Annotated in this window: 58 protein-coding genes (1 of these 58 cut by a window edge); 29 read left to right on the forward strand and 29 right to left on the reverse strand. The window is 73.8% G+C overall.

Annotation, left to right across the window (positions count from 1 at the left end; all coding sequences use genetic code 11):
• Positions 1-637: GyrI-like domain-containing protein (locus MWU57_RS12710; RefSeq protein ID WP_246909559.1), on the reverse strand; the 637-nt coding region annotated here is incomplete at its 3' end.
• Between the two features lie 17 nt (positions 638-654).
• Positions 655-1575, reverse strand: a complete 921-nt coding sequence (locus MWU57_RS12715; RefSeq protein ID WP_246909561.1) for an SURF1 family protein — start codon at positions 1573-1575, stop codon at positions 655-657.
• Positions 1576-1738: 163 nt separating this feature from the next.
• Between MWU57_RS12715 and MWU57_RS12720 the strand changes: the two genes are divergently transcribed.
• The 3 genes from MWU57_RS12720 to MWU57_RS12730 all read left to right on the forward strand — a co-directional run bounded on the left by MWU57_RS12720 (position 1739) and on the right by MWU57_RS12730 (position 7736).
• Positions 1739-4234 carry a phosphoketolase gene (locus tag MWU57_RS12720; RefSeq protein ID WP_106267169.1) on the forward strand — a complete coding sequence of 832 codons (2496 nt, stop codon included), beginning with the start codon at positions 1739-1741 and terminating at the stop codon, positions 4232-4234.
• 104 nt (positions 4235-4338) lie between these two features.
• Positions 4339-6459, forward strand: coding sequence for a phosphate acetyltransferase (gene pta / locus MWU57_RS12725; protein WP_374108551.1), 2121 nt, complete (start codon positions 4339-4341; stop codon positions 6457-6459).
• Complete coding sequence (locus MWU57_RS12730) at positions 6456-7736, forward strand: acetate/propionate family kinase (protein ID WP_246909563.1); 1281 nt, start codon at positions 6456-6458, stop codon at positions 7734-7736. The genes pta and MWU57_RS12730 overlap by 4 nt, the downstream gene beginning before the upstream one ends.
• A 68-nt stretch (positions 7737-7804) precedes the next feature.
• Here the strand turns inward: MWU57_RS12730 and MWU57_RS12735 are convergent, their stop codons facing one another.
• A complete protein-coding gene (locus MWU57_RS12735) occupies positions 7805-9187 on the reverse strand; it encodes a GntP family permease (protein WP_106267174.1) in 1383 nt (460 codons plus the stop codon).
• Positions 9177-9773 carry a gluconokinase gene (locus MWU57_RS12740; RefSeq protein WP_106267176.1) on the reverse strand — a complete coding sequence of 199 codons (597 nt, stop codon included), beginning with the start codon at positions 9771-9773 and terminating at the stop codon, positions 9177-9179. Before MWU57_RS12740 ends, MWU57_RS12735 begins: the two co-directional genes overlap by 11 nt.
• 116 nt (positions 9774-9889) lie before the next feature.
• Between MWU57_RS12740 and MWU57_RS12745 the strand changes: the two genes are divergently transcribed.
• Together MWU57_RS12745 and MWU57_RS12750 are read left to right on the forward strand one after the other, a co-directional pair.
• Positions 9890-10600, forward strand: a complete 711-nt coding sequence (locus MWU57_RS12745; protein WP_246909564.1) for a FadR/GntR family transcriptional regulator — start codon at positions 9890-9892, stop codon at positions 10598-10600.
• The gene (locus MWU57_RS12750; RefSeq protein WP_246909565.1) at positions 10597-11541 is read left to right on the forward strand and encodes a DUF4031 domain-containing protein; all 945 of its coding nucleotides are present in this window, start codon (positions 10597-10599) and stop codon (positions 11539-11541) included. The genes MWU57_RS12745 and MWU57_RS12750 overlap by 4 nt, the downstream gene beginning before the upstream one ends.
• Here MWU57_RS12750 and MWU57_RS12755 read toward each other — a convergent pair whose 3' ends face one another.
• From MWU57_RS12755 to MWU57_RS12765, 3 genes are all read right to left on the reverse strand, one after another.
• Complete coding sequence (locus MWU57_RS12755) at positions 11542-13164, reverse strand: succinic semialdehyde dehydrogenase (protein ID WP_246909566.1); 1623 nt, start codon at positions 13162-13164, stop codon at positions 11542-11544.
• Between the two features lie 69 nt (positions 13165-13233).
• Positions 13234-13692, reverse strand: a complete 459-nt coding sequence (locus MWU57_RS12760; RefSeq protein WP_243400931.1) for a GNAT family acetyltransferase — start codon at positions 13690-13692, stop codon at positions 13234-13236.
• A complete protein-coding gene (locus tag MWU57_RS12765) occupies positions 13689-14813 on the reverse strand; it encodes a GuaB3 family IMP dehydrogenase-related protein (protein WP_106267184.1) in 1125 nt (374 codons plus the stop codon). Before MWU57_RS12765 ends, MWU57_RS12760 begins: the two co-directional genes overlap by 4 nt.
• Positions 14814-14911: 98 nt before the next feature.
• Between MWU57_RS12765 and MWU57_RS12770 the strand changes: the two genes are divergently transcribed.
• A complete protein-coding gene (locus tag MWU57_RS12770; RefSeq protein ID WP_246909567.1) occupies positions 14912-15634 on the forward strand; it encodes an exonuclease domain-containing protein in 723 nt (240 codons plus the stop codon).
• 22 nt (positions 15635-15656) lie between these two features.
• Here the strand turns inward: MWU57_RS12770 and guaB are convergent, their stop codons facing one another.
• Positions 15657-17174, reverse strand: a complete 1518-nt coding sequence (gene guaB / locus MWU57_RS12775; RefSeq protein ID WP_106267188.1) for an IMP dehydrogenase — start codon at positions 17172-17174, stop codon at positions 15657-15659.
• Between the two features lie 94 nt (positions 17175-17268).
• Complete coding sequence (locus tag MWU57_RS12780) at positions 17269-18381, reverse strand: MerR family transcriptional regulator (protein WP_246909568.1); 1113 nt, start codon at positions 18379-18381, stop codon at positions 17269-17271.
• Positions 18382-18582: 201 nt separating this feature from the next.
• Here MWU57_RS12780 and MWU57_RS12785 point away from each other — a divergent pair, with 201 nt between their 5' ends.
• Positions 18583-18873 (forward strand): WhiB family transcriptional regulator, encoded by a 291-nt coding sequence (locus tag MWU57_RS12785; RefSeq protein ID WP_246909569.1) that lies wholly within the window; start codon positions 18583-18585, stop codon positions 18871-18873.
• An 82-nt stretch (positions 18874-18955) separates the two neighbouring features.
• Here MWU57_RS12785 and groES read toward each other — a convergent pair whose 3' ends face one another.
• Positions 18956-19252 (reverse strand): co-chaperone GroES, encoded by a 297-nt coding sequence (gene groES, locus MWU57_RS12790; protein ID WP_106267193.1) that lies wholly within the window; start codon positions 19250-19252, stop codon positions 18956-18958.
• Between the two features lie 195 nt (positions 19253-19447).
• On the opposite strand from groES, the gene MWU57_RS12795 reads away from it, so the two are divergent.
• Entirely contained in the window at positions 19448-20719 is a 1272-nt protein-coding gene (locus tag MWU57_RS12795) for a class I SAM-dependent methyltransferase (protein ID WP_246909571.1), read from the forward strand.
• 39 nt (positions 20720-20758) lie between these two features.
• Positions 20759-21907, forward strand: a complete 1149-nt coding sequence (locus tag MWU57_RS12800) for a glutamate--cysteine ligase (protein ID WP_106267197.1) — start codon at positions 20759-20761, stop codon at positions 21905-21907.
• A gap of 33 nt (positions 21908-21940) precedes the next feature.
• On the opposite strand, the gene MWU57_RS12805 is transcribed toward MWU57_RS12800, so the two are convergent.
• The 4 genes from MWU57_RS12805 to tsaD form a co-directional block, all read right to left on the reverse strand.
• A complete protein-coding gene (locus MWU57_RS12805) occupies positions 21941-22924 on the reverse strand; it encodes an SDR family oxidoreductase (protein ID WP_246909573.1) in 984 nt (327 codons plus the stop codon).
• Positions 22925-23038: 114 nt separating this feature from the next.
• Positions 23039-23767: a DUF4166 domain-containing protein gene (locus tag MWU57_RS12810; RefSeq protein ID WP_246909574.1), complete on the reverse strand. Its 729-nt coding sequence runs from the start codon at positions 23765-23767 to the stop codon at positions 23039-23041.
• A complete protein-coding gene (locus tag MWU57_RS12815) occupies positions 23764-24363 on the reverse strand; it encodes an SRPBCC family protein (protein WP_246909575.1) in 600 nt (199 codons plus the stop codon). The genes MWU57_RS12810 and MWU57_RS12815 overlap by 4 nt, the downstream gene beginning before the upstream one ends.
• A gap of 4 nt (positions 24364-24367) precedes the next feature.
• A complete protein-coding gene (gene tsaD / locus MWU57_RS12820; protein ID WP_106267423.1) occupies positions 24368-25426 on the reverse strand; it encodes a tRNA (adenosine(37)-N6)-threonylcarbamoyltransferase complex transferase subunit TsaD in 1059 nt (352 codons plus the stop codon).
• A gap of 183 nt (positions 25427-25609) precedes the next feature.
• On the opposite strand from tsaD, the gene urtA reads away from it, so the two are divergent.
• Genes urtA through MWU57_RS12880 form a run of 12 tightly spaced genes read left to right on the forward strand, consistent with a single transcriptional unit; the run spans position 25610 to position 36234 of the window.
• Complete coding sequence (gene urtA, locus MWU57_RS12825) at positions 25610-26878, forward strand: urea ABC transporter substrate-binding protein (protein WP_246909576.1); 1269 nt, start codon at positions 25610-25612, stop codon at positions 26876-26878.
• 36 nt (positions 26879-26914) lie between these two features.
• Complete coding sequence (urtB, locus tag MWU57_RS12830; protein ID WP_246909577.1) at positions 26915-27796, forward strand: urea ABC transporter permease subunit UrtB; 882 nt, start codon at positions 26915-26917, stop codon at positions 27794-27796.
• Positions 27793-28917 carry an urea ABC transporter permease subunit UrtC gene (gene urtC / locus MWU57_RS12835; RefSeq protein ID WP_246909579.1) on the forward strand — a complete coding sequence of 375 codons (1125 nt, stop codon included), beginning with the start codon at positions 27793-27795 and terminating at the stop codon, positions 28915-28917. Before urtB ends, urtC begins: the two co-directional genes overlap by 4 nt.
• Positions 28914-29795 (forward strand): urea ABC transporter ATP-binding protein UrtD, encoded by an 882-nt coding sequence (gene urtD / locus MWU57_RS12840; protein WP_106267206.1) that lies wholly within the window; start codon positions 28914-28916, stop codon positions 29793-29795. Before urtC ends, urtD begins: the two co-directional genes overlap by 4 nt.
• Positions 29792-30490, forward strand: coding sequence for an ATP-binding cassette domain-containing protein (locus tag MWU57_RS12845; RefSeq protein ID WP_106267208.1), 699 nt, complete (start codon positions 29792-29794; stop codon positions 30488-30490). Before urtD ends, MWU57_RS12845 begins: the two co-directional genes overlap by 4 nt.
• Before the next feature lie 34 nt (positions 30491-30524).
• Positions 30525-30827: an urease subunit gamma gene (locus MWU57_RS12850; protein ID WP_106267210.1), complete on the forward strand. Its 303-nt coding sequence runs from the start codon at positions 30525-30527 to the stop codon at positions 30825-30827.
• A gap of 7 nt (positions 30828-30834) precedes the next feature.
• Positions 30835-31239, forward strand: a complete 405-nt coding sequence (ureB, locus tag MWU57_RS12855) for an urease subunit beta (protein WP_374108552.1) — start codon at positions 30835-30837, stop codon at positions 31237-31239.
• A complete protein-coding gene (locus MWU57_RS12860; RefSeq protein ID WP_106267214.1) occupies positions 31239-32942 on the forward strand; it encodes an urease subunit alpha in 1704 nt (567 codons plus the stop codon). Before ureB ends, MWU57_RS12860 begins: the two co-directional genes overlap by 1 nt.
• 3 nt (positions 32943-32945) lie before the next feature.
• Positions 32946-33674, forward strand: a complete 729-nt coding sequence (locus tag MWU57_RS12865) for an urease accessory protein UreF (protein ID WP_106267216.1) — start codon at positions 32946-32948, stop codon at positions 33672-33674.
• Positions 33667-34452, forward strand: a complete 786-nt coding sequence (gene ureG / locus MWU57_RS12870) for an urease accessory protein UreG (RefSeq protein ID WP_246909582.1) — start codon at positions 33667-33669, stop codon at positions 34450-34452. Before MWU57_RS12865 ends, ureG begins: the two co-directional genes overlap by 8 nt.
• Positions 34427-35206 (forward strand): urease accessory protein UreD, encoded by a 780-nt coding sequence (locus tag MWU57_RS12875; RefSeq protein WP_246909584.1) that lies wholly within the window; start codon positions 34427-34429, stop codon positions 35204-35206. The genes ureG and MWU57_RS12875 overlap by 26 nt, the downstream gene beginning before the upstream one ends.
• Positions 35203-36234, forward strand: coding sequence for a HoxN/HupN/NixA family nickel/cobalt transporter (locus MWU57_RS12880; protein ID WP_246909586.1), 1032 nt, complete (start codon positions 35203-35205; stop codon positions 36232-36234). Before MWU57_RS12875 ends, MWU57_RS12880 begins: the two co-directional genes overlap by 4 nt.
• Here MWU57_RS12880 and MWU57_RS12885 read toward each other — a convergent pair.
• A complete protein-coding gene (locus tag MWU57_RS12885) occupies positions 36202-36585 on the reverse strand; it encodes a MarR family winged helix-turn-helix transcriptional regulator (protein WP_246909588.1) in 384 nt (127 codons plus the stop codon). The genes MWU57_RS12880 and MWU57_RS12885 overlap by 33 nt on opposite strands.
• Positions 36586-36667: 82 nt before the next feature.
• Here MWU57_RS12885 and MWU57_RS12890 point away from each other — a divergent pair, with 82 nt between their 5' ends.
• Positions 36668-37723, forward strand: coding sequence for a substrate-binding domain-containing protein (locus tag MWU57_RS12890; protein ID WP_106267225.1), 1056 nt, complete (start codon positions 36668-36670; stop codon positions 37721-37723).
• Between the two features lie 73 nt (positions 37724-37796).
• Positions 37797-38417, forward strand: a complete 621-nt coding sequence (locus MWU57_RS12895; RefSeq protein WP_246909590.1) for a malonic semialdehyde reductase — start codon at positions 37797-37799, stop codon at positions 38415-38417.
• A 25-nt stretch (positions 38418-38442) separates the two neighbouring features.
• On the opposite strand, the gene MWU57_RS12900 is transcribed toward MWU57_RS12895, so the two are convergent.
• Genes MWU57_RS12900 through MWU57_RS12925 form a run of 6 tightly spaced genes read right to left on the reverse strand, consistent with a single transcriptional unit; the run spans position 38443 to position 43429 of the window.
• Positions 38443-39315: a sulfurtransferase gene (locus MWU57_RS12900; protein ID WP_374108553.1), complete on the reverse strand. Its 873-nt coding sequence runs from the start codon at positions 39313-39315 to the stop codon at positions 38443-38445.
• Positions 39312-39842 (reverse strand): ribosomal protein S18-alanine N-acetyltransferase, encoded by a 531-nt coding sequence (rimI, locus tag MWU57_RS12905; RefSeq protein ID WP_246909592.1) that lies wholly within the window; start codon positions 39840-39842, stop codon positions 39312-39314. Before rimI ends, MWU57_RS12900 begins: the two co-directional genes overlap by 4 nt.
• Positions 39839-40579 (reverse strand): tRNA (adenosine(37)-N6)-threonylcarbamoyltransferase complex dimerization subunit type 1 TsaB, encoded by a 741-nt coding sequence (gene tsaB, locus MWU57_RS12910; protein WP_246909594.1) that lies wholly within the window; start codon positions 40577-40579, stop codon positions 39839-39841. Before tsaB ends, rimI begins: the two co-directional genes overlap by 4 nt.
• 33 nt (positions 40580-40612) lie before the next feature.
• A complete protein-coding gene (tsaE, locus tag MWU57_RS12915) occupies positions 40613-41176 on the reverse strand; it encodes a tRNA (adenosine(37)-N6)-threonylcarbamoyltransferase complex ATPase subunit type 1 TsaE (RefSeq protein ID WP_246909596.1) in 564 nt (187 codons plus the stop codon).
• Entirely contained in the window at positions 41173-42387 is a 1215-nt protein-coding gene (gene alr, locus MWU57_RS12920) for an alanine racemase (RefSeq protein WP_246909598.1), read from the reverse strand. Before alr ends, tsaE begins: the two co-directional genes overlap by 4 nt.
• A gap of 13 nt (positions 42388-42400) precedes the next feature.
• Positions 42401-43429, reverse strand: coding sequence for a pseudouridine synthase (locus tag MWU57_RS12925; RefSeq protein WP_246909600.1), 1029 nt, complete (start codon positions 43427-43429; stop codon positions 42401-42403).
• 81 nt (positions 43430-43510) lie between these two features.
• Here MWU57_RS12925 and MWU57_RS12930 point away from each other — a divergent pair, with 81 nt between their 5' ends.
• From MWU57_RS12930 to MWU57_RS12940, 3 genes are read left to right on the forward strand one after another with little or no spacing between them, the layout of a single operon-like run.
• The gene (locus tag MWU57_RS12930; protein ID WP_246909602.1) at positions 43511-44125 is read left to right on the forward strand and encodes a redoxin family protein; all 615 of its coding nucleotides are present in this window, start codon (positions 43511-43513) and stop codon (positions 44123-44125) included.
• 4 nt (positions 44126-44129) lie between these two features.
• Positions 44130-44981, forward strand: coding sequence for a cytochrome c biogenesis CcdA family protein (locus MWU57_RS12935; protein WP_246909604.1), 852 nt, complete (start codon positions 44130-44132; stop codon positions 44979-44981).
• The gene (locus MWU57_RS12940) at positions 44978-45460 is read left to right on the forward strand and encodes a glutathione peroxidase (protein WP_246909605.1); all 483 of its coding nucleotides are present in this window, start codon (positions 44978-44980) and stop codon (positions 45458-45460) included. The genes MWU57_RS12935 and MWU57_RS12940 overlap by 4 nt, the downstream gene beginning before the upstream one ends.
• A gap of 28 nt (positions 45461-45488) precedes the next feature.
• On the opposite strand, the gene MWU57_RS12945 is transcribed toward MWU57_RS12940, so the two are convergent.
• Positions 45489-46019, reverse strand: a complete 531-nt coding sequence (locus MWU57_RS12945) for a MarR family winged helix-turn-helix transcriptional regulator (protein ID WP_246909606.1) — start codon at positions 46017-46019, stop codon at positions 45489-45491.
• A gap of 36 nt (positions 46020-46055) precedes the next feature.
• Here MWU57_RS12945 and MWU57_RS12950 point away from each other — a divergent pair, with 36 nt between their 5' ends.
• Positions 46056-46805 (forward strand): SDR family NAD(P)-dependent oxidoreductase, encoded by a 750-nt coding sequence (locus tag MWU57_RS12950; RefSeq protein WP_246909607.1) that lies wholly within the window; start codon positions 46056-46058, stop codon positions 46803-46805.
• Here MWU57_RS12950 and MWU57_RS12955 read toward each other — a convergent pair.
• On the reverse strand, positions 46792-47328 hold the full coding sequence (locus tag MWU57_RS12955; RefSeq protein ID WP_246909608.1) for a GNAT family N-acetyltransferase: 537 nt from the start codon (positions 47326-47328) through the stop codon (positions 46792-46794). The two genes, MWU57_RS12950 and MWU57_RS12955, sit on opposite strands and share 14 nt — an antisense overlap.
• 18 nt (positions 47329-47346) lie before the next feature.
• Positions 47347-48888, reverse strand: a complete 1542-nt coding sequence (locus MWU57_RS12960; RefSeq protein ID WP_246909609.1) for an NAD(P)H-hydrate epimerase — start codon at positions 48886-48888, stop codon at positions 47347-47349.
• 45 nt (positions 48889-48933) lie between these two features.
• On the opposite strand from MWU57_RS12960, the gene MWU57_RS12965 reads away from it, so the two are divergent.
• On the forward strand, positions 48934-49989 hold the full coding sequence (locus MWU57_RS12965) for a TIGR03560 family F420-dependent LLM class oxidoreductase (RefSeq protein WP_246909611.1): 1056 nt from the start codon (positions 48934-48936) through the stop codon (positions 49987-49989).
• Positions 49990-50070: 81 nt separating this feature from the next.
• Here the strand turns inward: MWU57_RS12965 and MWU57_RS12970 are convergent, their stop codons facing one another.
• From MWU57_RS12970 to glmS, 3 genes are all read right to left on the reverse strand, one after another.
• Complete coding sequence (locus MWU57_RS12970; RefSeq protein WP_106267256.1) at positions 50071-50421, reverse strand: holo-ACP synthase; 351 nt, start codon at positions 50419-50421, stop codon at positions 50071-50073.
• Positions 50418-50795 (reverse strand): pyrophosphatase, encoded by a 378-nt coding sequence (locus MWU57_RS12975; RefSeq protein WP_246909613.1) that lies wholly within the window; start codon positions 50793-50795, stop codon positions 50418-50420. The genes MWU57_RS12970 and MWU57_RS12975 overlap by 4 nt, the downstream gene beginning before the upstream one ends.
• A 111-nt stretch (positions 50796-50906) precedes the next feature.
• Positions 50907-52814 (reverse strand): glutamine--fructose-6-phosphate transaminase (isomerizing), encoded by a 1908-nt coding sequence (glmS, locus tag MWU57_RS12980; RefSeq protein ID WP_246909615.1) that lies wholly within the window; start codon positions 52812-52814, stop codon positions 50907-50909.
• Between the two features lie 100 nt (positions 52815-52914).
• On the opposite strand from glmS, the gene coaA reads away from it, so the two are divergent.
• On the forward strand, positions 52915-53934 hold the full coding sequence (gene coaA / locus MWU57_RS12985; protein ID WP_374108554.1) for a type I pantothenate kinase: 1020 nt from the start codon (positions 52915-52917) through the stop codon (positions 53932-53934).
• Here the strand turns inward: coaA and MWU57_RS12990 are convergent.
• Entirely contained in the window at positions 53920-54609 is a 690-nt protein-coding gene (locus MWU57_RS12990) for a DedA family protein (RefSeq protein WP_243400921.1), read from the reverse strand. The two genes, coaA and MWU57_RS12990, sit on opposite strands and share 15 nt — an antisense overlap.
• Before the next feature lie 179 nt (positions 54610-54788).
• Positions 54789-55006: the end of a peptide deformylase gene (locus MWU57_RS12995; RefSeq protein ID WP_374108555.1), read on the reverse strand. 457 nt of this gene lie beyond the right edge of the window; 218 of the gene's 675 nt are visible here — the last part of the coding sequence; its start codon lies beyond the right edge, outside the window; its stop codon occupies positions 54789-54791.

Genomic DNA, 55006 nt, shown 5'->3' on the forward strand with positions numbered 1-55006 from the left:
GCGGCGCGTCGTGCACCCACAGCGCTCGGGGAGGGGGCTGGACCGGCTGGCGGATGATCGTCCGCATCCTCTCCGGCGCGACCCGGCGCGGGTCCGACAGGTAGATCTCGTGGTGGGTGCCGGCCAGCACGAGGCCCTCGGCCGCGACGAACTCGTGCAGCCCGGCGACGGTCGGGGCCTCCGCGGCATACGGCCCCACGTGCAGCACCTGCGCCGTGTCCCCGTCGCCGAAGTGCTCGTAGCGGACGCGGTCGCCGGCGGGCAGCGTCTTCCTCGCCGTCGTGCGGGCCAGGACGTCGGGGACGTCGACGGAGGCGACGGCGTCGGGCAGGCAGATCATCAGCGTCCACCGCCAGTCGTCCTTGGCCTCGACGCTGAACCGGCTCATGTCGTCCGCCCACCACAGGCCCTCGAGCGGCATCACGGTGTACGCGTCACCCGTGGCCTCCTTCACCGCGGCCCGCACCGCGTAGGCCAGCGGGTACAGCGACTCGACGCACGCACGGTAGAGGCCCGCGGTGTTCGGGTCGCCCTCCCCGTCGGCGAGCAGGTAGGGACGCGGCGGCACGGTCACCCGGGACGGCGTCGTCGTCGCGCGGTAGTCGGGGTACGACTTCTTCAGGTCGATGGACGCCACGGGGCCCAGCCTGGCACCTACCCGGCGGGCAGGCCCGCGATGCCGGTGCCCACCGGGTCACCCGCATCGCCGCCCGGGCCGCGACCGCCGCGACGGGACCGGCGCTCGCGCACGCCGCCGGCCATCTCGTCCCGCACCAGCCGGACCCAGAGGGCCACGGCGAACAGGCCGAAGACCCACCACTGCAGGGCGTAGAAGAAGTTCTGCAGGTTGACGTCCGCGCCGCCCTCGAGCACCGGTCGGGGCAGGGGTGCCGGACCACCGGCGGCAGCGGGCGTCTGCTCCGGGGAGGAGTCGGTGAGCACCACGTAGGCGGTGTAGATCGGGCCGTCCCAGGTGTTCGCCAGCGCGCTCGAGGCGATGTCCTGCGTCAGGGGCGGGCCGCCCGGGTTCTCCGGCACGACGCCGGTGCGAGCGGTGGACTCCGAGGCCTGCAGCCAGCCGTCCAGCGTCACCTGGCCCGCCGGAACTTCGAGGGCCTCGTCCCCCGGCGTCGCCGAGTCGACCCAGCCCCGCACCACCGGCAGCACGGGCGGACCGGACAGCGACGCCCACGACGCGCCGTCGGTGCCGTCGTCGGACACGCGCAGCGGGGTGAGGACCAGGTAGCCGTCGACCCCGTCCAGCGAGCGTCCGGCGACGAGCATCTGCCCGTCGGGCTCGTACGAGCCCGTCACCGCCACCTCACGCCCGACCAGCTCTCCCGGGAACGACGACTGCGGCGCGAGCACCTCGCCGAGGTCGACGGGCGCCGCCGCGGCCGCCTCCGCCGCCTCCTGCTGCGCGGCGAGGTTGGCCCGCTCGTAGGCCCGGTCGATCTGCCACACACCCAGCCGCCCGCACACGGCCGCCGCGGCGAGGAAGACCAGCAGGATCGCGATCATCCGCGGCTGGCGGGCGACCGCCCCGAAGGATCGGCGCACAGGCGGGTTCGGCACGGGCACCACGGTATCCGCGCGCGGAGGCCGACCAGGAATCCGGTGGCGAACCTCACGCACGTCCGTCGCCGCCGCCGGACCCGCGCGTCATGCTGCGCCGGGACGCGGCGTGCGATGGAATGAGCAGCGAGCACGATCGTCCCTCTCCCCGTAGGAGCGTCAGATGAGCACCTCGACCGCCGACTCCCCGACCTGGCCCGCGACGGGCGTCGCGGAGCTCTCGGACACGGACGTCGAACGCCTCGACCAGTGGTGGCGTGCCGCCAACTACCTGTCGATCGGCCAGATCTACCTGCTCGACAACCCGATGCTGCGGCGCACGCTGGAGCGCGAGGACGTCAAGCCGCGCCTGCTCGGGCACTGGGGTACCACCCCTGGCCTGAACTTCCTCTACACGCACCTGAACCGCATCATCCGCGAGCGCCGGCAGTCGACGGTCTACGTCGCCGGCCCGGGCCACGGCGGTCCCGGCCTGGTGGCCAGCACGTATCTCGAGGGCACGTACTCCGAGATCTACACCGACGTGACCCAGGACGACGAGGGGATGCAGCGGCTGTTCAAGCAGTTCTCCTTCCCCGGCGGCATCCCGTCGCACGTGGCGCCGGAGACCCCCGGCTCGATCCACGAGGGCGGCGAGCTCGGCTACGCGCTGTCGCACGCCTACGGCGCCGCGTTCGACAACCCCGACCTGCTGGTGGCGGCCGTCGTCGGCGACGGCGAGGCCGAGACCGGCCCGCTGGCCACGAGCTGGCACTCGAACAAGTTCGTCAACCCCCGCACGGACGGCGTCGTGCTGCCGATCCTGCACCTGAACGGCTACAAGATCGCCAACCCGACGGTGCTCGCCCGCATCAGCGACGACGAGCTGCGCGACCTGATGGTCGGCTACGGGCACACGCCCTACTTCTTCACCGGCGGGTTCGACGGCGAGGACCACGCTGCGGTCCACCGCCGGTTCGCGCAGCTGCTCGACGAGGTGATGGACCACATCGCCCGCATCAAGGCGGCGGCCCAGGACTCGCCGGCGGACGAGCAGGAGCGGCCCGCCTGGCCGATGATCGTCTTCCGCACCCCCAAGGGCTGGACCTGCCCGCCGGAGATCGACGGGCACCGGACGGAGGGCTCCTGGCGGGCCCACCAGGTCCCGCTCGCCAGCGCGCGCGACACCCCCGAGCACCTGGACGTGCTGCGCGGCTGGCTGCAGTCGTACCGGCCGCACGAGCTGTTCGACGACGCCGGCCGGCTGCGCGACGAGATCGCCGCGCAGGCCCCGGAGGGCGAGCTGCGCATGGGGGCCAACCCGCACGCCAACGGCGGGCTGCTGCTCCAGGACCTGCGGCTGCCGGACTTCCGCGACTTCGCCGTCGACGTCCCCCAGCCGGCCGGCGCCATGGCGGAGTCCACCCGGGTGCTGGGCACCTGGCTGACGGAGGTCATCCGCCGCAACCCGGACACCTTCCGGATCTTCGGGCCGGACGAGGTCGCCTCGAACCGCCTCCAGGCCGTCTACGACGTCACGGACAAGCAGTGGAACGCGGACTTCCACGGGCCCGACGTCGACGAGCACCTCGCCCGCGCCGGTCGCGTCATGGAGATGCTCAGCGAGCACCAGTGCCAGGGCTGGCTGGAGGGTTACCTCCTGACGGGACGCCACGGCCTGTTCACCAGCTACGAGGCGTTCATCCACATCGTCGACTCGATGTTCAACCAGCACGCCAAGTGGCTCAAGGTCACGAACCACATCCCGTGGCGCCGGCCGATCGCGTCCCTCAACTACCTGCTGTCCAGCCACGTGTGGCGGCAGGACCACAACGGGTTCTCCCACCAGGACCCGGGGTTCATCGACCACGTGGTCAACAAGAAGGCGGAGATCGTCCGGGTCTACCTGCCGCCGGACGCCAACACCCTCCTCAGCACCTACGACCACTGTCTGCGCAGCCGGCAGTACGTGAACGTGGTCGTGGCCGGCAAGCAGCCCGCACCGCAGTTCCTGCCGATGGACGACGCGATCGCGCACTGCACGCGGGGGCTCGGCATCTGGGAGTGGGCCGGCACGGAGGTTCCCGGGCAGGACCCCGACGTCGTGCTCGGCTGCGCGGGCGACGTCCCCACCCTCGAGACGCTGGCCGCCGCGCACATCCTGCGCGAGGAGCTGCCGGACCTGAAGGTCCGGGTCATCAACGTGGTGGACCTCATGCGCCTGCAGGACGAGCGGGAGCACCCGCACGGCCTGTCGGACAAGGACTTCGACGGGTTGTTCACCCCCGACCGGCCGGTCATCTTCAACTACCACGGCTACCCGTGGCTCATCCACCGGCTCACCTACCGCCGCCGCAACCACCCGAACATCCACGTGCGCGGCTACAAGGAGGAGGGCACCACCACCACGCCGTTCGACATGGCGATGCTGAACGACATCGACCGGTACCACCTGGTCCTCGACGTCATCGACCGGGTGCCGGGGCTGGGCTCGAAGGTCGCCGGCCTGCGCCAGCGGATGGTGGACGCGCGCCTCGCGGCACGGCAGTACACCCGCGAGCACGGCGAGGACATCCCCGAGGTGCGCGACTGGGTGTGGCCCGACGCCGGACAGACGGCCACGGACGACGCCGGCCCGATGTACGACGCCGCCACGGCGACCGGCGGTGACAACGAGTGACCCGCCGGGAGTGACCAAGCCGACGCCGCGGTACCGGTGCGCCGCCGTCGTGCATGCGGTGGAATGGACGTGACCACCGCCCGACGCGAGCGAACAGGCAGGCAGTGAGCACACGCAGCATCTACATCGCGTCCCCCGAGGGGGACACCGGCAAGTCGACGGTCGCGCTCGGCGTGCTCGACCTCCTGGTCCGCCAGGTCCAGCGGGTGGGCGTCTTCCGGGCGGTCTCCCGGGTCCCGGAACGCCCCGCGGCCGACGGCGGGACGGGCGTCCGGGACCACGTCCTGGAGATGATGCTCGCGCACGACGGCGTCGACCTGGACTACGCGGACGCCGTCGGGGTCACGTACGACGACGTCCACGCCGACCCGGACGAGGCGCTCGCGCGGATCGTGGCGCGGTACCACGCGGTCGCCGCCCGGTCCGACGCCGTCGTGGTGCTCGGCACGGACTACACGGACGTGTCGGGCGCGACGGAGCTCGCGTTCAACGCGCGGGTGGCGGCCAACCTCGACGCCCCCGTGCTGCTCGTGGTCTCCGGGCGCGGCCGGGGGCTCGAGGACGTCTCGACCCTGACCCGGCTGAGCGTGGCGGAGCTGCGCGCGAGCCACGCCCAGCCGATCGCCGTCGTCGTGAACCGGGCCGAGGAGGCCGTGACGGACGCGCCCGCGGCCGTGCGGGCCGGCATCTCCGGTGAGGACCTGCCCACCTGGGTCATCCCGGAGGAGCCGTTCCTCGGCGCACCGACGGTGGCCCAGCTCGCCGACGCGGTCGACGGCACGCTGCTGCTCGGTGACCGCGACCTCCTCGCGCGCGAGGCGCTCGACGTCATCGTCGGCGCCATGACGTTCGAGCACATGCTCGGCCACCTCGCGGACGGCACCGTGGTCATCACGCCCGGCGACCGCACGGACGTGCTGCTCGGGCTGCTGTCGGTGCAGGCCGCGCAGCGCTTCCCGTCGCTCGCCGGCCTGATCCTCACCGGTGGGTATCGGCCGTCGGGCCGGTCGGGCCAGCTCGCGGCGGCGCTCGAACCGCACGTGCCGATCATCGCCACCACGATGGACACCTACGAGGTCGCGGGGGTCGCGGCACGGACCCGCGGCGCCATGACGGCGACGGCGCAGCGCAAGCACGACGTCGCCCGGGCGATGTTCGAGCAGCGGGTGGACGGTGCCGAGCTGCTGGCCCGGCTCGCCGTCGAGCGCACCCCCGTGGTCACGCCGCTCATGTTCGAGCACGAGCTGATCGAGCGCGCCCGCGGTGACCGCCGTCGTGTGGTGCTGCCCGAGGGCGACGACGACCGCATCCTGCGCGCCGCCTCCACGGTGCTGGCCCGCGGCATCGCCGACCTGGTGATCCTCGGCGACGAGACGGCGATCCGGGGACGGGCCACCGAGCTCGGCCTCGACATCGACGCCGCCCAGGTGATCGCGCCCACCGACGCGGAGCACGTCGAGCGGTTCGCCGCCGAGTACACCCGGTTGCGCGCGCACAAGGGCATGACCGTGGAGCGGGCGCGGGAGATCGTCACGGACGTGTCCTACTTCGGCACGATGATGGTCCACCTCGGCCTGGCCGACGGCATGGTCTCCGGCGCCGCGCACACGACCGCGCACACGATCCGGCCGTCCTTCGAGATCATCAGGACGAAGCCGGGCGTGTCCGTGGTGTCGTCGGTGTTCCTCATGTGCCTGCCCGACCGGGTGCTCGTCTACGGCGACTGCGCGGTCAACCCGGACCCGACGGCGGAGCAGCTCGCCGACATCGCCGCGTCCTCGGCGGCCACGGCCGACCAGTTCGGTGTGCAGCCGCAGGTCGCCATGCTGTCCTACTCGACCGGCACCTCCGGCACGGGCGCCGACGTCGACAAGGTGCGCGCCGCGACCGACCTGGTGCGCGAGCGGCACCCGGAGCTGAGCGTCGAGGGCCCGATCCAGTACGACGCCGCCGTGGACGTCTCGGTCGCGGCCTCGAAGCTGCCCGAGTCGTCGGTGGCCGGACGGGCCAGCGTGTTCATCTTCCCGGACCTCAACACGGGTAACAACACCTACAAGGCGGTGCAGCGGTCGGCCGGCGCCGTGGCGATCGGGCCGGTGCTGCAGGGCCTCAACAAGCCGGTCAACGACCTGTCCCGCGGCGCGCTGGTGCCGGACATCGTCAACACCGTGGCGATCACCGCGATCCAGGCGCAGTCCGCCCCCTCGAACGGAGCCCGAGCATGAGCATCGTCCCCGAGTCCGACCGGCCCAACCCGTACAGCGCGTACGGGGCGCACGGCTCGGTGCTGGCGCTCAACTCGGGCTCGTCGTCGCTGAAGTACCAGCTCGTGAACCCCGTCGGGGGCGAGGCGATCGCCGCGGGCACGGTGGAACGGATCGGCGAGTCGGGCAGCTCGACGGGCATCGTGACGCACACCTTCGCCGGCAACCGCACCCGGCGCGAGCTCGAGGTGCCCGACCACGGCGAGGCGCTGCGGCTGGCCCTCGGCATGTTCGACGAGATCGGGCCCCGCCTCGCCGACGCGGGCATCTACGCCGTCGGGCACCGCGTGGTGCACGGCGGCGCGGAGTTCTCCGGGCCGGTGGTGGTGGACGACGACGTCGTGGACCGCATCGAGGCGCTGGTGCCGCTCGCTCCGCTGCACAACCCGGCGAACGTCCAGGGCATCCGCGTGGCCCGCGAGCTGCTCGGTGACGTGCCGCACGTCGCCGTGTTCGACACGGCGTTCTTCCAGGCGCTGCCCGCCGAGGCCTACACCTACGCCATCGACCGGGAGGTCGCCCGCGAGCACGACGTCCGCCGCTACGGGTTCCACGGCACCAGCCACCAGTACGTGGCGGGCAAGGTGGCCCGGGTGCTGGGCCGGCGCGTGCAGGACCTCAACACGATCGTGCTGCACCTCGGCAACGGGGCCTCGGCGTCGGCGGTGCGCGGCGGCGTCCCCGTCGACACGTCCATGGGCCTGACGCCGCTCGAGGGCCTGGTCATGGGCACGCGGTCCGGCGACATCGACCCGGCCGTCGTGTTCCACCTCGCGCGCAACGCCGGGATGAGCATCGACGAGCTCGACACGCTGCTCAACAAGCGCTCGGGCATGCTGGGGCTGTCCGGGGTGAACGACTTCCGCGAGCTGCGCCAGCTCATCGACGACGGCGACGAGGACGCGGCGCTCGCGTTCGACGTCTACGTCCACCGGCTCACGAAGTACGTCGGCGCCTACGCGGCGCTGCTCGGGCGGGTGGACGTCATCGCCTTCACCGCGGGCGTCGGGGAGAACGACGCGGCGGTGCGCGCCGCCGTCTGCGCGGGCCTGGAGAACTTCGGGATCGCCGTCGACGCCGACCGCAACGCGGCGCGCGGTGGCGAGCGCATCATCTCCCCGGACTGGGCGAAGACCCTCGTCATGGTGGTCCCGACCATGGAGGAGCTGGCGATCGCCCGCCAGTGCGTGGAGGCCGTCGACGGCCGGGAGCCGACGGCGGCGGTCACCACCGGGTGACGCTCGCGCGCAGCAGCACACCGGGTTCCGTGGGGGCCCGACGCACCGCCGGGCCCCCACGCCTCGCGTCAGGCCACCGCGAAGACCAGGCCCGCGATCGCGAAGCCCATCACACCGATGCCCGTCTCCATGACGGTCCACGTGCGCAGCGTCGTCCGCACGTCCATGTCGAAGAACCGGCCCACGAGCCAGAAGCCGGAGTCGTTGACGTGGCTGAGCACGACGGACCCGGCGGCGACGGCGACGACGATCGCCGCCAGCTCGACCGCTCCGTAGCCGCCGGCGGCCACGGCCGGGGCGATGAGCCCTGCCGCGGTGGTCAGCGCGACCGTCGCGGAGCCCTGGGCGACGCGTAGCACCGCGGCGATGAGGAAGCCTGCCACGATGACGGGCAGGCCGAGGTCGCCGAGGACCTCCGCCAGGGCGTCGCCGATGCCGGTGGCCCGCAGCACCCCGCCGAACATGCCGCCGGCGCCGGTGATGAGGATGACCGACGCGACCGGGCCGAGCGCGGAGTCCAGCGTCTTCTCCAGCGCGGTGCCCTCGATCCCCCGGCGACGCCCGAGCACCCACGCGGCCACCAGCACCGTGACGAGCAGGGCGACCGGGGTCGCGCCGACCAGGCCGGCGACCGCCACGACCGTCGAGTCCCCGTCGACCCAGCCGGCCGATGCCGCCGTCTCCAGCCCCGTGTTGGCGAAGATCAGCACCAGCGGCAGCAGCAGGATGCCGACGACGGTCCCGAAGCGTGGCGGGTTCGCGGTCTGCGCGTCGTCGGCGCGGCCGAGGATCTCCGGCACGGGCAGCTCGAAGCGACGGCCGGCCCAGCGACCGAAGAGGTAGGCGGTGACGTACCAGGTCGGCAGCGCGGCCACGAGGCCGACGAGCAGCACGGTCGCGACGTCCGCCCCGAGGAACTCCGAGGCGGCCACCGGCCCCGGGTGCGGGGGCACGTAGATGTGCATCACGGAGAACGCGCCGGCGACGGGCAGGCCGTACAGCAGCACGGACCCGCCGAGCCGCCGCGCGACGGCGAACACGATGGGCAGCATGACCACGAGGCCGGCGTCGAAGAAGATCGGGAACCCGAACAGCAGCGAGGCGACGCCCAGCGCGAGCGGGGCCCGACGCTCGCCGAACCGGTCGACGAGCACGTCGGTGAGCACCTTCGCCCCGCCGCTGGTCTCGACGAGCCGGCCGAGCATCGCGCCGAGCCCGACGAGCAGCGCGACCGCCGCCAGCGTGGACCCGAAGCCGTCGAGCAGGACGTCGACGACGCTCCCGCTCGGCAGGCCGGCCGCCACGGCGGTCAGCAGGCTGACGAGGATCAGGGCGACGAACGCGTGCAGGTGGACCTTGATGATGAGGACGAGCAGCAGGGCGACGGCGGCCGCCGCGATGGCGAGCAGCGGCCCCGCGGTGAGGGTCTGGGTCCAGTCGTCAGGCGTCATGGGTGGTCCTCCCGGAGGTCGGGGCGGAGCATCGGGCGACGACGTCGTCCACGATCTCCTCGGGCGGTGCGGCGACGTCGGCGGTGAGCCCGTCCTCGTCGTCGTCGAGGGGTTCGAGGGTGGCGAGCTGCGACGGGAGCAGCGAGGTGGGCATGAAGTGGCCGGACCGCCCCGTCATCCGTTCGGCCAGCAGCTCGGGCGACCCGTGCAGGTGCAGGAACCACACGCGGCCCCGCGCTGCACGCAGCACGTCGCGGTACGAACGCTTGAGGGCGGAGCAGGTCACGACGGCGGTGCGTCCGGCGTCGGCCTCGGTGCTGAGCCAGTCGCGGATCGCGGCCAGCCACGGCGCCCTGTCCTCGTCGGTCAGCGGGGTGCCCGCGCTCATCTTGGCGATGTTCGCCTCGGAGTGGAACTGGTCGGCCTCGGCGTACTCGACGCCGATCCGGTCGGCCAGCATCCGGGCGACGGTGGTCTTGCCCGAGCCGGCGACCCCCATGACGACGACGTGCGTGACGGCGTCGGCCGCCTCGTCGCGGAGGTCCTGCGCGGGGCCGGGTTCGGCAGGTGTGACGTCGGTGTCCATCGGTTCGACTTCCGTGTCGGCGGGTCAGTTCCACGAGGATGCATGATTGGTAGCACCTTTGGCAAGCCATTGGTGTGACCAATTGCGGCCCGTGCCGGTCTCGGTAGGCTCCCCCCATGCCACCCCCCGCCCTGCACAACGCCGTCCTCGACGCCGTGGGGCGAGCCATCACCAGCGGCGACGTGGCACCCGGCACCCCGCTGACCCTCGAGTCGATCGGAACACAGCACCACGTTTCTCGCACCGTCGCCCGGGAGGTCATGCGGATGCTCGAAGGCCTCGGGCTGGTCCGCTCACGCCGACGGGTCGGGCTCGTCGTGCTGCCCCGGGAGGAGTGGAACGTGCTCGACCCGCGGGTGATCCGGTGGCGCCTCGCCGGCCCGGGCCGCGACGAGCAGCTCCGCACCCTCACCGAGCTCCGTCACGCCGTCGAGCCGCTGGCCGCCGCGGGCGCCGCCCGGCACGCCTCCGCCGCCGAGCGCGCCGAGCTCGTCGACCTCGCCGCCCGCATGCGCGTGCTGGGTTCCCGCGGCGACCTCACCGACTTCCTCGCGCTCGACGTCCGGATGCACGAGCTCCTGCTGCGCGCGAGCGGCAACGAGATGTTCGGCGCGCTCGCCGTCGTGGTCGCCGAGGTGCTGGCCGGCCGCACGCATCTCGGCCTGATGCCGGCCTCCCCCGTGCCGGAGGCGCTCGACCAGCACGAGGCCGTCGCGCACGCGGTGGCCGACGGCGACGCGCCGGCCGCCGAGGCCGCCATGGCCGCACTGGTCGGCGAGGTCCGCCGCGCCCTCGACACCGCGACGCCCGCCGAGGAGACGCCGTGACCGTCCTCGTCGACCCGCCGGCCTGGCCGGCGCACGACCGCCTCTGGTCGCACCTCGTCTCGGACGCGTCGCTGCACGAGCTGCGGACGTTCGCGCGCGCGGCCGGCATCCCCGACCGAGCCTTCGACCTCGACCACTACGACGTCCCGGACGAGCGGTACGACGACCTCGTCGCCGCCGGGGCGACACCGGTGGACGGCCGTGAGCTGGCCCGGCGGCTCGCCGCCACTCCCCTGCGGGTCCCGGGCCACGAACGACGACGGGCGAAGCGCCCGGCCCTCCTGGCACGATGGGCCGCGCTCTGGGCCGCGGGCACGGACCCGGCGGCACACGACGCCGGCGGGATCACCGCGGTCGGCGAGGACGTCGTCGACCGGTGGCGCGAGCCGCACCGGGTCTACCACGGCCGCCTCCACCTGGCCGACGTCCTCGACGCGATCGGCCCCCTCGCGCGCGAGACCGGCGCACCCGCCCGGGAGGCGTGGCGCGCCGAGGTGGCGCTGTGGTTCCACGACGCGGTGCACGACGGCGCCACCCCGGACGACGAGGAACGCTCCGCCGCGCTCGTCGGCGGCCTCCTGGCACCGCTCGAGCGACGCCGGGTGCTCTCGGCCGGGGACGTGGCGGAGATCGGACGTCTCGTGCTCGTGACGGCCGGGCACGACCCGGCTCCCGAGGATCTGGCGGGATGCCTGGTCAGCGACGCCGACCTCGCCGTCCTCGGCGGGGACGCCGGGCGCTACGCGCGCTACGTGGCCCAGGTGCGCGCCGAGTACGGCCACGTGCCCGACGCCGACTTCCGGGCCGGGCGCGGCGCGGTGCTCGACCAGCTGCTCACCCTGCACACCGGTCCCGGTCTGTTCCGCACGCCGGCCGCCCGGCACCGCTGGGCCGACCAGGCCGAGCGGAACCTGCGCGCCGAGCTCGCCGCGCTGCGGTGATCAGGGCAGGCGCAGCCGCCGCATCCCCCGCAACGCCTGGGTGAGCGCCCGGCTGGGCACGTCCCCGCCGAGCGCGTAGAGCGTGTCCAGGGACAGTCCCGCGCTGAGCCCGCGCTGCGCGACGACGCTCTGCACCTCCGTGACCGCCTCGATCGCCTCGCGGCCGTGCCGCCGTCCGAGGCCGGAGGCCTTCATGCCCCCCATCGGCGCGCCCGCGGAACCCCAGGCCTGGAGGTAGCCGTCGTTGATGACCACGGTTCCGGCCTCGACCCGCGCCGCGACCTGGCGGGCGCGCACGACGTCGCGCGACCAGATGGACGCGTTGAGCCCGAACTCGGTGTCGTTCATGACCCGGACCGCCTCGTCGTCGCTCGCGACGCGCGAGACCGCCACGACGGGCCCGAACGTCTCCTCGCGCAGGCAGACCGCGTCCTCGGGGAGGTCGTCGAGCACCGTGGGTGCGTAGAAGTACGGGCCGACGTCGGCACGGTGCACGCCGCCGGTCAGGGCCCGCGCGCCCTTGGCCAGGGCGTCGTCGACGTGCGCGGCCACCCTCTCGAGCTGGTCGGCCGAGACCAGCGACCCGATGTCCGCGGTGTAGTCGAGCCCGGCGCCGAGCGCGAGCTCGCGCACCGCGGGCACGAACCGCTCGAGGAACGCGTCGGCGATGCGCTCGTGCAGCACGAGACGCTCGATCGACATGCAGAGCTGCCCGGCGTTGGAGAAGCAGGCGCGGACCACGCCCGGCACGGCGGCGTCGAGGTCGGCGTCGGCCGCGACGTACAACGGGTTCTTGCCGCCCAGCTCGAGCGTCGCGCCGATGAGCCGCTCGCCCGCGCGCGCCGCCACCGTGCGGCCCACGGCCGTGGACCCGGTGAACGCGATGTGGTCGACGTGGTCCACCAGCGCCGCCCCGATCTCACCGCCCCCGGCGACGACCGAGAACAGGTCGTCGGGCAGCCCGGCCTCCGCGAGCAGCTCGGCGGCCCACAGCGCGGACAGCGTGGTCTGCGGGTCGGGCTTGAGCACGACGGCGTTGCCCGCCAGCAGCGCGGGGATCGCCTCGCAGAGCGCGAGCGTGAGGGGGTAGTTCCAGGGGGAGATCACGCCCACCACCCCGACCGGGCGCCGGTGGACGCGGGCGCCGGTCAGGACCGACAGGGCACCCGGCACGCGACGGTCCGCCAGGTAGCGCGGCCCGCGCACCACGTAGTGGCGGCAGGCCTGGGCGATGTCGGCGACCTCCTCGAACGCGCTGCGCCGCGACTTGCCGGACTCCATCTGGATGAGGTCGAGGATCTCCGACTGACGGTCGAGCACCAGCGTGCCCAGCCGGTCGAGGACCCGGGCGCGCTCGGCGAGAGGTGTCGCGGCCCAGTCGTGCTGGGCGACCCGGGCGCGCTCCACGGCGTCGGCGACGTCGTCGGTGCTCGAGAGCGGCACCGCGGCGAGCGGTGCGCCGGTGAACGGCGACGTGCTGCGGTGGGTGCCGGCGTCGTGCGAGGTCACGACCCTCTTGACCAGCGGGGACACGACCTCGGGTTCGAGGACGTAGGTGGACGAGGGAAGCTCGGGATCGATGAGATCGCCCAGAGCGCCGTCGCTCTCGTGCGCGGTTGCCATGGGCGACACTCTATGCGGCGCCGGTGACGGCCCGGTGAACGAGGCGTCAGATCTCCGTGTCGTTCGCTCTCAGCGGGACTCGTCCATCCATCGACCGAGGACGGCGACATCTTGGGCGGTGTAACCCAGACTCCCGTAGAAGTCATGCACGTGCTCGTTCGCCGTGCGCACCATGAGCATGACCTTGCTGGTCCCGGCGCCCCGCAACCAGTCCTCCGCGGCCTCGACGAGCCGCCGCCCGAGCCCTGACCTCTGGAGCGAGGGGGCCACGGCCACGTAGTAGAGCCACCCGCGGTGCCCCTCGTACCCGGCCATCACCGAGCCGACGACGCCGGAGGTCGCGTCGAGCGCGACGAGCACCGTGGACGTGGGGTTGCGCCGCGCGTCGGCGATGTCGCGGTGGGGGTCGTTCCACGGACGCGTGAGGTCGCACTCGCGCCACAGGGCGACGACCTGCTCGACGTCGCCGTCCGTGATCTCCCGCAGGAGCGTGCCGGCCAGGACCTGCGGTGCGGGCTCCGGGGTCACCGCGGCTGGTAGGGCGACATGACGACCTCGACCCGCTGGAACTCCTTGAGGTCGGAGTAGCCGGTCGTGGCCATCGCCCGGCGCAGCGCACCGACCAGGTTCGTGGTGCCGTCCGCCTGGCGGCCCGGCCCGAAGAGGATCTCCTCGAGGGTGCCGCCGGTGCCCACCGAGACCCGCTCGCCGCGCGGGAGCTGCGAGTGGTGCGCCTCGGGCCCCCAGTGCCAGCCCTGCCCGGGCGCCTCGGAGGCGCGGGCCAGCGCGGCGCCGAGCATGACGGCGTCGGCGCCGCAGGCCACGGCCTTGACGATGTCGCCCGAGTGGCCCACGCCGCCGTCGGCGATGACGTGCACGTAGCGGCCCCCGGACTCGTCGAGGTAGTCACGGCGCGCGGCCGCGACGTCGGAGACGGCGGTCGCCATGGGGGCGTGGATGCCGAGGCTGACGCGAGTGGTGTGGGCGGCCCCGCCGCCGAAGCCGACGAGCACGCCCGCGGCACCGGTGCGCATGAGGTGCAGGGCCGCGGTGTAGGTCGAGGCCCCGCCGACGACGACGGGGACGTCGAGCTCGTAGATGAACCGCTTGAGGTTCAGCGGCTCGGCGTTCCCGGAGACGTGCTCCGCCGAGACGGTGGTGCCGCGGATGACGAACAGGTCCACCCCGGCGTCCACGACCGTCTGGTAGTGCTCCTGGGTCCGCTGCGGGGTGAGCGCGCCGGCGACCGTGACGCCGGCCGCGCGGACCTCCTTGATGCGCTGCGTGATGAGCTCGGGCTTGATCGGCTCGGCGTAGATCTCCTGCATGCGGCGCGTCGCCTGGTCGGCCGGCAGCTCGCGGATCTCGGCGAGCAGCGGCTCCGGGGACTCGTAGCGGGTCCACAGGCCCTCGAGGTCCAGCACGCCGAGACCGCCGTGGTTGCCCAGCGCGACCGCCGTGTCCGGGCTCATGACCGAGTCCATCGGCGCCGCCATGATCGGCAGGTCGAAGTGGTAGGCGTCGATCTGCCACTCGGTGGAGACGTCCTTCGGGTCGCGGGTGCGGCGCGACGGCACCACCGCGACGTCGTCGAAGGAGTACGCACGGCGACCGCGCTTGCCACGTCCGATCTCGATCTCGTTGCTCACCCCGCAAGCGTACCGGGCAGGCCGGACCCGGGACCGCAGGGGCGCTGTCGGTGGCTGGTGGCATCGTCACCGGCGAGGACACGAGGAAGGAGTCCGGCATGGACGACACCGCCTGGACGGGTGGCCCGCTGCTCGGTTTCGACACCGAGACCACCGGGGTGGACGTGCACACCGACCGCATCGTCACCGCGGCCGTCGTGCTGCGCACGGCGACCACGACGGACGTGCGCACCTGGCTGGTCGACCCGGGCGTGGAGATCCCCGCCGAGGCCGCGGCCATCCACGGCGTGACGACGGAGCACGCCCGCGCCCACGGCATCCCTCCGCGGCAGGCGCTGGCCGAGATCGCGGCGGTCCTCGCCGAGCACACGCGCGCCGGGGTACCGGTCGTGGCATACAACGCGGCGTTCGACCTCACTCTCCTCGACGCCGAGCTGGTCCGCCACGGGCTCGCCACGCTGCCGGAGCGCCTCGGGCGGCCCGTGTCGCCGGTGCTCGACCCGCTGGTGATCGACCGGTGGCAGGACCGCTACCGCCGGGGCAAGCGGCGGCTGGGTGACCTGGTCGAGCTGTACGGGATCACCGGGGAGGGCGAGCTGCACAGCGCCGACGTGGACGTCCTGGCGACGCTCGACGTGCTCGACGCGCAGCTCCACCGCTACCCGGACCTGCGGGCCGTCGCGCTGGACGCCCTGCACTCCGCCCAGCAGGAGGCCCACCACCGCTGGGCGACGAGCTTCAACGAGTGGCGCCGCACGAAGGGCCTCGACGGGCCGGGGGCCTCGACGGCGTGGCCGGTCGAGCCGCCCGTGGCGGGCTGAGCCCGGTCAGGACACCGTGTCGTCAGGAGACGGTGTAGTTGGGTGCCTCGACGGTCATCATGATGTCGTGCGGGTGGGACTCCTTGAGGGAGGCCGAGGTGATCCGCACGAACCGCCCGTTGGCCTGCAGCTCGGGGACGGTGCGCGCGCCGACGTAGAACATGGTCTGGTGCAGCCCGCCCACGAGCTGGTGCGCCACCGTGGCGAGCGTCCCCTTGTAGGGCACCTGCCCCTCGACGCCCTCGGGCACGATCATGTCGTCGCTGGCGACCTCGGCCTGGAAGTAGCGGTCCTTGGAGTAGGACTTCTTGCCGCGCGAGGACATCGCGCCCATCGAGCCCATGCCGCGGTAGGCCTTGAACTGCTTGCCGTTGACGAGGATCTGGTCGCCCGGCGCCTCCTCGGTCCCGGCGAGCATGGAGCCGAGCATGACGGCCTCGGCCCCGGCGACGATGGCCTTGCCGATCTCGCCCGAGTGCCGCATGCCGCCGTCGGCGATGACCGGCACGCCCGCCGCGCGCGCCGCGAGCGAGGCCTCGTAGACGGCGGTGATCTGCGGGACGCCGACGCCGGTCACGACGCGGGTGGTGCAGATGGAGCCCGGGCCCACGCCGACCTTGATGCCGTCCGCGCCCGCGTCGACGAACGACTGCGCCCCCTCCTTGGTCGCGACGTTGCCGCCGATGACCTGGACGTCCTTGGTGGCCGGGTCCGACTTGAGCCGGCGGACCATGTCGATGAGCATCCGCACGTTGCCGTGCGCGGTGTCCGCGACCAGCACGTCGACGCCGGCGTCGATGAGCGTGGTCGCCCGCTCCCAGGCGTCGCCGAAGTAGCCGATGGCGGCGCCGACCATGAGGCGGCCCTGACCGTCCTTCGACGCGTCCGGGAACTGCTCAGACTTGACGAAGTCCTTGACGGTGATGAGCCCGGCGAGGCGGCCCTCGTCGTCGACGAGCGGGAGCCGCTCGAGCTTGTGCTTGCGCAGCAGCGCGGTGGCGTCCTCCCGCGAGATCCCGGCGCGGCCGGTGATCAACGGCTGGGGCGTCATGACCTCCGAGACGGTGGTGGTGGCCCACTCGGCCACCGGGGTGAAGCGCAGGTCCCGGTTGGTCACGATGCCGACGAGCAGACCGGCGGCGTCGAGGACGGGGAAGCCGGAGACGCGGTACTGGCCCGCGCGCTCGTCGAGCTGCTCGAGCGTGGCGTCGGGGCCGATCGTCACGGGGTTGGAGATGATGCCCGTCTGCGTCCGCTTGACGAGGTCCACCTGGTACGCCTGGTCGGCGATCGACAGGTTCCGGTGCAGGACGCCGAGGCCGCCCTGACGGGCCATGGCGATCGCCATCCGGGACTCGGTGACGGTGTCCATCGCGGCTGACACGAGCGGGACCTTCAGCGAGATCTCCCGCGTCAGGCGAGAGGTCGTGTCGATGTCCGTGGGGGCGAGGTCCGAGTACCCCGGCAGCAGCAGGACGTCGTCATACGTGAGGCCGAGGAACCCGAACGGGTCGTGCGCAGGCGAGGTCGTCTCCGTCATGTCCCGAGTCTACGGCGCGCGCCGAGGCCTCCGGGGTGCCGTCCGTCACGCCGGACGCTCCCCCGCGTGGGACGGCGGGCGCCCCGTCCGCCGCTCAGGAGGAGACGACGGCGAGCACCTCGTGCAGCAGCCCCGTGAAGGAGCGCACGCGCTGCACCTGGGCGGCCAGGGGGATCTCGCTCGCGGCGTCGTCACGCCGCAGGCCGACGAAGATCGGCAGGTCGGGGAAGCCCTCGTGCACCGCGTGCACCACGTCGAGATCGGGCCGCCGCTGCGTCGTCGCCAGCACGAGGGCTGCGGGGCGCACCATCGTCACGAGCTCGAGGGAGCGGCGTGTGCTCGCCGGGCCGGTGACGATCCGCGCCGTCTTGCCCTTCGCCGTCAGGGCGGCGGCGAGCGCGTGCGCGGAGAGCGGCACGACCTCGTCGGGCGCCGCGAAGATCAGCACGATGTTGCGCATGCGGCTCGGGTGGTTGGCCGGCGGCCCGCCGTTCTGCACCACCGCCTGCTCGAAGGCCTCCGTGAACGAGCGCAGCGCGTGCAGCGCAGCGGTGGCGAGCACGACCTCGGGGACGGCCCCGGGCCCGGCGAGCACGGTGCGCTCGGCGACGCGGTTCCAGGCCGGCTCCAGGAGGTGCGCCCACCAGACGGCAGGGTCCCCCTGGGCGGGGATCCGCAGGAGGTCGTCGCAGCGGGCCTGGTCGTAGGCGAGGGCGGCGTCGACGACCGCCGACACCTTGCCCGAGGCGTTCTGCCCGGGCCCGCCGTGGCCGGGTGCGGTCTGCGCACCCTGCCCGCCGCCGGGGATCGCGCGCAGGTGCGCCCGGCCCGGGCGCGCCCCGCCGTCGTCGCCGGCCGGAGCCGGCTCGGTCTCGGGCTCGGCCGCCTCCGGGGGCGCGGGCGGGCCGGACCGCTGCGCCTCCTCCAGCTCGTCGACGTCGGCGTCCAGCGCCGCCTGCGCGGCGTCGACGGGCGCGACGCCCTCGAGCGTGAGACGGCGCATGACGAGCAGCCGGGCCACGTCGTCGGGGGTGTACCGCCGGTGCGAGCCGGCCGTGCGGTCGGAGGGTCCGAGCCCGTACCGCCGGTCCCAGGTCCGCAGGGTCGCCGGGGCCACCCCGAGGCGGCGTGCGACCGCCGCGACTGCCAGGCCGGGGCCCGACGGGCGTGACCCGCCCGAGTCCTGGGCCGGTCGCGAGGAGGTCATGCCTCGATTCTGCCAGGGCTGCGCCCGACCGCCACTGCGGCCCCCGGCGCGTCACGATCCGAGACGGGATCCCGTCTCAAAGCAGGTCATCGGTCCGACGAAACCGGTTCATGACCTGGTCAACCCTGTCGCCGCTCCTCAGGGTGGCCAACTTGCGCTACCCCCTTGAACAACCTCTGCACAACTTGTAGGTTGTTCGCCATGACGGAGATCTCAAGACTGCCCGGACCGGTCATGGAGCTGTGGGAGTGGCAGTACCAGGGCGCGTGCCGCGACGCGGACGACACCCTGTTCTTCCACCCCGAGGGCGAGCGCGGGTCCACGCGACGACGACGGGCCGAGGCCGCGAAGGCCATCTGCCACTCGTGCCCGGTGATGATGCAGTGCCGCGAGCAGTCGCTGCGGGTCCGCGAGCCGTACGGCGTCTGGGGCGGGCTCAGCGAGGACGAGCGCAGCGCCGCGCTCGCCGGTCGCGACCGCAAGGTCGGCTGAGCCGGGAGTCCCCCGGAGACATGACGAGGCCCCGCATCACGGATGATGCGGGGCCTCGTGCGTCAGCGTCGAGAGCTGGGGATCAGCTCACGACGACGGCGAGGATGTCGCGCGCGGAGAGCACCAGGTACTCCTCGCCCGCGTACTTGACCTCGGTGCCGCCGTACTTGCTGTAGATGACCTTGTCGCCGACCTTGACGTCGACCGGGACACGGTTGCCCTGGTCGTCGAAACGGCCGTCGCCGACCGCCAGGACCTCGCCCTCCTGGGGCTTCTCCTTGGCGGTGTCCGGGATGACCAGGCCGGAAGCGGTCGTGGTCTCGGCCTCGACGGCCTTGACGACGATCCGGTCCTCGAGCGGCTTGATGGGGACCGACACGTCGGACCTCCTTGTTCGCGATGACTAGCTGGACTGGGACGCACCCTGTCGCTGGCCGTCGTCGCGGGTGCCGGCTCAGCGTGAGCGCTGGGACCAAATCTAGGCAGCCGTTAGCACTCTGACAAGTCGAGTGCCAGGATTCCTCTGCGGGCGTCATCGGCGCACCCCTGCCGCCACGCCTGAGACGATGTCGCCATGGACGCGGCCTCCCTCAGCAAGCTGCTCAGCCCCGAGGGCTGGGCGCTGCTCAACGCCCTGCCACCGTACGACGACCAGCAGGCGATGGTGCTGGCCACGCGGCTCCGTGCCGAGGGGGTCGATCCTGACCTCGCCGCCGCCGCCCTGACCCAGTCACGGTTGCGCGCCAAGGCCCGTGGCAAGCTCGGAGCGTTCGCCGAGGGGATGCTCCTCACCCCCGACGGCCTGGAGCAGGCCACCCGCCTCGTCGTCGCCGCGCAGCACGCCCGCCGCTACCTCGCCGCGGGCGTCACCAAGGTCGCCGACCTCACCTGCGGCATCGGCGCCGACTCCCTCGCCTTCGCCGGCGTCGGCCTCGACGTGCTGGCCACCGACCTCGACGAGGTCACCGCCGCGCTGGCCACGGTCAACCTGCGCGCCTTCCCCGAGGCGTCGGTCCGGCACGCCGACGGACTCGGCATCGACCTCGTCGCGGAGGGCGTCGACGGCGTCTACGCCGACCCGGCCCGCCGGACCCGGGGCGGGCGGCGCATCTTCGACCCGGCGGCCTACGCGCCGCCGCTCGACGCCGTGTGGGCGCTGCGCGATCAGGTGCCGGCCCTCGGCATCAAGGTCGGCCCCGGCATCCCGCACCACGGCCTGCCCGCGGACGCCGAGACCCAGTGGGTCTCCGTCGACGGCGACGTCGTCGAGGCCGGGCTCTGGTTCGGTCCCCTCGCTCCCGACGGCCCCGGCCGCTCCGCGCACGTCCTGCGCGCCGTCGCGGTACCGGCCGACGGCGGTGCACCCGACGGCGCCGAGAGCTCCGGCACGATCACCCGCACCCTGCGTACCGGACCGCAGGACATCGACCTGGTGCCCGACGTCGGGCAGGTCGGCACCTACCTGTACGAGCCGGACGGCGCCGTCGTGCGGGCGGGGCTGGTGGCGCACGCGGCCGACGAGCTCGGGGGCCGGCTCGTGGACCGCACCATCGCCTACGTCACCACCGACGCGCCTGCCCCCGCGCCGCCGTCGGGCACCGCGGCGATCGCGACCGGGTACCGGGTGCTGGACGTCATGCCGTTCAACCTGAAGAAGCTGAAGGCCTATCTGCGCGAGCGCGGCGTCGGGCGGCTCACGGTCAAGAAGCGCGGCACGGCCGTGACCCCGGAGCAGCTCCGCGCCCAGCTCGCCCTCAAGGGCGACGCGGCGGCCACCCTCGTCCTCACCCGGGTGGCCGGCCGCCAGCACGTGCTCGTCGTCGAGCCGCTCGCCAGCGGCCGCTAGGAGGCAGCGGCCACCCCCGCGGCGTGGAACCATGGCCCCATGCCGCTGGACTTCGCGCCGTCCCCTCGCTCGAGCGTCGGCCTCGAGTGGGAGCTCGCGCTCGTCGACGCCGACTCCGGCAACCTCCGGCAGGTGGCGCCCGCCGTGATGGACGCGCTCGCCGCGGACGAGCGGGCCCGGTACGTGAAGCCGGAGTTCCTGCGCAACACCCTCGAGGTCGTCTCGGACGTGTGCGACACGGTCGGGTCCGCGGTCCGCGACCTGGAGGCCGGCATCGCGGCGATCCGGGACGTCATCGAGCCGATGCGGGCGGAGATCATGGGCGCCGGCACCCATCCGTTCGCGCACTGGTCGCAACAGCAGGTCACCGACAAGCAGCGGTACGCCACGGTCGTGGACCGCACCCAGGTGTGGGGACGCCAGCAGGTCGTCTACGGCGTGCACGTGCACGTCGGGATCGAGGACCGCGCCAAGGTGCTGCCGATCGTGCGGTCCCTGCTGGTCTACGTCGCCCACCTGCAGGCGTTGTCGGCGTCGTCGCCCTACTGGGGCGCCGACGACACCGGCTACGCCTCCATGCGCGCGCTGATCTTCCAGCAGCTGCCCACGGCCGGGCTCCCGTACCAGTTCGCCGAGTGGGGCCAGCTCGAGCAGTACGTGGACGACATGCTCAAGACCGGCGTCATCGACGACTTCACCGAGGTCCGCTGGGACGTGCGGCCGGCGCCCCACTTCGGCACGGTGGAGGTGCGGGTCTGCGACGGCACCTCGAACGTGCTGGAGCTGGCTGCTCTCGGGGCGCTCGTGCACTGCCTCGTCGAGCACTTCTCCACCCTGCTCGACGAGGGACGGGAGCTGCCCGCCATGCCGCGCTGGTTCGTCCACGAGAACAAGTGGCGCGCCGCCCGCTACGGCATGGACGCCATCATCATCCTCGACGCCGACGGCAACGAGGAGCTGATCACCGACGCGCTGCCGCGCCTGCTGGACGAGCTGGCGCCGGTCGCCGCGCGTCTGGGGTGCACCGCCGAGCTGGAGGGGGTCCACGAGATCGTGCGGGCCGGCGCCTCCTACCAGCGCCAGCGCGCCGTCGCCGCCGCGCACGGCGGCGGGCAGCCTGGCCTCGAGGCCGTCGTGCGGTCCCTGGTGGCCGAGCTCCGGGCCGGACGCCCCCTGCCCGTGGGCTGACGACCGCCACGCAGCCGGTCCCGGGCGCGCACCTCACGCTCGCCGATGTCGTTGCGCGCCTCGCGCCAGGACCGCCCCGCCGACGACGACACCGACCGTGAGCAGCCGGCGCTGTGCCGTCCGTCGCCGCCCGCCCCAGCCACCGTGGACCGCCCCGGCGGACTCGGGACCGGGCTCGAAGAGGTTGCCGGAGGTGGCCTCGGCGGCCTGCCGGCGGGACAGCTGCAGCAGGTCCGTCTGCGCGGCCATCGTCGCCTCGACCGCTCGCGGCGAGAGCCGGTGCTGCCACGCCATCAGCCGCCCGGCGGTGCTCACGACCACCTCCCGCCGGGGCGACCGGACGGCACCGACGACGGCCCGGGCCACCCGCTCCGGGGAGTACACCGGCGGCATCGCTCTGACCGCACGGCCGCTGAAGTTGGCCACCTGGTCGAACAGCGGCGTGTCGATCGTAGGCGGCAGCACGGTGGTGACCTCGATGCCGGTGAGCCCGTCCAGCGCCAGCTCGGAGCGCACGGAGACCGACAGCGAGCGGACCGCGGCCTTCGACAGGCAGTAGGCCGCGGTGTACGGCTGCGGGACCTCGCCCAGGATCGAGGCGATGTTGACGATCACGCCCCGCCCCTGGGGCCGCATGTGGGCCAGCGCGGCACGGACCCCGTGCACGGTCCCCATGACGTTGACGTCGACCAGCCGGCGGAAGTCCTCCAGCGGGACGTCGGTGACGCGTCCGAAGAGGCTGACGGCGGCGTCGTTCACCCAGACGTCGATACGGCCGAACCGCGCCGCGGCATGCCGGGCCAGGCGCTCGACCGCGTCGGCGTCCGAGACGTCGGTGGGGACGGCCAGCGCGCGGACACCGTGGCGCCGGCACTCCGCGGCCGCCGACTCGAGCGCGCCCGGGCGGCGGGCGGCGAGGACGACGTCGGCGCCGGACCTCGCGAGCCGCAGCGCGGTGGCGCGGCCGATGCCCGACGACGCACCGGTGACGACGGCGACGGAACCCTTGACCTTCATGGCACTCCCCGGGCTGGCGGCACGTTCGCGTCCAGGACACGCCAGCCGGCCGATGCCCGCACATCGGGGCCCACCGGGCCTGGCCGGGGCCGCGCAGCGTCGCGCGGAGCCGCGTCAGAGCCGGCGCTCGTGCCGGACGGGCCGGAGCCGCTGGGGCGCCGTCGTCGCCTCCGGGTACTCGCAGGTGAAGGTGCCGTCGTAGCCGAAGAGGAAGCCGAACAGCCGGTGGTGGACCTCCAGGTCGATGCGGAAGACGCCGGCCTCGTCGTCGAAGCGCTCGCGCAGCGTCGCCCGCCCCGAGAAGAGCATCGGGAAGCGGAACCCGAGCACACCCTCGTAGAAGCGCTGGGCGCCCGAGCGCAGGAGCAGCGACCCATCGGGCTCCACCCGCAGGTCCAGGTCGACCGCCAGGTGCTGGTGCGTGCCGAGGTAGTCGACGATCCTGCCGCGGCCCGCGTCGAGGACCATCGTGGCGTCGAAGCGGCTCGGCCGCCGCCGCCCTGGCACCCGGTACTCGCGGACGAACGTGACGGTCTCGCGCCCGTACGGGTCCTGGTACGGGTAGTTCTCCACGGTGAAGGGCACGTCCTCGCCGACGTCCGCGACGAGGATGTTGCGCAGCCGGCCGATCTGCAGGAACGGCACCGTCCACCAGGGGCCGCGGCGGATGCGGCGCATGACGCCACGCCCCACGCACGCGTACCCGCCGTCGGTCGACACCCCGAAGCGTCGCCGGAGCTCGGGGTGCAGCCGGTCGAAGTCCGCGCCCAGGGCCCGGCGGAAGATGCTCGCACCGGCCTCGGCCGGGGTCGCGGCCGGCGTCTCGTGCGGTGTCCCGGTCACGGTGCCTCCAGGGTGTCGAGGGAGCGCGGGGCGTCGCGCATCGGGTCCCGCCCCGGGCGCCGGGTGACGCAGCGGGACGCTCGCGGGCGGTCCCGGCGCCAGAGGGCCAGCACCGAGACGAGGGGCCACCGCTCGGGCGGGACGCCCGTCTCGGCCCAGATCCGCAGCCGGTCGAAGCTCCACGCCGTCATCCACAGCACGAGCGGACGCAGCACACGGTCGGCCGCGCGGCCGAACCCCGGGGTGTAGTCGTACCCGGTGACGAAGCGGACCCCGCCCTCGACCGGGGTGTACCTCCAGTACCCACGCCCGTCCCGCAACGGCGAGGTGCGGTCGTCGGTGCCGAAGCGCAGCGCGGAGGTACGGGTGCCGTCGGGGCCGTGGCGCTCCCCCAGAGAGGTGCCGGTGCCGCGGATCGTGTGCGGTCCGAGCGCTCGCTCGTAGCGGAACCGGGTGGCACCCGTGGCCGTGGTGCCGGTGGGCACGATCCGGCTGAACCGCAGGTCCCAGCGCGCGTGCTGCTCGGGGTCCTGGGTGAGCTCCCAGATCCGGTCCATCGTGGTGCGGACCGTCACCTCGACGTACAGCGCCCGCACGCGGTCAGACCGTGATCGCGGTCAGCGGCATCGAGGAGTCGACCCCGATGTCGAGGTCCGACGGCGCCACCCCGGCCCGCACGACGGCGGAGCCCAGCGCCGCGATCATCGCCCCGTTGTCGGTGCAGTAGCGGATCGGCGGGATGCGCAGGTCGATGCCCGCCTCGGCGCAGCGCTCGGCCGCCATGTCGCGCAGCTGGCTGTTCGCGGAGAACCCGCCGCCGATCACCAGGGTGTCCACGTCGTGCGCCCGGCACGCCGCGATCGTCTTGGCCGTCAGCACGTCGACGACCGCGGCGGCGAAGGAGGCCGCGACGTCGGCCACCGGCACCTCGCGGCCGGCGTCCTGGCACGACTCGACCCACCGGGCCACGGCCGTCTTGAGCCCGGAGAAGCTGAAGTCGTAGGCGTGCTTCTCCTGGTCCTTGCGCGCCGTGAGCCCGCGCGGGAACCGGATCGCCTCGGGGTCACCCTCGCGGGCGAGCCGGTCGATGTGCGGACCGCCCGGGTAGGGCAGGCCGAGCAGGCGGCCCACCTTGTCGAAGGCCTCGCCCGCCGCGTCGTCGAGCGTGGACCCGAGCTCGGTGACGTCGGTGGCGATGTCGTCGACCAGGAGCAGCGAGCTGTGGCCGCCGGAGACGACCAGCGCCATCGAGCGCCCGGTGAAGGGGCCGTCGACGAGCTGGTTGACCGCCGCGTGCCCGATGACGTGGTTGACGCCGTAGAGCGGCTTGCCGAGACCGATCGACAGCGCCTTGGCGGCGCTCGCACCGATGGTCAGCGGCCCGACCAGCCCCGGCCCGGCGGTCACGGCGATCGCGTCGACCTCGGACAGGTCGACGTCGGCCTCGCCCAGCGCGCGCCGGATCGTCGGGACCATCGCCTCGAGGTGGGCGCGGCTGGCCACCTCCGGGATGATGCCGCCGTAGCGGGCGTGCTCGTCCATGGAGCTCGCGACGGCGTCGAAGAGCAGCGTGTCGCCACGCACCAGCGCGACGCCGGTCTCGTCGCAGGAGGTCTCGATCCCGAGCACCAGGGGCTCGCCACCGGTCTGGTCAGTCATGGCACCCATGATCGCATCGCGCGCGGGGCGGCCCGACGTCGGGGCAGGTCAGGTCGGCCCGTGGGTGGAAACACGAAAGTTACGCGGGGCTGACAGACCGGACACCTCGGCGTACTTAGGTTCATCTGAACCTAAGTCCCGGTCCCGGAGCCACCCGGAACCCCGCCACGAACGGAGCACGTCATGCGTCTACGGACACACGCCGGCACGAGAAGTCTCGGCGTCCTCTCCATCGCAGCACTGGCCGTCACGGCCCTGACGGCCTGCGGGGCACAGGTCGACGCCGCTGGCGCCGACCCGTCGGCCGGCACCGCGGACAGCTGCGTCGACACCTCGGGCGACACCGTGCGGATCGGGTTCCTCAACTCGCTGTCCGGCACCATGGCCATCTCCGAGCAGACGGTGCACGACTCGCTCCAGCTCGCCGCGGCGGAGATCAACGCCGACGGCGGCGTCCTGGGCAAGCAGCTCGAGGTCGTCACCGAGGACGGGCAGTCCGAGCCCACGGTGTTCGCCGAGAAGGCGACCAAGCTCATCACCAGCGACTGCGTCGCCGCGGTCTTCGGCGGGTGGACGTCGGCCTCGCGCAAGGCGATGCTCCCCGTCTTCGAGTCGAACGACTCGCTGCTGTTCTACCCGGTGCAGTACGAGGGCCTGGAGGCCTCGCCCAACATCTTCTACACGGGCGCCACGACGAACCAGCAGATCGTCCCGGCCCTCGACTACCTGGCCGAGCAGGGCGTCGAGTCGCTGTTCCTCGTCGGCTCGGACTACGTCTTCCCCCGCACCGCGAACAAGATCATCAACGCCTACGCCGAGGCGCACGGCATCGAGGTCCTCGGCGAGGAGTACGCGCCGCTGGGCCACACCGACTTCTCCACGATCGTCAACAAGGTGCGGTCGGCGGACGCCGACGCCGTGTTCAACACGCTCAACGGCGACTCCAACGTCGCGTTCTTCAAGGAGTACTCCAACGCGGGACTCGCCGCCGACGAGATGCCCGTCCTGTCGGTGTCGATCGCCGAGGAGGAGATCGGCGGCATCGGCGTCGAGAACGTCGAGGGCCAGCTCACCGCCTGGAACTACTACCAGACGGTGGACACCCCGGAGAACGCCGCCTTCGTCGAGGCGTTCAAGGCCGAGTACGGCGAGGACCGCGTCACCTCGGACCCGATGGAGGCCGCCTACGACTCCCTCCACCTCTGGAAGGGCATGGTCGAGAAGGCCGAGTCGTTCGCCGTCGCGGACGTCCAGGAGGCGGCCGACGGCGTCAGCTTCGACGCCCCGGAGGGCACGGTCACCGTCGACGGCGACAACCACCACATCGCCAAGACCGCGCTCATCGGCCGGATCGGCGCCGACGGCCTGATCCACACCGAGTGGAGCTCGGACGGCCCCATCGAGCCCGACCCGTTCCTCGAGGGCTACGACTGGGCCGACGGCCTCTCCTGACCCGGTCCGGACGCCGACGACGACGGGACATCGACCATGGACATCCTGAACCAGCTCTTCGCGGGCCTGAGCCTCGGCTCGGTCCTCCTCCTCGCCGCGCTCGGCCTCGCGCTGACGTTCGGCCAGATGGGGGTGATCAACATGGCCCACGGAGAGTTCATGATGGCCGGCGCCTACACGGCCTTCGTGGTGCAGGGCTTCGTCGGGAGCGCCGGTGTGAGCCTGCTGGTCGCGCTGCCCCTCGGCTTCCTGGTCGGTGGCGTCCTGGGGCTGGTGCTCGAGGCGACCCTCATCCACCGGATGTACCACCGGCCGCTGGACACGTTGCTCGTCACGTGGGGCGTCGCGCTGGTCCTCCAGCAGGTGGCGCGCGACGTGTTCGGTGCGCCCAACGTCGACGTGACCGCGCCGGAGTGGCTCTCCGGCGCGGTCACCGTCGGCGGTGTCGCCCTGCCGAAGACCCGCCTGTTCATCCTGGCGGTCGCCGTCGTCTGCGTCGCCACGCTCGCCCTCGTCCTGCAGGCCACCCCGCTCGGCCGACGGATCCGCGCCGTGGTCCAGCACCGCGACCTGGCGGAGGCGTCCGGCATCTCGTCCCGGGGCACCGACCGGCTGACCTTCTTCATCGGGTCCGGGATGGCGGGGATCGCCGGCGTCGCCCTCACCCTGCTGGGCTCGATCGGCCCGACCCTCGGGACCAGCTACATCGTCGACGCCTTCCTCGTGGTGGTGGCCGGCGGTATCGGTCAGATCAAGGGCACCGTCATCGCGGCGACGGCCCTCGGCCTGATGCAGTCGTTCTTCGAGTACTCCACGACGGCCTCGGTGGCCAAGGTGCTCGTCTTCGTCGTGATCGTCGCGTTCCTGCAGGTGCGGCCCCAGGGGCTGGTCACCGTGCGGACGAGGAGCCTGGTATGACCACCACGCACCGCACCACCGACCGGCTCGCCGCCCTGCTGCGCCCCGGCCGCTCCCGGGCGCTGGCCGGCTTCGCGCTCGCCGCCGTCGTCCTCTTCGCCGTGGCACCGCTGCTGCTCAGCCCGTTCCGGCTCAGCCTGCTCGCCAAGTTCCTGTGCCTGGCGATGGTCGCGGTCGGCATCGGTCTCGCCTGGGGACGTGGCGGCCTGCTGACCCTCGGCCAGGGCGTGTACTTCGGCCTCGGCGCCTACCTCATGGCGATGCACCTCAAGCTGGCCGACGCCGGACCCGGCGGGGTGCCGGACTTCATGAGCCTGTACGGCACCGGAGAGGTCCCGTGGTGGTGGGAACCCCTGCGGTCGCCCGTGGCCACGATCCTGCTCGTCGCGCTGGTGCCCGCGCTGCTGGCCGGGCTGCTCGGCTGGGCCGTCTTCACCCGGCGGGTCCGCGGCGCCTACTTCGCGATCCTCTCCCAGGCGCTCGCCGCCGCGTTCGCGATCCTGCTGATCGGCCAGCAGCAGACCACCGGCGGGACCAACGGGCTCAACGGGTTCCGTGCCTTCTTCGGCTACGACCTCACCGACCCCGTCAACCAGCGGATGCTCTACCTCATCGCGGCCGGTGCGCTGCTGGCCATGGTCCTGGTCGCCCGCCAGCTCATGGTCTCGCGGTTCGGCGAGCTGCTCGTCGCCGTGCGCGACGGCGAGGACCGCGTCCGGTTCCTCGGGTACGACCCGGCCCTGGTCAAGACGGTGGCGTACGTCGTCGCCGCCGTGATGGCGGCCGTCGGCGGGGCGCTCTTCGTGCCGGTCGTCGGCATCATCTCCCCCGCCGACGTCGGGGTGGTGCCCTCGATCGGGTTCCTCGTCGGCGTCGCCATCGGCGGTCGGGCCACCCTGCTCGGCCCGGTGCTGGGCTCGATCGCCGTCAGCTGGGCGCAGACCTCCATCTCGGAGCAGTTCCCCTCCGGCTGGATCTACTTCCAGGGCGCCCTGTTCATCGGCGTCGTCGCGTTCCTGCCGGGCGGCCTCGCCTCCCTCGTGCGCCGCCGACGGCGCAGGAGCGCCGCCCGGAGCGCCCCGCCCGCACCTGTCACGCAGACCGAGGGGAGCACCCCATGACCCACGTCCCCACCGCCGAGACCGCGGCCGGCGCCGAGCCCACCGGCACCGCCGCGGAGGCCCTGCTCGGGACCGACTCCACACGGTTCCGGCACGACTACCTGGAGGTGCGCGGGCTGCGTGTCGCCTTCGGTGGCTTCGTCGCCGTCCGCGACGTCGACCTGACGGTGACCCAGGGCGACCTCCGGTTCCTCATCGGACCCAACGGCGCCGGCAAGACGACGCTGATCGACGCGGTGACCGGGCTGGCGAGCGCCACGGGCTCGGCCCGGTTCGGCGGCAAGGAGCTGCTCGGGCGGGGCACGCACCGGATCGCCCGGGACGGCGTCGGCCGCACGTTCCAGACGGCCAGCGTCTTCGAGGAGCTGACCGTGCTGCAGAACCTGGACATCGCGGCCGGCGCCCGCCGTGGACCGCTGACCATGCTGCGCCGCCGCGGCGCGGTACCTGAGGCCGTCGAGCAGGCGCTCGAGCTCGTAGGGCTGACGGCTCTGCGGGACACTGCCGCCGGCGTGCTCGCCCACGGCCAGAAGCAGTGGCTCGAGATCGGGATGCTGCTGGTCCAGGACGCCCACCTGCTGCTGCTCGACGAGCCCGTGGCGGGCATGACCCACGCGGAACGGGAGGCCACCGGCGAGCTGCTGCGGCGCATCGGGTCCCAGCGCGTGGTGGTCGTCGTCGAGCACGACATGGACTTCCTGCGGTCGTTCGCCGACTCGGTCACCGTCATGCACCAGGGCCAGGTCCTCGCCGAGGGCACGGTCGCGGAGGTGCAGAACGACCCCGCCGTCGTCGAGGTCTACCTCGGCAGCCCGGTCTCGACCGAGCCCCCGACCACCCAGGCCGCCGGACCCCTGACCACCCAGGAGGACGCATGACGCTCGAGCTCACCGGCCTGAGCACCGGCTACGGACGCACCACGGTGGTGCACGGCGTCGACCTCACCGTGCCGGACGGCGGCCTGACCGCCGTCCTCGGCCACAACGGGGCCGGCAAGACGACCCTGCTGCGCGCGGTCCTCGGGCTCCTGCCCGCCCGGGCCGGCACGGTCCGCCTCGCCGGCACGGACGTGACCGGCTGGCCGCCGCACCGCCGCGTGCGTCGCGGTATCGCCTACGTCCCGCAGGGCCAGCAGTCGTTCGGCCAGCTCACCGCCCGGGAGAACCTGCAGGTGGTGGCCGACGCGTACGGCGCCGCGGGCCGCCGTCGGACCGACGAGGCCCTGAACCTCTTCCCCGCCCTGGGGCCGCTGCTCGGCCGGCAGGCGGGACTCCTCTCGGGGGGGCAGCGCCAGCAGCTCGCCATCGCCCGCGCCCTGGTGACCGGGCCGCGGCTGCTCGTCCTGGACGAACCGACCGAGGGCATCCAGCCCAACGTGGTGCGCGAGATCTACGACGCGATCACCGACCTGTCGAGCGGTGGCGAGCTGTCCGTGCTGCTCGTCGAGCAGCACATCGGCTACGCGGTGGAGCACGCCGGGGAGTACCTCGTCATGACGTCCGGCCGGATCACGCACCGTGCGCCCGGCGGGGCCGCGGCGGTGCACGACGCCCGGGAGGCGATGGCGCTGTGACCGGCCACCCCGCCCGTCGGACGCCGGAGGCACCGTGCACCTGACCCCCGCCGACACCGAGAAGCTGCTGCTCGCCGTCGCCGGCATGGTCGCCCGCGACCGTCTGGGCCGCGGCGTCCGGCTCAACCACCCCGAGGCGGTCGCCCTGCTGTCCTGCTGGGTGCTGGAGCGTGCCCGCGAGGGCGCCGACGTCGCCACCCTCATGCGTGACGGCAGCAGCGTGCTCGCGCGCGACCAGGTCATGGACGGTGTGCCCGAGATGCTCACCGACGTCCAGGTCGAGGCCACGTTCCCCGACGGCCGCAAGCTCGTCACCCTCCACCACCCGATCCCGTAGGAGCACCGTGAGCGCCCACAGCACCACCGGCCCCGGCGCGATCCGCGTCGTTCCGGGCCGGATCGAGCTCAACGCCGACCGCACCCCCGCCGAGCGTCTGCGGCTCGTCGTGACCAACACCGGCGACCGTCCCGTGCAGGTCGGCTCGCACGTCCACCTGCCGGACGCCAACGCGGCCCTGCGCCTCGACCGCGCCGCCGCGCACGGCTTCCGCCTCGACGTCCCCGCCGGCACCTCGCAGCGGTTCGAGCCCGGGGTGAGCCGCGAGGTCGACGCCGTCGCCGTCCGCGGTGCCCGCCGGGTGCCCGGCCTGCAGCGGGACAAGGTCGACGGCGGCCGCCTGGGCGCCGTCGACCCCACTGCCGTGGCCTCCCACGGCAGCACCACGGCCGACGCCGGGACGGTGCGCTGATGGTCTGGGTGTACCGCGAGCGCTACGCCGCCCTCTACGGCCCCACCGTGGGCGACCAGGTCCGCCTCGGGGACACCGACCTGTGGATCGAGGTCACCGAGGACCGCACGGTCGGCGGCGAGGAGGCGGTGTTCGGCGGCGGCAAGACGATCCGGGAGTCGATGGCGCAGTCCACCCGGACCCGGGCCGAGGGTGCCCTGGACACGGTGATCACCAACGCCGTCGTGCTCGACTGGTGGGGCGTGGTCCGCGCCGACGTGGGCCTGCGCGACGGCCGGATCGTCGCGCTCGGGCGCTCCGGCAACCCCGACGTCGCCGACGGCGTGCATCCGGACCTCGTGATCGGGCCGTCCACGGACGTGATCTCCGGCGAGGGGCGGATCCTCACGGCCGGCGGGTTCGACCCGCACGTGCACCTGCTCTCGCCGTCCGCGCTGCACGAGGCGCTCGCCACCGGCCTCACGACCGTCGCCGGCGGCGGCACCGGACCCTCGGAGGGGTCCAAGGCCACCACGGTGACCCCGGGCGCCTGGCACCTGCGACAGGTGCTGCGTGCCCTCGACCCGATCCCTCTCAACGTCCTGCTGCTCGGCAAGGGCAACACCGTCAGCGCGGCGGCCCTGGCCGAGCAGGCGCTCGCGGGGGCGGGCAGCTACAAGGTCCACGAGGACTGGGGCTCCACCCCGGCCGCGATCGACGCCGCGCTGCGTGCCGCCGACGAGTGGGGCCTGCAGGTCGCGCTGCACTCGGACTCGCTGAACGAGACCGGGTACGTGCAGTCCACGATCGACGCCATCGCGGGCCGCGGCATCCACGCGTACCACGTGGAGGGCGCGGGCGGCGGGCACGCCCCGGACATCCTGGAGATCGCCGGGCTCGAGCACGTGATCCCCGGCTCGACCAACCCGACGCTGCCCCACACCGTCAACACGGTGGCCGAGCACCTCGACATGCTCATGGTCTGCCACCACCTCAACCCCGCCGTGCCCGAGGACCTCGCGTTCGCCGAGTCGCGCATCCGGGCGACCACCATCGCCGCCGAGGACGTGCTGCACGACATGGGCGCGATCTCGATCACCTCCTCCGACGCCCAGGCCATGGGCCGCATCGGCGAGGTGATCTGCCGGACCTGGCAGGTGGCGCACGTCATGAAGCATCGCCGCGGCCCGCTCGGCAGCAGCGAGCCGGCCGACAACGAGCGCGCCCGGCGCTACGTCGCCAAGTACACGATCAACCCGGCGATCGCCCACGGCGTCGACTCCGAGATCGGCTCGGTGGAGCCGGGCAAGCTCGCGGACCTGGTGCTGTGGGACCCGCGGTTCTTCGGGTTCCGGCCCGAGCTGGTGATCAAGGGCGGCGTCATCGCCTGGGCGGCGCTCGGCGACCCGAACGCCTCCATCCCCACCCCGCAGCCCGTGCTGCAGCGGCCCGCGTTCGGCGACGCGCTCGCGGCCGACACCTCGCTCGCCTTCGTGGCACCTGCCGCGATCGACGACGGGTTGGCCGACCGGCTCGGGCTGCGCCGCCGGCTCGCGCCGATCGCCTCGACCCGCGGCGTGGGCAAGTCCGCCATGCGCAACAACGACGCGCTGCCCCGCATCGACATCCGACCCGACACGTTCGAGATCCGCATCGACGGCGACCGCGTCGAGCCCGCACCGGCCGTCCAGCTGCCCCTGGCGCAGCTCTACTCGATGTTCTGACCCGTGCCGACACCTCCTCCCGCCACCACCCGATCCGCCGAGCGCACTGCCCCGGCCCCGGGCACGGTCGCCCTGCTGCTGGCCGACGCCCGCCTGCCGGGCGGCGGTCACGCGCACTCCGCGAGCCTCGAGCCGGCCCTGCTCGGCGGACTCCCCGTCGACGACGTCCCGGCCTGGATGGCCGGCCGCGCCACGACGGTCAGCCTCGTCGAGGCGGGCACGGCCGTCGTCACCGCCCATGTCCTCACGACCGGCGGCGCGCACGGGCTCGACGCCGTCGCCCGCGCGTGGGCGGCCCGGACGCCCTCGGGCGCGCTGCGCGACGCCGCCCGCCTGCTGGGACGGGGCTACCTGCGCGTGGCCCGGACCCTGTGGGCCGACCACCACGCCGTCGCTGCCGCCGCCGGGCTGGCCGTCCGGCACGGCAGCGTGCCTCGCGCCGTCGTGCTCGGGGCGGTCGCCGCCGCCTGCGGGCTCGGTCCCGCCGACCTCGTCCGGCTGACGGTGTACGACGACGCCCAGACGGCGGCGTCGGCCCTGCTCAAGCTCGAGCCCCTGGACCCGCTCGTCCCGGCCCGATGGGTCCTCGACGCCTGCGCCGCCGCCGAGCCCCACGTGGCCCGGGTCGCGGCGTGCACCACCCCGGACGACATCCCGTCGTCCGGCGCTCCCCTGACCGAAGGCTGGGCCGAGGCCCACGCCCTGACCCAGCAGAGGTTGTTCCGTGCCTGAGAACCCGCTCCCCGAGACCGCACCGACCACGACGGCCCGGCCGCTGCGCCTCGGCGTCGCCGGCCCCGTGGGCGTCGGCAAGTCGTCGCTCATCGCGACCGTGTGCCGCGCCCTGGCCACCGAGCTCGAGATCGGTGTCATCACCAACGACATCTACACCGACGAGGACGCCCGGTTCCTGCGGTCCGCCGGCGTGCTGGAACCGGAACGGATCCGCGCCGTGGAGACGGGCGCCTGCCCGCACACCGCGATCCGCGACGACGTCACCGCGAACCTCCTCGCGGCCGAGGACCTCGCGGCGGACTTCGCACCGCTGGACGTGGTCATCATCGAGTCCGGCGGCGACAACCTCACCGCCACCTTCTCCCCGGCGCTGGTCGACGCGCAGATCTTCGTCCTCGACGTCGCCGGTGGCGGCGACGTCGCCCGCAAGGGCGGCCCCGGCATCGGCCGGGCGGACCTGCTGGTCGTCAACAAGACCGACCTGGCCCCGCACGTCGGCGTCGACGTCGAACGGATGGTGGCCGACGCCTCCGCGGCACGGGAGGGTCGCGCGGTGATCGCCCTGTCCCGCACCGACGAGAGCTCCGTGGCGGCGCTGCGCGCGTGGGTGCTCGACGTGCTCGCCGCCTACCGTTCCGGGGCGCACGTGGCCCAGGACCCCGGCCCGATGGCCCCGCACTTCCACGCCGACGAGGACGGCGGCGTGCTGCACAGCCACGCCGACGGCGATCACGCGCACTCGCACGCCGATGACCACGACGTCGTCGCTCGCTGACACCCGGGCGACGACCGCCGTCCGCCTGAGCCGCGGCACCGTTCCCGGCTCGCCGGTGCGGGTGGACGCGACCGACGGGCTGCTCGCCGTGCGGACCGTCTCCCGCGGCGCGGTCCGGGCGGAGGTCGCGCTGGTCGCCACGGGCGCCGTGCTGCTCGGCGGCGACCACGTCGTCGTACGGGTCGACGTGGCCGACGGCTGCGCGCTGCGGATCACCGACGTCGGGGGGACGGTCGCCTACGACGGCGAGGGCGCGGCCTGCCGCTGGGACGTCGAGGTCCGCCTGGGGCGCGGCGCCCGGCTGGACTGGGCCGGGATGCCGCTCGTCGTCGCCGGCGGCGCCGACGTCGTCCGGGCGACCACCGTCCGCCTCGGCGCGGGCGCGCGCCTGGTCCTGCGCGAGACCGTCGTGCTGGGCCGCGACGGCGAGCACGGCGGCCGCGTCGTCGTCCGCAGCGACGTGGCCGACGACGTCGGGCCCGTGCTCGTCGAGGAGGTCGTCGCCTCCGGCACGGCCCCCGTCCCGGGCGTGCTCGGTCCGTACCGCGTGCTCGACACCCTCACCGACGTGCACGCGACCGACGAGCTCGAGGCCCTGGAGGAGTCGGACCTGCCGGGGCCGGTCCCCGGCGCGACCACCCTGCGGCTCGACCGCGGCGGGACCGTCACCCGCTGGTTGGGGTCGGCGACGCACCTCAGCCCGGTCGAGCGCGCGCTCGCCCACCACCGACCGAAACCCGGAGAAGACGGATGACCAGGATGCCCACCCGCCGGCCCACCCACGTGCCCACCCACCTGCCGGCCCGCACGGCACGCCGGCACCTGACGGTGCCGGTCGTCGCGGCGCTGCACGCCGTCGGCCTCGCCGGCATCGCCGCCGTCGTGGTCCTGCAGGACGGCGGCACCGCCGTGCTGCTCACCCTCGGTCTCACCGCGTACGGCCTCGGCCTGCGGCACGCGTTCGACCCGGACCACATCGCCACGATCGACAACACCACCCGGCGGCTCGTCCGCACCGAGCGTGACGCCCGCGGCGTCGGCCTGTGGTTCTCCCTCGGTCACTCGACCGTCGTGGTGGTGGCCGCCGCGCTCCTCACCCTCGGCGTGCAGGCGCTGGCGCCGATGCTGGACGACGACTCCTCGTTGCTGCGCCGCGTCACCGGGGTGTGGGGGCCGCTGGTCGCCAGCACGTTCCTGCTCGTGATCGGCGCCGTGAACGTCGTCCTGCTGCGCCGCGCGCTGCGCTCCCCCACCACGGCCCCGGACGGCGTGGGCGGCGGTCCCGTCTCCTGGCTCCTGCGCCGCTTCGAGTGGGCCACCGACCGACCTGCCCGGATGTACGGCGTGGGGCTGCTGTTCGGTCTCGGCTTCGACACCGCCACCTCGATCGGCCTGCTGGCGGTGGCCGGCGCCGCCACCCTCGACCAGAGCAGCTGGTACGCCGCCCTGCCGCTCGCGCTGCTCTTCGCCGCGGGGATGTCGCTGCTCGACTCGGCCCAGGGTGCCGTGGCCCGGCGGGTCTACGTCACGGCGGGCGCGCGGCCCACGGGGCGCCGACGGGTGCGCTACGACGTGCTGGTCACGGGGGTCTCCGCGGCCGCCGCGCTGGGGATCGCGGTCGTCACCCTGGTCCAGACCCTCGCCGAGCACGTGCCCGCCGCGGCGGCCGTCCCGGGAGCGTCCGTCGACCTCGCCCCCTACGGCGTCGCGCTGACCGTGGTGCTGGTCGTGGCGTGGGGCGCCGGGGCGCTAGTCCTGCGCCAGCAGCGTCGTGAGGCGTGACAGGACGTCACGGCCGCGGGCGGAGAGGAACACCCGGATCACCCGGCGGTCGAGCCCGTCGACCTCGCGGTAGACCAGGGCACGGGTGACCAGGGAGTCGACCCGGCGCCCGAGGGTCGCCTTGTCCGTGACGGTGGCCTCGCGCAGCTCGCTCATCGTCAGGCCGTCCGCGTCCTCCAGGGTGCCGAGCACGAGCCACTCGTCCAGGGTGAACCCCTCCGCGCGCAGGACGTCGCCCGCGCGGCGCGAGGACCGGCGGGCGCCCAGCACCGACTCGCGCAGGACGGCGGCGGCCATGGCCGACTCGACGTCGGTGCGGCGCCGGCTGACCGTCCCAGGTGGTGTCCGCATCCTGATCTCTCCTTCTCGGTGCTCGTAGAATACCCGCCAACACAGGCCGGGGCCCGCGGGTCCCCCGCGGGGACGGGGCGTCATGTCTGACTTCGTCGTCGGCGTCCTGCTGCACTTCCAGGGGCCCGGCGGGATCTACGGCCCGTCGTGCCAGGCGGTCACCGAGCTCGCGGTCGCGGAGATCAACGCGACCGGTGGTGTCCTCGGCAGACCGGTGCGGGCCGAGCTGTTCGACGCCGGTCAGCCGCCGCCGGTGCTGCGGCGCGAGCTGGGCGCCGCCCTCGACGCCGGTCGCCTCGACGCGCTGACCGGTTGGCACACGTCCGCCGTGCGCAACGCCGTCGTGCCGGTGGTGCAGCAGCGGGTGCCGTACGTCTACCCCGCCGCCTACGAGGGCGCGGAACGCAGGTCCGGGCTGTACGTGACCGGCGAGGTGCCCTCGGCGCAGCTCTTCCCGGCGATCCGGCGCCTGCGGGCCACCCGCGGCGTCCGGCGCTGGTACGTGGTGGGGGACGACTACGCCTGGCCGCGCGGGACGTTCCGGGTGCTCACGCGCCAGATCGCCGGGCTCGACGCGCAGTTCGCCGGCGCGCGGTTCCTGCCGGCCGCCGGCGCGAGCGCGCCCGTCCTGGCAGCCACCCTGGACGCGGTGGAGGCGGCCCGGGCAGACGGTGTGCTGCTGCTGATGGTCGGGCAGAACGGCGTGCGGTTCAACCGCGCCTTCGCCCGCCGTGGCCTGCACGAGCGGATGCTGCGGCTCAGCACGCTCATGGAGGAGAACATGCTGCTCGGCAGCGGTGCCGGCGCCACGACGGACCTCTACTCGGCGGGTGGCTGGTTCCGCAGCCTCGCCACGGGCGAGGCCCTCGACCTCATCGGGCGGTACACGGCCCACCACGGGCTTCACGCCCCGGCCGTGGGAGCGGCGGCGGAGGCGTGCTACGAGGGGATCTTCGCCCTGCGCTCGATCGTGCAGCGGGCCGGGAGCCCCGCCGTCGCCGCCACGGACCGGTCGGTGGACGGGCTCGTCTACGAGGGGCCTCGCGGACCGATGCAGTTCAGCGGCAACCACGCCGCCCAGCGCCTCTACCTGGCACGCGCCGACGGGGTCGACTTCGAGCTGCTCACCGAGCTCTGAGGCCCGGCCGAGCGTGTCGCACGTCACCGCTGCGGCAGGAATCATCCGCAAGCATGAACACGTTGCTCGGGGCATGACCGACACCCTTCTCGAGACCGCTCCCCTCGCCATCGACGAGACCGCGGCCGACCGCATCTTCCGCCAGGCCCGCACCACCTCGCAGTGGACCGACGCCGAGGTCACCGACGCCCAGCTCCAGGCTGCCTGGAACCTCGCCAAGCTCGGCCCGACGGCGATGAACACCCTGCCCCTGCGCCTGCTGGTGGTCCGTTCCGCCGAGGCCCGGCAGCAGCTGGTGCCGCACATGGCCGAGGGGAACAGGCCGAAGGTCGAGGCCGCTCCGGTCTCCCTGGTCCTCGCCGCGGACCCGGCGTTCCACGAGCACCTGGACGAGCTCTTCCCGGTCTACCCCGGCATCCGCGAGCAGCTCGCGCCCGCGACCGAGGTGCGGGAGAGCATGGCCCGCAAGAACGCGCTGCTGCAGGCCGGCTACCTCGTCGTCGCGCTGCGTGCGGTCGGTCTGGCTGCCGGGCCGATGGACGGGATGGACTTCGACGGGGTCGACGGCGAGTTCTTCGCCGGGACCGGCTGGAAGTCCTTCATGGTCGTCAACGTCGGCGTCGCCGAGGGCGAGGGGTCCCCGTACCCGCGCAACCCGCGCCTCGCGTTCGACCAGGTCGCCGAGGTCCTCTGACCCTCCCCCGCCTGGCCCCTCGGGGTCAGGCGGTGGCGACCGGGCGGGCCGGGTCGTTCGACCACTGGGACCACGACCCGGGGTACAGGGCCGCCGCGACGCCCACCGAGGCCAGCGCGGCCACCTCGTGCGCCGCCGTCACGCCGGAGCCGCAGTAGACGCCCACCGGTCGGTCGGCCGTCGCGCCGAGCGTGGCGAACCGTTCCGTGAGCTCCGCCGCCGGGCGGAACGTCCCGTCGTCGGCCAGGTTGCCGGCGGTGGGGGCCGAGACGGCACCCGGGACGTGGCCCGCCCGGGGGTCCACCGGCTCGACCTCGCCGCGGTACCGCTCGGCCGCCCGCGCGTCGAGCAGGACACCGTCCCTCGCGAGCTCCGCCGCCTCGCCGGCGTCCAGCACGGGCATCCCGCCGGGGCGCACGACGACGTCGCCGCGCTCGCGCTCGACGGAGCCCGCCTCGAGCGGGTGGCCGGCCCGCACCCAGGCAGCCAGCCCGCCGTCGAGGATCTGCACCTGCCGGTGCCCGAACCAGCGCAGGAGCCACCAGGCTCGCGCGGCGGACGTGCCGCCGACGGCGTCGTACACGACGACGCGCGAGCCCGTCCCGATCCCCCAGCTCCGTGCTGCCTCCTGGAAGGCGGTCGCCGACGGCAACGGGTGGCGTCCCTCGGCCGGCGACGGCGGCGCGGCCAGACCGGTCTCGAGGTCGACGAACACCGCACCCGGCAGATGCCCGGCCTCGTACTGCTCGCGGCCGTCGCTCCGGCCGAGCTCCCAGCGCACGTCGAGCAGCACCGGCGCACCACCGGCCGGGTCCTCCAGCCCTCCGAGCTGGAGGTCCGCCGCCAGCGTGGCGACGTCGACCAGGACCTGCTCGCGCGCCGCGGGCCCTCCGCTCACGCGGCGTCCCCGGGCGCCGTCGAACCCGTCTGCGACTGCGCCAGGTCCATCCGCATCGTGAAGGCGTCCTTGTCCTCGGGCTGGTAGTAGCGCTTGCGCACCCCGAGGCGCTCGAACCCGAACTGCTCGTACAGGGCGATCGCGTGGGCGTTGTCCACCGCGACCTCCAGGAACAGCGCCCGGGCGCGCAGCTCGCGGGACCGGTCGACCAGCGCCTGCAGCAGCAGCCGCCCCACCCCGCGGCTCTGGTACCTCCGCGCGGTGCCGAGGGTCATCACCTGCGCCACCTCGCCGTCGAACCACAGGCCCGCGTACCCGATCACGGGTCGCCGCCCGAGTCCGTAGCGCTCCGCGGCGTCGGCGGGCTCGGCCACGACGTACCACCGGCCGAGGCCCGCGAGCTCGTCGGCGAGCATCCCGTACGTCCACGCGCCCGCCCCGAAGAGCTCGCGCTCCAGCTCGAGAACGCGGTCGAAGTCGGCGCTCTCCAGGGGTCGCAGCCGGACCTCCAGCGCGTTCTGGGTCATGCCGCGCCTCCGGCGGTGGACTGCACCCGCTTGGCTCCGGCCGGCTCCTGCACGTCGGGGCGGCGCAGGTACAGCGGCTCCGTCGGCAGGTCAGCGCCGGCCGCGCGCCGGGCGAGCGCGACCCGCGCCAGCACCGTCGCGTCCGGGACCAGCGGGGCGTCGTCGGCGGGCGGCAGGTCCTCGGGGTAGAGCGCTGCGCCCTCGCCGACGACGCCGAGCCGCGCGCCTGCCTCGGTGGGGGCGTCGAGCTGTGCCGTGGCCACCTCGGCCGCCTTCTGCACCTCCGGTCCGTGGAGCGTCTCCAGGACGGGCACCCCGTGCGGTCCCTCGTGCGCGACGACGCGGTAGCGCGCCCAGTAGACCTCCTTGCGGCGGGCATCGGTCGCGGCGAGGACCTCGTCCCCCGGCCGCAGGCCGAGGTCCGCGACCGCCTGCACCGCCAGGGCGTCGATGCTGGGCACGCCGAGGACGTCGATGCCGAGGCTGAGCGCCAGCGTGCGGGCCGTCACCAGCCCGACGCGCAGCCCGGTGAAGGGAGCCGGTCCGGTACCGCCGACGACTGCGGTCAGGTCCGTGCGTTCGAGGCCGGCCTCGGCCAGGACCTCGGCGATCAGGGGTGCGAGCGACTCGGCGTGCCGGCGGCGCTCGGTGGACGTGCGCGCGGCGAGGCGTGCGCCGTCGTCGTCCACGAGTGCGACGGCCACGGCCGCGGAGGTGTCGAGAGCGAGAACTGCCACGCCCCCAGCCTACTGACGGCCGAGGTAGTACCGCTACGGCCGAGGTAGCAGCGCGGAGCGCACCACCGCGGCGAGGTCGACGCCCTCCCACCGCGCGCCGATCCCGCGCAGCACCGCGTGCCGTGTGCCGGCCTCCGCGTCCACCTCGAGGTCGTCGCCCACACCGCCCCGGGGGCGCTCGAGGTCGATCTCGAGCCGCTCGTCGGTGAGCGCCTCCGCCAGCCCGCGGCCCCACTCCACCACGGTCACCGACTCGTCGAGCGACGAGTCGAGATCGAGCGCGTCGAGCTCCGACAGGTCGCCGAGCCGGTAGGCGTCCACGTGCACCAGGGCGGGACCCGAGGCTCCGTCGGAGCCCGTCGACCCCGGCAGCGGCGGGTGCTCGCGCGCCACGATGAACGTCGGGGAGGCCACCTGCCCCCGCACCCCCAGCGCGGCACCGAGCCCCTGGGTCAGCGTGGTCTTGCCCGCACCGAGGTCACCGGTGAGGATCACCAGGTCCCCGGCCCGCAGCACCCCGGCCAGCGCCGCGCCGAGCGCCCGCGTGGTCGCGGCGTCCGGGAGGTCGGTCTCGGTCTGCACGACGACGTCGCTCACTGGTGCACATCTCCTTCTGACACGTAGACCCTCGGCACGCGCGCACCGAGGCGGGTGACGATCTCGTAGCTGATGGTGCCGGCGGCGTCGGCCCAGTCCTGGGCGTTGGGGACGTCGGCGCCGTGCGCGACGCCGTCGGACGAGCCGAACAGGGTGACCACGTCACCGGCACGTTCCGCGGCGTCCGGCCCGAGGTCCAGGACGAGCTGGTCCATGCACACGCGGCCCGCCACGCGCAGCACGCGAGCGCCCGGCCCCTGCCCGACGGCGACGGGCCCGCCCGGTCCGGCGGACCCGCCCGAGGCATGGCGCGGCACCCCGTCGCCGTAGCCGACCGGTACGAGCCCGACGGTGGTGTCCTGCGACGTGGTGTACAGGTGCCCGTAGGAGACGCCCTCCCCCGCAGCGACCTGCTTGACGTTCGCCAGCCGGGACCGGAACGTCATCGCCGGCCGGAGCCCGTGGTCGCCCGGCACGCCGAGCGCGGGGCTGGGTGCGAACCCGTACACCGCGATGCCGGGACGCACGAGGTCGTAGTGGAGCTCGGGGAGGGTGAGCGTCGCGGCGGAGTTCGCCAGGTGGCGCACCTCGGGTCGTAGACCCGCGTCGCCCGTCACGGCCAGCGCCGCGTCGAAGGCGGTCGCCTGCCGCGCGATCGAGGGATGTCCCGGCTCGTCGGCGCACGCCAGGTGGGAGAAGACCCCGACGACGCTCAGCTCGCCGGAGGCCTCCAGGGCCGCGGCGCGCCGCGCCACCTCCGGCAGGTCGCCGGCGGCCACACCGCCCCGGGACAGCCCCGTGTCCACCTTGAGGTGCACGCGTGCCGCCCGGCCCGCCGCCCGGGCGCCGGCGGCCACCTCGTCGAGCGCCCAGGGCGCCGCCACGGTGACGTCGACGTCCGCGCGGACCAGGTCGGCGAACGGCGCACCCGGGGTCAGCAGCCAGACCAGGACGCGCACGTCGGCACCCGAGAGGCCGGCACGCAGCGTCAACGCCTCGGCGGCCGTGGCGACGCCGAGCCAGGTGGCCCCGCCCGCGAGCGCCGCCCGCGCCGCGGGCAGCATCCCGTGCCCGTACCCGTCGGCCTTGACGACCGCCATGACGTCCGACGACGGCGCGTGGCTCCGCAGGGCGCGCAGGTTGTCGCTGATCGCGTCGAGGTCGACGACCGCCTGTGCCGGCGTGCCGTCGTCGAGGGGCGGGAGGTTCACGACGGCGATTCTCTCACCACTCGGACAGCGCCCGCCGGGACGTGAACAGCCGTGGCTCGCCGGTGAGCGGGTCGTCGAAGGCCAGGGACCGTGCCAGGAGCTGCAGCGGGCGCTCCGGGTCGTCCGGGGCGTCCGGTCGTAGCTCGGGCCAGAACGGGTCGTGCAGCAGCGGCAGGCCGAGCGAGGCCATGTGCAGCCGGAGCTGGTGGGTCTTGCCGGTGCGGGGCCGGAGCCGGTAGAGCCCCAGACCTCGCTCGTCGTCGCGGGCCACCAGGTCGATCCACGACTCGGCGTTCGGCTCGCCGGGCACCTCCTCGGCCCGGACCACACCGCGGCGCTTGACGATGCGTGACCGCACCGTGCGGGGGAAGCCCTGCTCGCCGTCGTGCGCGCCGCCGTCGTCCGGCGGGAGCGGCGCGACCGCCTCGTAGACCTTCTCCACCCGGCGTTCCTGGAAGACGAGCTGGTAGGGGCCGCGCACCGCGGGACGCACGGTGAGGACGAGCACGCCGGCCGTGGGGCGGTCGAGGCGGTGCGCCGGGACGAGGTCGGGCAGGTCGAGCGAGCGGCGCAGGTGGGTGAGCACCGTGCGGGTGACCCAGCGTCCGCGGGGCATCGTCGCCACCAGGTGCGGCTTGTCGACCACGAGCAGGTCCTCGTCGCGGTGCAGCACCTCGATCTCGGCCAGACCGGGCGCCTCCGGTTCGCCCGACGGCGGGTCGCGGTACAGGTAGAGGAAGCCGCGCGGTTCGTAGGGCGTGGTCGGGGTGACGACCGTGCCGCCGCCGGTGACGACCTCGCCGGCCGCCACCTTCTCGCGCAGCCGGTCGGCGTCGTCGGGGAACCTCGTGAGCAGGTAGTCGAACGCCGTACGGTGGCGCGCGGCCATGGCGGCGTCGTGCGGCAGCACGAGACGCGTCGGGTTGAGCCCGTCCCGCACCGGCAGCGGGGGGACGTGCTTGCGGGGTCCGCGACGCGGTGGCGGGTCGGAGGGTGGCGCGTCGGGGGGCGGCGAGTCCGGGGGTGGCGGCACGCGGGACATGCGGCCATTCTCGCGCGCCGTCACCATCCCGTAAGACGTCCGGGGGTCCCGCGGAGCACCTTGCCGGGCAAGACTGGGTGCATGACGCGCCGACCTCTTCCCGCCGCCCTGGCCCTGGCCACCGCGCTCGCCCTGTCCGGGTGCGCCGCCGACGACCCGGCGCCCGCAGCCGGCACCGCGACCGCGGACGAGATGGCGAGCGACACCGCCACCGACGACATGGCCGACGAGGACATGTCAGAAGAGGACATGTCAGAAGAGGAGATGGCCGAGGACGACATGGCCACCGAGGCGGTGCCCGCGGTCTACGACTTCGCCGCGACCACCCTCGACGGCGAGGAGTTCGACGGGGCGTCGCTCGCCGGTTCCCCGGCCGTGCTGTGGTTCTGGGCACCGTGGTGCCCCACCTGCATCATGCAGATCCCGGCCGTCACCGGCCTCGCCGAGGAGTACGGCGACGACGTCGCGGTCGTCGGCGTGGGCGGGCTCGACGACGCCTCGGCCATCAGCGAGATGGCCGAGGAGAACATCGCCGGGATCACCCACCTCGTCGACGACGCCGGGGAGGTCTGGCAGCACTTCGGCATGACCCAGCAGTCGACGTTCGTGGTGCTGGACGCCGACGGCGAGATCGTCGCCGAGGGCGTGCTCACCGAGCCCGAGCTCGAGTCCGCCGTCGCCGACCTCGCCGGCTGAGCCGGTGCTCGACGACGGAGCGTTCGCGCTCGCCCTGGGTGCCGGCCTGGTGGCGGCCGTGAACCCCTGCGGGTTCGCTCTGCTGCCCGCCTACCTGGCCACGCTGGTACGCCCCGACGACGGCCGCGCCTCCGCCGTCGGGCGCGCGCTGCGCTCGACGGCGGCCCTGACGCTCGGCTTCGTGGCGGTCTTCGGGGTGTTCGGCCTGGTGGTCGCCCCCGTGGCGAGCTCGGTGCAGCGCTGGCTGCCCGCCTTCACCCTGGTGCTGGGGGTCGTCCTCGCGGCCGCCGGCGTCTGGGTGATGGCCGGTCGCGAGCTGCCCGGGCTGCGGCTGCTGCGTACCGGCAGCGGCAAGCCGCTGACGGACCGCTGGTGGTCGGTCGTCGGGTTCGGCGCCTCGTACGCGCTGGCCTCCCTGACGTGCACGATCGCCCCGTTCCTCGCCGTGGTCGTCACGGCCTTCCGCGCCGGGTCCGTCGCGCAGGGCGTCGCCCTGTTCGCCACCTATGCCGCCGGGATGGCGCTGCTCGTCGGGACGGCCGCCGTCGTCGTCGCGACCGCCGGGGCCGGGGTCGTGGGGCGGGCGCGCGGCGCCGGACCGGTCCTTGCGCGGCTCGGCGGGGCGATCCTGCTGGTCGCCGGCCTCTACGTGGCCTGGTACGGGTTCTGGGAGCTGCGGGTGCTGGCCGGCGGCGCCGGCGCGGACCCCGTGGTCGAGGCTGCGGCGTCGGTCCAGCGCTGGCTCGCCGAGGCCGCTCAGGGCGTCGGGTGGGTCGGGCTGCTGGTGACCCTGGTCGTCGCCACGGGGCTCGGGGCGTGGTGGCACCGCCGTCGGCGGGCGAAGATGGACGCATGAGCCTCTACGACATCCCCTTCGACCGCATGGACGGCACGTCCGCCACCCTGGCCGAGCACCGCGACGAGGTGGTCATGGTGGTCAACGTCGCCTCGCGCTGCGGTCTGACGCCCCAGTACGACACCCTCGAGCAGCTGCAGCAGAAGTACGCGGACCGCGGCTTCACCGTCGTCGGGTTTCCGAGCAACCAGTTCCTGCAGGAGCTGTCGAGCGACGAGAAGATCGCGGAGTTCTGCTCCACCACCTACGGGGTCACCTTCCCGGTGGTGTCGAAGGTCAAGGTCAACGGCAGGAACGCGCACCCGCTGTACGCCGAGCTGACCAAGACCCCCGACGCGGGCGGGCACGACGGGCGCATCCGCTGGAACTTCGAGAAGTTCCTCGTGCTGCCCGGCGGCGAGGTGCGCCGCTACTCCCCCAAGACGGTCCCCGACGCCCCCGAGATCATCGAGGCGATCGAGGCCCACCTGCCGAGGTAGTGCGGTCCCCGCCGAGGTAGTGGTCACGTCAGCCGACGTCGTCGCGCCCCGGCAGCGAGTCCAGCAAGGCTCCGAGGAGGCGCCCGAGCGCGTCCCGCTCGTCGGCTCCGAGGACGCCGAGGAGCCGCTCCTCGTGCTCGAGCAGCTCGCGCACCGCGCGTTCGACGACGGCGTGCCCCTCCCCTGTCAGCGTCACCGCGACCGCCCGGCGTCCGGCGTCGGACGGCGCCCGCGCGACCAGCCCGTCGCGCTCTGCGCGCGCGACCCGCTGCGAGACCGCCCCGGCGGTGACCAGGGTCTGGGTCGTGAGCTCACGCGTGGTGAGGGTCCAGGGCTCACCGGAACGACGCAGCGTGCTGAGCAGGTCGAGCGTCGCGCCGTCGACGCCGAGCCGGGCCAGCGTCCGACGGCGTTCGTCGGCCAGGCGCTTGGCGGCTCGCCACAGCGGCGTGATCACGCCGATCGACGACGTCGGCACCCCGGGCAGCTCGCGGTCCCACGCCGCAGCGATCTCGCCCGCCGGCAGGGCCGCCGTCGCGTCGAGGGGGTAGTCAGACACCTCGTCCTCCTCTATGTTTAGATCTAAACATAGCCGATGAAGGAGGAGCACGTGGGCCGTCAGGTACTGATCACCGGGGGCTCGGGCGGCATCGGCCGCGCGATCGCCCGCCACTTCGTCGACGCCGGGGACGACGTCGTCATCACCGGGCGCCGGCCCGGGCCGCTCGACGCGGCCGCCGCGGAGACCGGTGCGCGGGCAGTCGTGTGCGACGCCGCCGACCCCTCCGCCGTCGACGCCCTCGTCAGCGGGCTCGACGCGCCCCTCGAGATCGTCGTCGCCATGGCGGGCGGCAACACGGACTTCGACCGGCCGTCCGAGGCCGCCTCCACCGACCCGACGCTCACCGACGTCGCCGCATCCTGGCGCGCCAACCTCGACGCCAACCTCGTGAGCACCGTCCTGACCGTCACGGCCGCCCTGCGCATCATGGGCCCGGGCGGCACGATCGTCACCGTGGGATCGATCGGCGCCGAGTACGCCGGTGGCTCGTACGGGGTGGCGAAGGCCGCGGTCCAGGCATGGACCGCCGGGCTCTCGGCGCAGGTGGGACCGCGCGGCATCACCGCCAACTGCGTCGCACCGGGATACATCGAGGGGACCGACTACTTCCGCGGTCGACTCACCGACCAGCGCCGCGAGCGCCTGGTCGCCGCCACGCACGACAAGCGCGCCGGAACCCCCGACGACGTCGCCGCCCTCGTCGCGTTCCTCGCATCCCCCGGGGCGCGACACCTCACAGGCCAGACCCTGCACGTGGACGGCGGCGCGTTCACGACGCGTTGAGGTCGGCCGCCAGGAGCAGCCCTGCCCCGCCGGCGAACGTGACGCCGTGGAACGACGCGGCTCGCGCGACCTCCCGGAACCCCCAGCGCTCGTGCAGCGCGATCGAGGCGGCGTTGCGGGCGTTGACCACGTAGAACGCCCGGGCCGCACGGCCTGCGATCCATCCCATCCGCGCGGCGGTCAGCGCCGTCGCGACCCCGCACCGCCGCCACGCCGGGTGCACCGTCACCCCACCGAGATAGTGCCCGGCCGGGGCGACGCCGTCGGACCGCGGGTGCAGGTGGGTCTTGGCCCAGCCGACGACGGCGGCACGCTCGTCGTCACCGTCCGCACCGGTCTCGGCGACCAGCACCTGCCGCCCGCTGTCGAGGATCGCCGCGCGGATGCCGTCGAGGAGCAACGTCTGCCCCGCCGCGTCCTGGACCCGCTCGACCGCCGGGAGGTCGTCCACGGTCGCGACCCGGACCGCCACCGCGGCCGGCGTGCCGTGCCGGTGCGGTGCGAACTCTGCGAAGGCTCCCATGGCGTGGCGACCGTCGCGCTACGCCTGCGCGACCAGCGACGCGACGGTCGCGGGCAGGGCGTCGGCCACGTCGAGCGCGGCGACCGGACCACCGGGGTTCGCCCGCTCCGCCGCGCGCCCGTGGACCAGCGCCGCGGCCGCCGCGATCTCGGCCGCGAGCTCGGGCCGCTCGACCACCTCGGCCGAGCGAGCCGCGAGCATCGCGCCCAGCAGCCCCGCCAGCACGTCGCCGGCCCCGGCCGTGGACAGCCAGGCGGGCGCGTCGGCCTGGGCGTACGCCCCCGACGGCCCGACGACGACCGTCACCCCACCCTTGAGCAGCACCGTCGCGCCGGTCAGCTCGTGCGCCCGGCGCGCCCACCGCAGGGGTGCGGCCTCGACGTCGCGGCGGTGCACGTCCTCGCCGTGCCGCCGCAGCAACGTCTCCAGCTCGCCGGCGTGCGGCGTCAGGACGAACCAGGGCGGGCACGGAGGCTCCAGCAGGGACAGCCCGCCGGCGTCGACCACAGCGGGCGTGGCTCCCTGCGACATCCCGCCGAGGTCTCCCCGCGCCGCGGCGAGCCCGCCACCGCCCCGGCCGTGCTGCCCGTCGTCCTCGTCCGACGGCGGCACCCCCGGACCGACCACCCACGACTGCACGCGGCCGGGCGCGACGACCACCTCCGGTCGGGCGGCCAGCACCGCGTGCCCGACGGCACCCGGCCCGCGGTAGCGCACCATCCCGGCGCCCGCCCGCACCGCCGCCGACGCCGAGAGCACGGCGGCCCCCGGGTACGTCGACGTCCCGGCGACCAGGCCGACGACGCCGCGGCTGTACTTCTGGTCCGTCGGTCCGGGCACGGGCCAGGCCCGGCCGACGTCGACCGCCTCGAGCCGGCGGAGCGCCGGTGCGCCCTCGAGCGACAGCCCGATGTCGACCACCGTGAGCTCGCCGACCAGGTGGGCGGCGGGCGGCAGCAGCAGTCCGGGCTTGGCCGCGCCGAAGGTGACCGTGCGGTCCGCGGGCAGGACGGGGCCGTCGACCGTGCCGTCGTCGGCCCCGATCCCCGAGGGGAGGTCGACGGCGACCACCCGTGCGCCCGAGCTGCGTCTCCCACCCCTGGCGTCGGTGAGGGCGGTGACGAGGTCGGCGGCCGGTCCGCGCAGCGCCCCGCGGGCGCCGATCCCGACCATCCCGTCGAGCACGACGTCGGCGCTCGCCGCGTCGGCGGCCACCGCCGCGGTGCGGGCCGGGTCGGCGAACAGCTCGACGACGCGGCCGCCGGCCGAGCGCAGGGCGGCCAGCCCACCGGTGTGCGCCCGCTCCGAGACCAGCACGGCCGTGACGGCCAGGCCCCGGCGCGCCAGCACGCCACCGGCGTGCAGCGCGTCGCCCCCGTTGTTGCCGGCTCCTACCAGGAGCACGACGCGAGCGCCGCGCAGGTGCCGGCGTCGGGCCCGGAGGTCCGCCAGGACCTGCATCGCGAGCGCGAACGACGCCCGTTCCATCAATGGTTCGCCGGCCTCCAGCAGGGGCGCCTCGGCAGCGCGGACGTCGGCAGCGTTCCATGCCTCGATCATGGTCCGAACATACGCGGCGCGGCCGGACCGCATAGGCTCAGGACCATGCGATTCGGACTCTTCATCCCGCAGGGCTGGCGCATGTCGCTCACCGACGTGCCCCCGGAGCAGCACTGGGAGACCATGCTGTCCCTCCTTCACTACGCGGACAACGCGGCCGCCGGCGAGGCCGTCCCGGGCGGCGAGTTCGCCTGGGAGTCGGTGTGGGTGTACGACCACTTCCACACCGTCCCCGTGCCGAGCACCGAGGCGACGCACGAGGCGTGGGCCCTCATGGCCGCGTTCGCCGCAGCGTCCCAGCGCGTGCGCCTCGGCCAGATGTGCACGTGCATGGCCTACCGCAACCCCGCGTACCTGGCGAAGGTCGCGTCCACCGTGGACGCGATCTCGGGCGGACGCACCGAGATGGGCATCGGCGCCGGCTGGTACGAGCACGAGTGGCGCGCCTACGGCTACGGGTTCCCGAGCGCCGGCGACCGGCTCCGGGCCCTGGACGAGGGCGTGCAGATCATGGAGCGCATGTGGCGCACCGGCTCGTCCGGGACGTTCGACGGCCAGTTCTACCAGGTCGACGGCGCACTGTCCTACCCCCAGCCGCTCCAGCAGCTGCCGGTCGGCGACGGCGGCGCGCAGGTCCCGAGCATCCCGCTGTGGATCGCGGGTGGCGGCGAGAAGAAGACGCTGCGCATCGCCGCGGAGCACGCCCAGTACACGAACTTCTCGGGCAGCCCCGAGGAGTTCCAGCACAAGTCCCAGGTGCTGGAGCAGCACTGCCGCGACATCGGCCGGGACTTCGGCGAGATCACCCGGTCGGCGAACTACAACGTGGTCATCGGCGAGAACCAGGCCGAGATCGACGACAAGCTCGCGTGGATCGACGCCCACTTCGCCCAGTACGCGCCGGGCGACCAGGGCCACCGGGAGAGCTCGCTCTGGCGCCACGGCCTCATGGTGGGCACCCCGGAGCAGATCGTCGAGAAGCTCCAGGAGCTCCAGAACCTCGGCATGACCTACGCGATCACCTACTTCGCGAACGCGGCGGGCGACCGGGAGCAGATCGAGCTGTTCCAGCGGAAGGTCATCCCCGAGCTCCAGGGCTGACCCACGCCGGGTGCCGACCCTGCCGTGGCGGCCCGTCTGTCTCCACGGACGGGCGTCACGGCATGGTCGGCATCAACCCGGTCACCCCTCGGCGACGACCATCGCCGAGGAGATCCCCGCGTCGTGCGAGATCGACAGGTGCCAGTGCCGCACCCCGAGCTCGTCGGCACGCGCCTGGACCGTGCCGCGCAGCTCCACCTCCGGCGGCCCGCCCACCACGCGATGCACCGTGGCGTCGTGCCAGTGCAGGGTGCCCGGCGCCCCGAGCGCCTTGGCGATCGCCTCCTTCGCGGCGAACCGCGCCGCCAACGACGACGCCGGCAGGTCCCGCTCCGCCTCGGTGAAGAGCTTCTCCCGGAGCCGCGGGGTGCGCTCCAGCGTGGCCATGAACCGTGCGACGTCGACGACGTCGATCCCCACCCCGACGATCACCGACGCACCCCGTCCTCGTCCTGCGGCTCCACGAGATGGCGGAACCGGAACCACTTGCGCTCGAGCTCGGCCTCCAGGTCGACGTCGAACCGGCGGGCGACCAGCAGCAGCTGCGCGAGGACGTCCGCCAGCTCGGCCCGGAACGCGGCGTCCACGGCACCGGCTCCCTCGCCGCGGTCGCGCGAGCGCCCCGAGCGTGCCAGGTAGGCCTGCGTCAGCTCACCGACCTCCTCGTGCAGCTTGAGCACGAGCCAGTCGTCGGACCGGGGGATGCCGAACCGGCGCTCGTAGACGCGCGAGATGATCTCGACCTCGTCGGCCAGGGCCCCGAGCGTGGTCGGGCCGCCCGCGGGGCCGTCCTGCGCGTCATCCATGGTGTCGATCATGCCCTGCGGATCACTCGTTCTCGTCGTCGAGCGACCCTGCCGCTCTGCTCCAGGCGGATCCCTCCTCCGTCGGGCTCCACCCTCCGCGACGCCTCCGCGTCACTCGACGGTGACGGACTTGGCGAGGTTGCGCGGCTGGTCGACGTCGAGCCCCTTGGCCGTCGCGAGCGCCATCGCGAAGATCTGCAGGGGCACCACGGCGAGCAGCGGCTGCAGGAGCGTGGGGGCCTTCGGGATCCAGAAGACCTCGTCGGCGTACTTGCGCACCTCGTCGTCCCCGTCCTCGGCGATGACGAGGGTGCGCGCCCCGCGGGCCCGGATCTCCTGGATGTTGGAGACCACCTTGGAGTGCAGCTGGTCGCGCCCGCGCGGCGAGGGAACGACGACGAACACCGGCTGGCCCTCGTCGATCAGCGCGATCGGGCCGTGCTTGAGCTCTCCGGCCGCGAACCCCTCGGCGTGGATGTACGCGAGCTCCTTGAGCTTCAGCGCACCCTCCATCGCCACCGGGTAGCCGACGTGCCGCCCGAGGAACAGCACCTTGTCCGCGTCGGCCATGGACCGCGCCGTGGCCCGCACGTACTCGCCGCGCTCGATGACGGTCTGCACCTTGCGGGACATGTCGCGCAGCTCGTCGAACGTGGCCGCGATCTCGTCGGGGAACTTGTTGCCGCGCAGCTGCGCCAGGTACAGGCCGAGCACGTAGGCCGCCGTGATCTGGGCCAGGAACGCCTTGGTCGAGGCGACGGCGATCTCCGGTCCGGCGTGCGTGTACAGCACCGCGTCCGACTCCCGCGGGATCGTCGACCCGTTGGTGTTGACGACGGCGATCACCTTGGCGCCCTGCTCCCGGGCGTGGCGCACGGCCATCAGCGTGTCCATCGTCTCGCCCGACTGCGAGATCGCGACCACGAGGGTCCCGGCGTCCACGATCGGGTCGCGGTAGCGGAACTCGTGCGCCAGCTCGACCTCCACCGGGATCCGGCACCAGTGCTCGATGGCGTACTTCGCCACGTGCCCGGCGTAGGCGGCCGTCCCGCAGGCCACGACGATGATCTTGTCGACCGCCCGCAGCAGGGACTCGTCGATCCGCAGGTCGTCCAGCACGATCCGCCCGGAGGCGTCCGTCCGCCCCAGCAGGGTGTCGGCCACCGCGTGCGGCTGGTCGTGGATCTCCTTGTCCATGAAGGACTCGAAGCCGCCCTTCTCGGCGGCGGCGGCGTCCCAGTCCACGGTGAACCGCTTGCCCTCGGCGGGTGCGCCGTCGAAGTCGGTCACCTCGACCGTCGTCGGCGTGATGGTCACGACCTGGTCCTGGCCGAGCTCCAGCGCCTCCTTGGTCTGCGCGACGAAGGCCGCGACGTCGGACCCGAGGAAGTTCTCCCCCTCGCCGAGGCCGACCACCAGCGGCGAGTCGTGCCGGGCGCCGACGACGGTGTCCGGCGCGTCGGCGTGGACGGCCAGCAGCGTGAACGTGCCGTGCAGGCGCCGCGCGGTGGCCGCCATCGCGGCGGTCAGGTCGCCGGCGGCGCGGTACTCGCGGGCCAGCAGGTGGGCGGCCACCTCGGTGTCCGTCTGGGACACGAAGGTCGCGCCCTCGGCGGCGAGCATCTCGCGCAGCTCGCTGAAATTCTCGATGATTCCGTTGTGGATGACGGCGAGCCTCCCGTCGTCAGCCACGTGCGGGTGGGCGTTGCCGTCGGTCGGTCCACCGTGCGTCGCCCACCGTGTGTGCCCAACGGCGGCGGTGGCAGCCGGGAGCGGACGCTCGGCGAGCTCGGCCAGCAGGTTGGCCAGCTTGCCGGCCTTCTTGGCCGAGGTCACCTCGGCGGAGCCCGGCCCGACGAGCGCGACGCCCGCGGAGTCGTACCCGCGGTACTCGAGGCGCCGCAGGCCCTCTAGCACCACCTCGAGCGGGCGGTCCGACGCCCCGTCCCCGGCGGCCGAAGCCTGCTCGACGCGATTTCCCGACGGCCCCAGGCCCGCATATCCGACGATGCCACACATGCGCGGGAGTCTACCCAGGCCCGCGCCGGGCCGGTCGTCCGCCGAGCGCAGCCGGTCACGGTTTGCGTCGCCGGTGGGTGCCTCGGGCAGAATCGACCAGGTGACCTCCTCGTCCGCGACGTCCGTCCCCGGCAACGGTGATCCGACGTCGCTCCCTCCCTTGTCGGAGCACCTCCCCCGGCTGGCGCCGGCCTCCCCCTACGTCGACTTCGACCGGACCGCCTGGAGCGGCCTGTCGGAGCAGACGCCGCTGCCCCTCACCGACGAGGACGTGGCCCGCCTGCGCGGCCTGGGCGACCCCATCGACCTCGCGGAGGTCGACGCCGTCTACCGGCCCCTGTCGCGGCTGCTCAACCTGTACGTCACGGCGACCGCGGGCCTGCACCGTGCCACGTCGACGTTCCTCGGCGAGGAGCCGCCCCGCACCCCGTACGTCATCGGCGTCGCCGGTTCGGTCGCGGTCGGCAAGTCGACGACGGCGCGCGTGCTGCGCGAGATGATGGCCCGCTGGCCGGAGACGCCGAACGTCGAGCTGATCACCACCGACGGCTTCCTCTACCCCAACGCCGAGCTGGAGCGGCGCGGCCTGCTGGAGCGCAAGGGCTTCCCCGAGTCGTACGACCGCCGCGCGCTCATCCGCTTCCTGTCGCGCGTCAAGGCGGGCCAGCCGGAGGTGTACGCCCCGGTGTACTCGCACGTGGTCTACGACATCGTCCCGGGCGAGGAGGCGGTGGTGCACCGGCCCGACGTCCTCATCGTCGAGGGCCTCAACGTGCTGCAGCCGGCACGCTCGCTCTCGGCCACCGAGCCGACGGTCGCGGTCAGCGACTTCTTCGACTTCTCGATCTACGTCGACGCCCGCACCCGGAACATCCGCCAGTGGTACGTGGACCGGTTCCTCAAGCTGCGCCGGACGGCGTTCAGCCGGCCGGAGTCCTACTTCCGCCGCTACGCCGACCTGTCGGACGCCGAGGCCACCGCGCGGGCGCTGAGCATCTGGGAGTCGATCAACGCCCCGAACCTCGAGCAGAACGTCCTGCCCACGCGGGGCCGCGCCACGCTCGTGATGACCAAGGGCTCCGACCACTCGGTCCAGCGGGTGCGCCTACGCAAGCTCTGAGGGTTCGTCGGCGTCAGGCACCGCGACCGGGACCTGGTTGCGCATCTCCTCCAGGACCTCCTCGCGCGGGGTGAACGCCTGCACCACCCGGTCGACGACGAGACCGAGCAGCCCGCCGCCCACCACGCCCACGACCATCGCCAGCAGCGGGTCGTGACCCAGCACCTCGGCAGCAGCGATGCCGATCAGCGTCGAGTAGGCCGCCCAGAGCACCGCGGCGACGCCGGAGAACGTCATGAACCGCCGCTGCGGGTAGGCGAGCGCCCCGGCGGTCATGTTCACGGCCACCCGGCCGACGGGGATGTAGCGGGCGGCGATGATGAAGACGGCGCCGCGTCGGGCCAGCGCCCGGCGCGCCCAGGCCACCGTCTTGCGACCCCGTGCGCTGCGCATCCCGGTGAGCCGTTCGGTGCCGTACCGGCGGCCGAGGACATAGGCGACCTGGTCGCCCAGCCAGGCCCCGGCGCCCGCGACGGGGATGATGAGCCACAGCCACGGGACCCCGGTGGCCTGGGCGGAGATCACGAGGGTGACGAGGACGGACTCGCTGGGGACCGGCGGGAAGAAGCCGTCGATGAAGGCCGAGGCGAACATCGCGGGATAGATCCAGACGGAGGCGGCGATCTCGAGGATCCAGGCCTCCACCTGGCTCAGCATCATGGTGATTCCCGGCACGCGGTCCCTCGTTCGTCAGCCGGCCCGGCCGGCGGCGGCATCGGCGCCGTACGGCGCGACGGACACCAGCGTAGGGCCCCCGCGCGGCCCGAGACATCAGGGATGCCCCCCGTCCGACCCTGAGCCAGGAACGTTCACGCGGGTTTCACAGCATCTGTCCAGCGTCCGCCGCCGGCGGGTCAGGGCAGGGTGAAACCGAGGGCCGCGGCGGCCGGCGCCGGGTCGGGCGAGGCGGACCAGAACCGTGCGAGATTGGCGTTCGACGTGAGCGACCGGGACTCGGCACGGTCGAGGTAGAGCTCACCGCGTAGGTGGTCCGTCTCGTGCTGCACGATCCGCGCCGGCCAGCCGGTGAGCACCTCGTCGAGCGCGGCCCCGGTCTCGTCCTGGCCGGTGA

Source organism: Isoptericola sp. S6320L (assembly GCF_023015685.1).
GTDB classification, from domain to species: Bacteria; Actinomycetota; Actinomycetes; order Actinomycetales; family Cellulomonadaceae; genus Isoptericola; species Isoptericola halotolerans_A.

Excerpts from the sequence above, each read along its gene's own strand:
- MWU57_RS12960 (WP_246909609.1), bottom strand. The coding sequence starts at position 48,888 with ATGATCGAGGCATGGAACGCTGCCGACGTCCGCGCTGCCGAGGCGCCC.
- MWU57_RS12940 (WP_246909605.1), top strand. The coding sequence starts at position 44,978 with ATGAGCCTCTACGACATCCCCTTCGACCGCATGGACGGCACGTCCGCC.
- MWU57_RS12950 (WP_246909607.1), top strand. The coding sequence starts at position 46,056 with ATGAAGGAGGAGCACGTGGGCCGTCAGGTACTGATCACCGGGGGCTCG.
- MWU57_RS12955 (WP_246909608.1), bottom strand. The coding sequence starts at position 47,328 with ATGGGAGCCTTCGCAGAGTTCGCACCGCACCGGCACGGCACGCCGGCC.
- MWU57_RS12720 (WP_106267169.1), top strand. The coding sequence starts at position 1,739 with ATGAGCACCTCGACCGCCGACTCCCCGACCTGGCCCGCGACGGGCGTC.
- MWU57_RS12785 (WP_246909569.1), top strand. The coding sequence starts at position 18,583 with ATGACGGAGATCTCAAGACTGCCCGGACCGGTCATGGAGCTGTGGGAG.
- MWU57_RS12860 (WP_106267214.1), top strand. The coding sequence starts at position 31,239 with ATGGTCTGGGTGTACCGCGAGCGCTACGCCGCCCTCTACGGCCCCACC.
- urtD (WP_106267206.1), top strand. The coding sequence starts at position 28,914 with ATGACCCACGTCCCCACCGCCGAGACCGCGGCCGGCGCCGAGCCCACC.
- MWU57_RS12875 (WP_246909584.1), top strand. The coding sequence starts at position 34,427 with ATGACCACGACGTCGTCGCTCGCTGACACCCGGGCGACGACCGCCGTC.
- tsaD (WP_106267423.1), bottom strand. The coding sequence starts at position 25,426 with ATGACTGACCAGACCGGTGGCGAGCCCCTGGTGCTCGGGATCGAGACC.
- urtB (WP_246909577.1), top strand. The coding sequence starts at position 26,915 with ATGGACATCCTGAACCAGCTCTTCGCGGGCCTGAGCCTCGGCTCGGTC.
- MWU57_RS12740 (WP_106267176.1), bottom strand. The coding sequence starts at position 9,773 with ATGGACACCGACGTCACACCTGCCGAACCCGGCCCCGCGCAGGACCTC.
- MWU57_RS12845 (WP_106267208.1), top strand. The coding sequence starts at position 29,792 with ATGACGCTCGAGCTCACCGGCCTGAGCACCGGCTACGGACGCACCACG.
- MWU57_RS12745 (WP_246909564.1), top strand. The coding sequence starts at position 9,890 with ATGCCACCCCCCGCCCTGCACAACGCCGTCCTCGACGCCGTGGGGCGA.
- MWU57_RS12795 (WP_246909571.1), top strand. The coding sequence starts at position 19,448 with ATGGACGCGGCCTCCCTCAGCAAGCTGCTCAGCCCCGAGGGCTGGGCG.
- urtA (WP_246909576.1), top strand. The coding sequence starts at position 25,610 with ATGCGTCTACGGACACACGCCGGCACGAGAAGTCTCGGCGTCCTCTCC.
- MWU57_RS12730 (WP_246909563.1), top strand. The coding sequence starts at position 6,456 with ATGAGCATCGTCCCCGAGTCCGACCGGCCCAACCCGTACAGCGCGTAC.
- guaB (WP_106267188.1), bottom strand. The coding sequence starts at position 17,174 with ATGACGGAGACGACCTCGCCTGCGCACGACCCGTTCGGGTTCCTCGGC.
- glmS (WP_246909615.1), bottom strand. The coding sequence starts at position 52,814 with ATGTGTGGCATCGTCGGATATGCGGGCCTGGGGCCGTCGGGAAATCGC.
- MWU57_RS12965 (WP_246909611.1), top strand. The coding sequence starts at position 48,934 with ATGCGATTCGGACTCTTCATCCCGCAGGGCTGGCGCATGTCGCTCACC.
- MWU57_RS12880 (WP_246909586.1), top strand. The coding sequence starts at position 35,203 with ATGACCAGGATGCCCACCCGCCGGCCCACCCACGTGCCCACCCACCTG.
- MWU57_RS12770 (WP_246909567.1), top strand. The coding sequence starts at position 14,912 with ATGGACGACACCGCCTGGACGGGTGGCCCGCTGCTCGGTTTCGACACC.
- MWU57_RS12735 (WP_106267174.1), bottom strand. The coding sequence starts at position 9,187 with ATGACGCCTGACGACTGGACCCAGACCCTCACCGCGGGGCCGCTGCTC.
- MWU57_RS12930 (WP_246909602.1), top strand. The coding sequence starts at position 43,511 with ATGACGCGCCGACCTCTTCCCGCCGCCCTGGCCCTGGCCACCGCGCTC.
- MWU57_RS12975 (WP_246909613.1), bottom strand. The coding sequence starts at position 50,795 with ATGGATGACGCGCAGGACGGCCCCGCGGGCGGCCCGACCACGCTCGGG.
- MWU57_RS12890 (WP_106267225.1), top strand. The coding sequence starts at position 36,668 with ATGTCTGACTTCGTCGTCGGCGTCCTGCTGCACTTCCAGGGGCCCGGC.
- MWU57_RS12800 (WP_106267197.1), top strand. The coding sequence starts at position 20,759 with ATGCCGCTGGACTTCGCGCCGTCCCCTCGCTCGAGCGTCGGCCTCGAG.
- rimI (WP_246909592.1), bottom strand. The coding sequence starts at position 39,842 with ATGACCCAGAACGCGCTGGAGGTCCGGCTGCGACCCCTGGAGAGCGCC.
- MWU57_RS12755 (WP_246909566.1), bottom strand. The coding sequence starts at position 13,164 with ATGGCAACCGCGCACGAGAGCGACGGCGCTCTGGGCGATCTCATCGAT.
- MWU57_RS12925 (WP_246909600.1), bottom strand. The coding sequence starts at position 43,429 with ATGTCCCGCGTGCCGCCACCCCCGGACTCGCCGCCCCCCGACGCGCCA.
- urtC (WP_246909579.1), top strand. The coding sequence starts at position 27,793 with ATGACCACCACGCACCGCACCACCGACCGGCTCGCCGCCCTGCTGCGC.
- MWU57_RS12885 (WP_246909588.1), bottom strand. The coding sequence starts at position 36,585 with ATGCGGACACCACCTGGGACGGTCAGCCGGCGCCGCACCGACGTCGAG.
- MWU57_RS12805 (WP_246909573.1), bottom strand. The coding sequence starts at position 22,924 with ATGAAGGTCAAGGGTTCCGTCGCCGTCGTCACCGGTGCGTCGTCGGGC.
- MWU57_RS12780 (WP_246909568.1), bottom strand. The coding sequence starts at position 18,381 with ATGACCTCCTCGCGACCGGCCCAGGACTCGGGCGGGTCACGCCCGTCG.
- MWU57_RS12895 (WP_246909590.1), top strand. The coding sequence starts at position 37,797 with ATGACCGACACCCTTCTCGAGACCGCTCCCCTCGCCATCGACGAGACC.